Here is a 54860-nt window from a genome sequence, read left to right on the forward strand (position 1 = left end):
GATCAGCCCGCGGCTCTCCAGCAGGTAGTAGGCCTGGAACACCGTCGACGGACTGACCCCGTAGGTGCGGCTGGCATGCCGCACCGAGGGCACCCGTTGCCCGGGAGCGAGGATGCCGGAGCGGATCAGTTCGGCGATTTCGTCGGCGAATTTCTCGTAGCGTTTCATCTTGTCCGGGCTCAGCGGCCTGCGGATGGGCGTCAGGTAGTCTAACGGCTTGCCACTGCGCATGGCTCGGCTCCGGGGTTGGGCTGGTACCTGGCTTGTAGGGGCGAATTCATTCGCCTTGCTGCGGTCGTTGGCGAATGAATTCGCCCCTACGGGGAGCATCAGCGATGGCGCGGCGACACGAAGGTGCTCTGGGTGGTGACGCGCACCTCGGGATCGTCCAGGTCCGCCACCGCGAAGCGCAGCGGCGTGGCGCTGTCGGCCGTGTGCCCGGCGCTCAGCGCCACGCTCACCGCGACGTCGAGGATCTCCCCGGGCGCCAGCTGCAGCTCCTCGGCGCCCTGCAGGACGAAGGGGCCGGGTTCGACCAGGGTCACGGCGTAGCGGTGTGGCTGCTGGGTCTTGTTGATCACCTTGAGGCGGTAGATGTTCTCGATCTGCCCGGCGCTGTTCTCGCGGTACAGGCCACGGTCCTTGGTCACGTCCAGCGACACCAGCGGCCGTGCGTCGAGGGCCCAGCCGAAGGCGCCGAACATCAGCAGCAGTGCCGCGGCGTAGCCGACCAGGCGCGGGCGCAGCCAGCGGGTCTTGCCGCCGGCCAGTTCGCGTTCGGAGCCGTAGCGCACCAGGCCGCGGGCGTAGCCCATCTTGTCCATGATGCTGTCGCAGGCGTCGACGCAGGCGCCGCAGCCGATGCATTCCAGCTGCAGGCCGTCGCGGATGTCGATGCCGGTCGGGCAGACCTGCACGCACAGGGTGCAGTCGATGCAGTCGCCGAGGCCGAGCGCCCTGGGGTCGGCTTCCTTCTTGCGCGCGCCACGGTTCTCGCCGCGCGCGGCATCGTAGGAGACCACCAGGGTGTCGGCGTCGAACATCACGCTCTGGAAGCGCGAGTAGGGGCACATGTCGCGGCACACCTTCTCGCGCAGCCAGCCGGCGTTGAGGTAGGTGGCGGCAGTGAAGGAGAACACCCAGAAGGCGGCGGTGGCGTCCAGCTGCAGGGTGAACAGGTCGTGGACCAGCGCGCGGATCGGCGTGAAGTAGCCGACGAAGGCCAGAGCGGTGACCAGGCTGACCGCCAGCCACAGGCCGTGCTTGGCGCCGCGGCGCAGCAGTTTCCCGACCGACCAGGGCGCGGCGTCGAGCTTGATGCGCTGCTGGCGGTCGCCCTCGGTGACCTTCTCCGCCCACATGAAGATCCAGGTCCACACGCTCTGCGGGCAGGCGTAGCCGCACCACACCCGCCCGGCGGCCACGGTGATGGCGAACAGGCCGAAGGCGCAGATGATCAGCAGCGCCGAGAGCAGGATGAAGTCCTGCGGCCAGAAGGTGGCGCCGAAGATGTGGAACTTGCGCCCGGCCAGATCCCACAGCACTGCCTGGCGGCCGTTCCAGTTCAGCCAGGCGGTGCCGAAGAACAGCAGGAACAGCGCGCCGGCGCCGGCCAGGCGCAGGTTGCGGTACAGGCCGGTGAAGCTGCGGGTGTGGATCGGACCGCCGGCCTGGGCGGGGGTCAGGCGCGTGGGCCGCGGTTCGACCGTCTCGACGATCCGGGCGGGAATGCGTTCGCTCATGGGAAGGCTCCATAGGCCTGCAAAAGATGGGGCCATGATCGGAGATCGACTGCCGGGGAAACAGACTCAGATCCGGCGATAAAAAGCGGATCAGATGGGCCACGACGGCCGGCGGCCGATCTCGCATGGGCGGTCTGATATGGTTTTTTGCGCGGGATCTGCCGCTGTTTTTGCGCGCTGCCGCTGGGCATAGTCGCCGCCAGATTGCCCGCCGCCGCGACGGCGCGGGCTGGCCGGACGAGGTAGCCCATGTACCGATACGACGAATACGACCACGCCCTGGTGCTCGAACGGGTCGCGCAGTTCCGCGACCAGATCGCCCGGCGCCTGAGCGGCGAGCTGAGCGAGGAGGAGTTCCTGCCGCTGCGCCTGCAGAACGGCCTGTACCTGCAGAAGCATGCCTACATGCTGCGCGTGGCCATCCCCTACGGCACGCTGGCGGCGGATCAGCTGCGCACCCTGGCGCACATCGCCCGCCACCATGATCGCGGCTACGGCCACTTCACCACCCGGCAGAACATCCAGTTCAACTGGATCGAGCTGGAGCAGGTCGGCGACATCCTCGAACGCCTGGCCGCAGTGGAGATGCACGCCATCCAGACCTCCGGCAACTGCGTGCGCAACATCACCACCGAGGCCTTCGCCGGGGTCGCCGCCGACGAGCTGCTCGACCCGCGGCCGCTGGCCGAGATCCTCCGCCAGTGGTCGACGGTCAACCCGGAGTTCCTCTACCTGCCGCGCAAGTTCAAGATCGCCATCTGCTCGGCCGAGCAGGACCGCGCGGCGATCATGATGCACGACATCGGCCTGTACCTTTACCGCGACGCGGCCGGCGAGCTGCTGCTGCGGGTGATGGTCGGCGGCGGTCTTGGGCGTACGCCGATCCTCGCCCAGCAGGTGCGCGAGGCGCTGCCCTGGCGCCACCTCTTGTCCTACGTCGAGGCCATCCTGCGGGTGTTCAACCGCCACGGCCGGCGCGACAACAAGTACAAGGCGCGGATCAAGATCCTGGTCAAGGCGCTCGGCGTCGAGGCCTTCGCCCGCGAGGTGGAGGAGGAATGGCAGCACATCAAGGACGGCCCGGCCGAGCTGACCGAGGCCGAGTACCGCCGCGTCGCCGCTCACTTCGCGCCGCCGGCCTACGCCGCGCTGGACGATGCCGACCTCGACTACGGCAGCGCGCTGGCCGGCGATACTGCGTTCGCCCGCTGGGTGGAGCGCAACGTGCAGGCGCACAAGGTTCCGGGCTACGCCGCGGTGGTGCTGTCCACCAAGCCGGGGCCGGCCCTGCCGCCGGGCGACGTCACCGCCGAGCAGATGGAAGGCATCGCCGAGCTGGCCGAGCGCTACGGCTTCGGCGAAATCCGCATCGCTCACGAGCAGAACCTGGTGCTGCCCGACGTGCGCAAGGCCGACCTGTACGCCGTCTGGCAACGTGCCGGCGAGCTGGGCCTGGCCACGCCGAACATCGGCCTGCTCACCGACATCATCGCCTGCCCGGGCGGCGACTACTGCTCGCTGGCCAACGCCAAGTCGATCCCCATCGCCCAGGCCATCCAGGCGTGTTTCGCCGACCTCGACCACCTGCACGATCTGGGCGAGCTGAGCCTGAACATCTCCGGCTGCATGAACGCCTGCGCCCACCACCACATCGGCAACATCGGCATCCTCGGCGTCGACAAGAACGGCAGCGAGTGGTACCAGGTCACCATCGGCGGCGCCCAGGGCAAGGCCAGCGCGCTGGGCAAGGTGATCGGCCCGGCGTTCGGCGCCGAGCAGATTCCCGAGGTGATCGAGCGGCTGGTCGACACCTTCGTCGCCTACCGCGAGGGCGACGAGCCCTTCGTCGACACCGTGCAGCGCATCGGCCTGGAGCCGTTCAAGGAACGGGTCTACCGCCAGACGGAGGTGCCGGCATGAACAACCTGATCAAGCTGGGCGCGGACGGCGCGCGCATCGTCGCCGACGATCCCTGGAGCTGGGTGCGCGAGGCGGCCGAGCCGCTGCCGGACGGCCCGCTGCTGCTGCCGCTGGCGCTGTGGCGCGAAAGGCAGAGCGCGGATGTGCTGGCCGGCCGCGCCGATACCCGCGACGGCGTCTGGCTGGCGCCCGACGACGAGCCGGAAGAACTGGCGTCCTGGCTGGCCGGCCTGCCGCTGATCGCCCTGGAATTCCCCAGCTTCCGCGACGGCCGCGCCTACAGCCAAGCCTACCTGCTGCGCACCCGGCTGGGCTGGCAGGGCGAGCTGCGCGCGGTCGGCGACGTGCTGCGCGACCAGCTCAGCCACATGCGCCAGTGCGGCTTCGACGCCTTCGCGGTACGCGAGGACAAGTCGGCCGCCGACGCGCTCAAGGGCCTGCAGGGGATCAGCGTGCTGTACGGCCGCTCGGTGCTCGAGCCGCGCCCGCTGTTCCGCCGGCGCAGCGGCGCGGACGAGGAGGAGTAGGGCATGGCCGGCTCATGCTGCCGGGCTTGCCGCGCGGCAGCGGCGCACGCGCCGGTGGCACGGCGCAGCGCAAAGACTGTACCGCTGGGCTGATCCATTCCTGGTCGTGCGTGATCGCAGTGGACAACACGCAGACTGCCATCAGGAGCAGCTCAATGCCGTTCACGTGGGCGCGGTACTGCGGTCGCTGCGCGCTCCAGATGCGGTGCGCGCACTGACAGCGCGACGAGTACCGCCGCTGCCTTAATCTGCGCCAGAAGCGCCGTTACCGACGGCGCCTTCCATATCCAGAACGTCAATGCTTGCGACAGCCGTCTGAAAGCTTGAATGGTTCGTTTCGATGGCGTCGCGCCAAGTAGTTGGCCAGTTACCTGAGTTGGCGACGCCTGCCCGAATTCTATGGAAATGACATCAACCCATTGATGTGCGTTAGGGAATCACTCGACCATTACCCTTTGCAACAGCCAGCGCGGACATAGGCAAAGTGATCGCGTGGCTGTCGGCAGAGGCCCGGGCCATGACGACCGGTGCGCAATAGCAGTTGGTACGATGCCCAGTGGGCGTTCTCACGTTTTGACAAGGACCGGCTCGCACATGCCCACCACCGTCTTCCCGCGCCACCTCGCCGTACTGATCCTGGCCGGCCTGGCCTGTACCTTTGCCGGCAACCACATCGCCGCGCGCATCGCCTTCGACCAGGGCGCGGGTCTGCTGCTGGCGATCCTCTGTCGCTCGGGCGGCACCTTTCTGGTCCTGGCCGCGCTGGTGGCATGGCGACGCGAGTCGATGCTGCTGACATCCCGGGTATGGGGCTGGCAGGTGCTGCTGGGCTTACTGCTGGCCGTGCAGAGCTTCTGCATCTATTCGGCGGTGATGCGCATTCCGGTCGGCCTGGCCCTGCTGGTGGTGAATCTCTCGCCCATTCTGCTGGCCCTGCTCACCTGGATGCTGGGCGGCCCGCGCCCCAGCCGGAGCGCGGCGCTGATCATGGGCATCATCCTGCTCGGGCTGATGCTGGTGCTGGATGTTCCGGCGCGCCTCGCTGAGCGGGGGGCGGAGGATGGCGTCTGGCTGCAAGGCGTGCTGTTCAGTCTCACCGCCGCAGCGGTATTCGCCTGCGCCCTGTGGGTCACCGAGCATCGTCTTTCCGCCATGCCCGGGGCGGTGCGCAGCATGCTGGCGATGGGCGTGGTGTTCGCCGCCTCGGCACTGGCCGGTCTCAGCGGGGCGTTGCCGGGCGGAGTGTCGCTCCCCGCGGCTGCGAGCGGCTGGCTGGCGCTGCTGTGCCTGGTGCTGCTCTACGGCAGCGCCTTCTCCGCGCTGTTCATCTGCATGCCGAAACTGGACATCGCGCGCAATGCGCCGGTGATGAACGTGGAGCCGGTGGCCGGCATGCTGTTCGGCTGGCTGATCCTCGACCAGCGTCTCGATGCGCTACAGGTGGTGGGCGGCCTGGTGGTGATCGGCGGCATTGTCCTGCTGGCCTATCGGCGATGAGGGGCGCCAACGGTTGCCTGGTTCGACGAGTATTGGGATCGATGGGGCTGAAGGTGGGACTGCTGGAGCCCAGCGGCAACATCCCGCCTGCCGAGGCGGTATCAGTCAAGGTATGGATCAGGCGCAAAACCCAATCCCTAGAAACGCGAAAGCCCCGCAGTGCGGGGCTTTCGGCTTAAATATGGCGGTGAGGGAGGGATTCGAACCCTCGATACGGTTTCCCGTATACACACTTTCCAGGCGTGCTCCTTCAACCGCTCGGACACCTCACCATATTTGTATCGCTGGGGCGTTGCCCTGTCGACGGCGCACAATGTAGTCGAAGCCTTTTTGAAATGCAAAGGTTTTTTCAAATTTTTCATTGGCTTAGGGCTGCACAGAGGTGTGGTGGGGTTCCTGCTAGACTGCGCGCCGGCAAGTGATGGAGGCGCTCATGGCGAGCTGGGACATTTTCTGCAGTGTGGTGGACAACTACGGCGACATCGGGGTGACCTGGCGGCTGGCGCGGCAGCTGGCGGCCGAGCATGGGCACCAGGTGCGCCTGTGGGTCGACGAGCCGGCAGCTTTTGTCGCGCTCTGCCCCCAGGCCGATGCCGGGCTGGCCCGCCAACTGGTGGCCGGGGTGGAGGTCGGCCACTGGGCGGCGGACTGGCAGCCCCAGGCTCTGGCCGACGTGGTGATCGAAGCCTTCGGCTGCACGCTGCCGGAGGCCCAGGTGGCAGCCATGCGCACCGCCGAGCGGCAGCCGTTGTGGCTGAATCTAGAGTATCTCAGCGCCGAGGACTGGGTGGTCGGCTGTCATGGTCTGCCATCACCCCAGGGCCAGGGGCTGCGCAAGTACTTCTTCTTTCCCGGTTTCGTCGCCGGTACCGGTGGCCTGCTGCGCGAACGTGACCTTTTGGCGCGGCGTCAGGCGTTCCAGGCCGATGAAGCGGCGCGGCGCGCGTTTCTCGCCGGCGTCGGAGTCACGCTGCAGGCGCAGGCGCGGCTGATCTCGCTGTTCGCCTATGAGAATCCCGGCCTCGGCGAATGGCTGGATGCCCTGGCCGCCGACGCGCAGCCGACCCAGTTGCTGGTGCCACGCGGGCGCATTCTCGGCGATCTGCGCCAGTGGCTGGGCGAGACGGCAGAGCTGGAGCCGGGGTTCGTCGCTCGCCGCGGCAACCTGCAGTTGCAGGTGCTGCCGTTCGTGTCCCAGGACGATTACGACCGCCTGCTGTGGTGCTGCGATTTCAATGCGGTGCGCGGCGAGGACTCCTTCGTGCGTGCGCAGTGGGCGGGGCGGCCGATGCTCTGGCACATCTACCCGCAGGAGGAGGATGCCCACTGGGACAAGCTGGAGGCGTTCCTGGCGCTGTACCGGCAGGGCTTGTCCGCGGAGGCGGGGCAGGCGCTGCTGCAATTGTGGCGGGCGTGGAATGCCGGGGCGGGAATGGGGGAAGCCTGGCGGGCGGCGCAGCGGCACTGGCCGGAGTGGCGGGAGCATGCGCAGGGCTGGTGCGCGGAGCAGGCCTCTCGTCCTGATCTTGCCGCTGCGCTGGAACAGTTTTACCAAAATTCGCTATCATGTGCGGCTTAGATCTTGTACCTCCAGTCACATCCGGATATTTCGCATGAAAACCGCACAAGAAATGAAGGCCAACAACGTTGCTCTGATCGACGGCCAGCCGTGGCTGATCCAGAAGGCCGAGTTCACCAAGTCCGGTCGTAACAGCGCCATCGTCAAGATGAAGCTGCGCAACCTGATCAACGGCTCCAAGACCGAGACCGTTTACAAGGCCGACGACAAGATGGAGCAGGTCATCCTCGATCGCAAGGAAGTGACCCTGTCCTACATCAGCGGCGAGGACTACGTGTTCATGGATCCGGAGTACAACTCCTATGAACTGCGTGCGGAAGATCTGGAGAGCGTCCTGCCGTTCATCGAGGAAGGCATGACCGACGTCTGCGAAGCCGTGTTCTTCGAAGGCAAGGTGATTTCCGTCGACCTGCCGACCACCATCGTGCGTCAGGTCGTCTACACCGAAACCGCTGCCCGTGGCGACACCAGCGGCAAGGTGATGAAGCCGGCCAAGCTGCGTAACGGCACCGAAGTCAAGGTGGCCGATTTCGTCAACATCGACGACTGGATCGAAATCGACACCCGCGACGGCTCCTACAAGGGTCGTACCCAGGCTCCGGCCTGAGTCTGACGCGAGTCCCCCAGAGCCCGGCCTAGCGCCGGGCTCTGTCGTTTCTGGGTGGCCTATCTGCCGAAGCCGGCCTGCAGCGCCAGGTCCCAGGGCGGCAGCGGGCCGAAGCGGTCCTTGAGGAATTCCAGCAGCAGGCGGGTGCGCGAGGCGGCCGGCTGGGGCAGGCGCAGGGCGTAGACGCCGCTGGGTTCGGCCGGCGGCAGGCCGGCATCGCAGAACAGCGGTACCAGCTCGCCGCGCAGCAGGTGGTCGCTGATCAGCCAGGTCGGCAGATGGGCGATGCCGAGACCGGCCAGTGCGGCGAACAGCAGGGTTTCCGCGTTGTTGGCGGTCATCCGCAGGCGGCCGGGACGGATCAGGCGGCTCTGGCCGTCCACCTCGAAGCGCCAGGCGTAGGGCGGGGAGAGGGCGTCCCAGTCGAGGCCGTCGTGCTCGGGCAGATGTCCGGGATCGGTCGGCGTGCCGCGGCGTCTCAGGTACTCCGGGCTGGCGCAGGCGATGCGGCGCATCGGTGCCAGCGGCGTGGCCACCAGCCGACTGTCGGCCAGCGGGCCGATACGCAGCACCAGGTCGACCTGGCCGAGGTGCTCGCCCTGCAGGTCGACGAAACTGTCGATCAGGCGCAACTGCACGTCCACCCCCGGCCAGGCGACCAGGAATTCGGCGATCGCCGGGGCCAGGTGGCGGCGGCCGAAGGGGGCCGGGGCGTCGATGCGGATCAGCCCTTCCGGCGCGTTGCTCAGCGATACCGCCTCGGCGCGCGCCTGACGCAGCTCGTCGAGGATGCGCCGGGCGCGCTCGGCGAAGGCGAGGCCCGCCGGGGTGGCCCGGACCGCGTGGGTGCTGCGCTGGAACAGGCGACTGCCGAGGGCCTGTTCGAGGGCGTCGATGCGCCGCGCCACCGCCGAGGGCGTGAGCTGCTGACGGCGGGCGGCGGCGGAGAAGCTGCCGCAGGCCAGCACGTCGAGGAACAGGTCGAGCTGATGGGTCAGTGCGTCGGGCTGCATGGCGGTTCGCTTGTGCTGTTGGCGCAAAGGCATTGTGCGGGGTTGTGCGTTTCGCGGCTAGTCGCGCCTCTCTAGCATCTGCCTTTTCGGAGGTGTCATGACTTTCTTGCAGTTCTTTCTCGACATCGGCCTGGGCGTGGCGCTCGGTGCACTGGGCGGTCTGTTCGGCATCGGTGGCGGCCTGCTTGCCATTCCGGCGCTGGGGTTGCTGTTCGGCCTCGATCAGCAACTGGCCCAGGGCACGGCGCTGGTGATGGTGGTACCCAACGTGCTGCTGGCGCTGTGGCGCTACCACCAGCGCAACCGCATCGACTGGCGGCATGCGCTGCTGCTCGGGGCGACGTCGTTCTGCCTGGCGTGGATCGGCGCTGCCCTGGCGGTCGGGCTGGATGCCGAGGCGATGCGCCGTGGCTTCGTCGGCTTCCTGCTGGCGCTGGCGGCCTGGAACCTGATCCAGATGCTTCTTCGCCCCGCTACCAGCGGCGGCGGCCTGGAGCGCTCCTGGCCGTGGCTGGGCGTGCTCGGCAGCGGCTCCGGGCTGGTCGGCGGACTGTTCGGTGTCGGTGGTGCGGTGGTGGCCACGCCGGTACTGACCCTGGGCTTCGGCGTCAGCCAGGTGGTGGCGCAGGGACTTTCGCTGGCGCTGGCGGCGCCCAGCACGGCGGTGGCGCTGGTGACCTATGGCGTCCACGGTCAGGTCGACTGGCTGCTCGGCCTGCCGCTGGCCCTCGGCGGCCTGCTCGCCATCGGCTGGGGGGTGAAGCTGGCCCACGTCCTGCCACAGCCGTTGCTGCGCGGTCTGTTCAGCCTGTTCCTGCTGCTCTGCGCCGCGCTGCTCGGCCTCAGAGCCTGAAGCCCTCGGCGATGTGCTCGGCCAGGGTGTCGGTGACCGGCGACTCCGAGCCCGGCCGGCGCAGCAGCACGATGCTGGTGGCCGGCAATGCCGGCAGCCCCTCGGCCTCGCCGAGGATGCGCAGGTCGGGGGGGATCAGGCTCTGCAGCTGGGCGGTGACCGCCAGGCCGGCGCTGACCACGGCGAGGATCGCCGACAGGCTGGGGCTGGTGTAGGCGATGCGGTAGGGGTGGCCGAGGGCATCCAGGGCGTTGCAGGCCCAGGCCCGGCAGAAGCAGTCGCTGTTGAACATCGCCAGTGGCATCGGCGATTGCTCATGGGGGCTGAAGCCGCGCGCCTCGGCCCAGACGAAGCGCTCCTGGCGCAGCAGCTGGCCGATCTCGCTGCCCGGCTGGCGGGTGACGATGCTGAAGTCGAGGTCCTGGCGCTGCAGCAGCTGGGCCGACGGCTCGCAATGCACCTCGACTTGCACCAGCGGGTGGCTCTGCGCGAAGCGCGACAGGATGCCCGGCAGGAAGCGCATCACGTAGTCGTCCGGGGTGCCGATGCGCACCGCGCCGACCATGTGCGGCTCGCGCAGCGTGCTGAGCAGCTCGCCCTGCAGCTTGAGGATGCGCCGGGCGTAGCCGAGCAGCACCTGGCCCTCAGCGGTCAGCCGCACCTGGCGACCGTCGCGCTCGAACAGTGAGTGCTGCAGCACGTCTTCCTCCAGACGCTTCATCTGCATGCTCACCGCCGACTGGGTGCGGTTGACCGCCTCGGCCGCGCGGGTGAAGCCGCCATGGTCGGCAATGGCGACGAAGGTACGCAGCAGTTCGCTATCGATGCTCGGATAGCTCATTCATCAATCCTCGAGATGCATGGCATCACAGGTATTCGTTGGATTGATCCTACGCCGGAGCCGAGACTGAATCCACACAGTCGGAGGGCATGGCGATGAAAGGGCAAGTGAAGTGGGTGGGCAGTGACTGGCAGAGGGTGGGAGACGCGCGTCCGGCCTGGTGGCGGCGGGTGTGGCAGCGGATCGTGCGCTGGCGGCAACTGGCGCGCCAGCGCCGCCAGCTGGCCATGCTGAGCGACGTGGCGCTCAAGGACATCGGCCTGAGCCGCGCGGACATCTGGGAGGAAACGCAGCGGCCGTTCTGGGACGACGACCGCTGAGCGCTGCGCCGTCGGCGAGAACCCCGCACCGCCCCGCGCACGGGAGACGATGCGGGGCGCGCTTCAGCGCCGCACCTGCTTGAGGGTGTCGGCGATCAGGAAGGCCAGCTCCAGCGACTGGTCGGCGTTCAGGCGCGGGTCGCAGTGGGTGTGGTAGCGGTCGGACAGGCCGGCCTCGGTGACCGGGCGGGTGCCACCGATGCATTCGGTGACGTTCTGTCCGGTCATCTCGATGTGGATGCCGCCGGCGTAGCTGCCTTCGGCCTGGTGGACTTGGAAGAACTGCTTCACCTCGTGCAGCACTTGGGCGAAGTCGCGGGTCTTGTAGCCGCTGGAGGCCTTGATGGTGTTGCCGTGCATCGGATCGGAGCTCCACAGCACCAGGCGGCCCTCGTCCTCCACCGCGCGGATCAGGCGCGGCAGGTGTGCGCCGATCTTGTCGGCGCCCATGCGCACGATCAGGTTGAGGCGGCCCGGGTCGTTGTCCGGGTTGAGGATGTCGATCAGGCGCAGCAGTTCGTCGGTGTCCATGCTCGGGCCGACCTTGACCCCGATCGGGTTGCCGACGCCGCGCAGGAACTCGACGTGGGCGCCGTCCAGCTGGCGGGTGCGGTCGCCGATCCACAGCATGTGCGCCGAGCAGTCGTACCAGCCGCCGGTCAGGCTGTCCTGGCGCACAAATGCCTGCTCGTAGTTGAGCAGCAACGCCTCGTGGGCGGTGAAGAAGCTGGTCTCGCGCAGCTGCGGCGCGTTCTCCAGGCCGCAGGCGCGCATGAACGCCAGGGTCTCGTCGATGCGGTCGGCGAGCTGGCCGTACTTGTCGTTCAGCTCGGCGTTGGCGATGAAGTCGAGGTTCCACTGGTGCACCTGGTGCAGGTCGGCGAAGCCGCCCTGGGCGAAGGCGCGCAGCAGGTTGAGGCTGGCGGTGGACTGGTGGTAGGCCTGCAGCAGGCGCTCCGGGTCCGGCACGCGGCTCTTCTCGTCGAAGCCGATGCCGTTGACGATGTCGCCGCGGTAGGCGGGCAGGGTGACGCCGTCGACGGTCTCCTCGCCCGAGGAGCGCGGCTTGGCGAACTGGCCTGCCATGCGGCCGACCTTGACCACCGGGCAGCCGGCGGCGAAGGTCATGGCGATGGCCATCTGCAGCAGCACCTTGAAGGTGTCGCGGATCTTGGCGGCGGAGAACTCGGCGAAGCTCTCGGCGCAGTCGCCGCCCTGCAGCAGGAACGCCTGACCCTGGGTGACCTCGGCGAACTGCCGGCGCAGCTCGCGGGCTTCGCCGGCGAACACCAGCGGCGGATAGCCGGCCAGGGTTCGCTCGACGCGCGCCAGATGCTCGGCATCGGGGTAGACGGGTTGCTGCTGGATCGGCTTGCTTCTCCAGCTGGCGGGGTTCCAGGCGTTGCTCATCGGACGGCTCGGCTCGCGGCTGATAATGAAGCGTCATGGTAACCGATCCCCCTGGCGGTGGGGCCGATGGCCTCGATAGCGCGGCTGCATCGATCGGCCGGCGCTCTGGTAGGATGCGCGGGTTTTTTCCGGGAACAGCGACATGGGCGACTATCAGCTTCTGGCCGAGGTGCACGACGACTACGGGGTGATCCGCGTGGTGCAGGCGGGCGACTACCGTTTCCTCGAGTTCGGCGATGAGGTCGAGCAGAGCTGCAGCTATGTGCCCGATCCGGCCTGGCTGGAGTACGACTACACCCGCGCCATGCTGCTCGGCGCGCTGCTGCCCGAGCGTACCGAGCGGGCGCTGTTCCTCGGCCTTGGCGGGGGTAACCTGACCATGGCCTGCCTGCGCCACCTGCCGCTGGCCGCGGTGGAGGCGGTCGAGCTGCGTCCCGAGGTGCCGCGCCTGGCTCGCGAGTTCATGGGATTGGCCGCCGATCCGCGGCTGAGCACGCGGGTCGGCGACGCCCGCGACCTGCTCGCCGAGTGCGCGCCGGCCGACTTGATCTACCTCGACCTGTATACCGACACCGGTCCGGCGTCGGCGCACATCGCCTGGGGCTTTCTCGAGACCTGCCGCGAGCGTCTGCGGCCCGGCGGCTGGCTGGTGATCAATCAGTGGAGCGCCACCGACGGCAAGCCGCTGGGGGCCGCGCTGCTGAGGGGGCTGTTCCGACATTGCTACTGGGAATGTCCGGTTACCGAGGGCAACGTGATCCTCTACGTGCCGGCCGACAACGATCAGGTGCTCGACATGCAGCGCCTGCGTCAGCGTGCCGACGAGCTGGCAGGCCGCGTCGGCTATGGCTTCGACGCCTATTTGGGGGCGCTGCGCGCGGCCAGCTGAGAGTCGCGCTCGGAAAAAGAGCGCGACTCGGCACACATTTTGCGTTAGACTGCGCGCCAGCTTTGAAACACCCCCTTCAGGATTCACTTTCCTGGAAGCGCTGCTTCTTCTGCTGTGCGCCCGTCGTCACGGGCTTTTCCTGACGAACTATCCTTTTCACGCGATTTCGCAAATCCCCGCCGACCAGGCTGCCAGGGTGACCCCACGGGTCTTGCTTTTGGCTAGCGCAGCGCTGGCCATGGGTCTTTGCGGATTACACGAGGCAAATACCCATGACCGAGTCCATCGTTGGCGGCTTCGCCGCGCTCAATCTCAATCCGGCCGTGCTGTCCGCGATCACCGCGGTCGGCTACGAAGAGCCGTCGGCCATCCAGGCCCAGTCGATCCCGGTGATCCTCGCCGGCCACGACATGATCGGTCAGGCGCAGACCGGCACCGGCAAGACCGCGGCCTTCGCCCTGCCGATGCTGTCGCTGCTTGATCCGACCCGTCGCGAGCCGCAGATCCTCATCCTCACCCCGACCCGCGAGCTGGCCCTGCAGGTCGCCGCGGCCTTCGAGCGCTACTCCAGCGACATGGGCAGCGTGAAGGTGGTGGCGGTGTACGGCGGCGCGCCCATGGGCCCGCAGCTCAAGGCCCTGCGCCAGGGCGCCCAAGTGGTGGTCGCCACACCGGGTCGTCTGTGTGACCACCTGCGCCGCGACGAGAACTTGCTGAACAGCGTGCAGCGCCTGGTCCTCGACGAGGCAGACGAGATGCTCAAGCTCGGCTTCATGGAGGACATCGAGGCGATCTTCCAGGCCCTGCCGGAAAGCCGCCAGACCGTGTTGTTCTCGGCAACCCTGCCGGCGTCGATCCGTGCCATCGCCGAGCGCAACCTGAAGACTCCCAAGCACGTCAAGATCGCCAGCAAGACCCAGACCGTCGAGCGCATCGAGCAGGCCCACCTGATGGTTCACGCCGATCAGAAGCAGGCTGCCGTGCTGCGCCTGCTCGAGGTCGAGCAGTTCGACGCGCTGATCGGCTTCGTGCGCACCAAGCAGGCCACCCTCGACATCGCCGAGATGCTCGAGCGCAACGGCTACCGCGCCGCCGCGCTGAACGGTGACATCGCCCAGGCCCAGCGCGAGCGCGTGGTCGAGTCGCTGAAGAGCGGCGTGCTGGACATCGTGATCGCCACCGACGTGGCTGCCCGCGGCCTCGACGTGCCGCGCATCACCCACGTGCTGAACATCGACATGCCGTATGACCCGGAGTCCTACGTGCACCGCATCGGCCGTACCGGCCGTGCCGGTCGCGAAGGTCGCGCCCTGCTGCTGGTCACCCCGCGCGAGCGGCGCATGCTGCAGGTGATCGAGCGCGTCACCGGGCAGAAGGTCGGCGAGGTCAAGCTGCCGGACGCCGAGACCGTGCTGGAAGCGCGTCTGCAGCGCCTGGCCAATGCCCTCAAGCCGCTGCTGGAAGGCGCCGAGGAAGCCCGTGGTAGCGTGTGTGCCGAGCTGTGCCGCCGCCTGGAGTGCACTCCCGAGGCGCTGGCCGCCGCGCTGCTGGCCAAGCAGACCCAGGGTCAGGCCCTCGACCTGGAAGGTGTGCGCCGCGAGCAGCCGCTGACTCCGGCGCCGCTGCGCGAGCGTCCGGCCGGCGAGCGAGCCGAGCGCGGTGAGCGTGGCGAGCGCAGCGGCGAGCCGCGTGCCCGTCGTCCGCTGGAGCCGCTGACCGAAGGCCGCGTGCGCTGCCGCACCGCGCTGGGCAAGCGCGACGGCGTCGCCGCCAAGAACCTGCTCGGCGCCATCATCAACGAGGGCAAGCTGGCTCGCGAGGCCATCGGCCGCATCCAGGTGCGCGAGACCTTCAGCCTGGTGGAGCTGCCGGAGGAGGGCCTCGAGCGCCTGCTCGGTCGCCTCAAGGAGACCCGCGTGGCCGGCAAGGCCCTGCGCCTGCGCCGCTACCACGAGGACTGATCCTCGCGGAAAGCAAAACGCCCCGACTGGTTCGGGGCGTTTTTGTTTGTGGGTCCGGCAGGCCTGGCTGATGCTCAGTCGAAGCGGTAGATATCCATGGCGATGGTCGCCTTGCTGTAGCCCTCGTACTCCACCTTGAACGCGCCGCCGGCACCGCGGGCGAAGAACAGCGGCAGCAGGTGCTCGTCGCTGGGGTGGCTGCGCACCGCCCAGGGCGCCTGGTGACGGTAGTCGTGCAGGGCGCTCTCGTCGTCTGCCGCGAGGCGGGCGGCCAGCCAGTCGCGGAACTCGCGGGCCCAGGGCTCGACCACCTCCGGGCCGGCGTCCCAGTCCAGTTCGCGCAGGTTGTGGGTGATGCTGCCCGAGCCGATCAGCAGGATGCCGCGTGCGCGCAGGTCGGCGAGCGCGCGGCCGATGCGGGTCTGCAGGGCCGGGCCCTGGTGGCTGGGCAGGGAGAGCTGCAGCACCGGGATGTCGGCCGCGGGATACATCAGCCGCAGCGGCACCCAGGCACCGTGATCCAGCGGGCGCTGCGGGTCGAGCTGCGTCGGCAGGCCGACGTCCTCCAGCAGTCCGGCGATCTCCCGGGCCAGTTCGGGCGCGCCGGGCGGCGCGTACTGCAGGGCGTAGAGCGGCGGCGGGAAACCGTAGAAGTCGTGCCAGGCCTGCTGCTGCGGGGCCGAGGTCAGGCGCAGGTCGGCGGTTTCCCAGTGTGCGGAGACCACCAGGATGGCCTGCGGCCTGGGCAGCTCGCCGGCCAGGCGGGCGAGGGCGCGGCCGGTGTCGCCGGGCTGCAGGGCGACCATCGGCGAGCCGTGGGAAATGAACAGACTGGGCAGCATGGGGATGTCTCCGCTTGGCGATATTGCTATCTTCGGCAGGCGAATCATCGAAATCCAGTATAAGTTTTCGACCATACCCATCGAATCGGATAATCAGGCAGGAGGTCTACCGATGCACGAGGAGTTCTGGCAGGCGCGCTGGGCGCGCAACGAGATCGGCTTCCACCGCAGCGAGGTGAATCCGCTGTTGCCGCGTCACTGGCCGGCAGTGGGACTGGCGCCGGGCAGCGAGGTGCTGGTGCCTCTGTGCGGCAAGAGCCTGGACATGCCCTGGCTGGCCGCCCACGGCTATCCGGTGCTGGGCGTGGAGCTGGCCGAGAAGGCGGTGCAGGACTTCTTCGCCGAGCAGGGCCTCACCGCCGAGGCGCGCGACGATGGCCTGCTGCGCCGCTACCAGGCCGAAGGCATCGCCCTGCTGCACGGCGACTTGTTCGCCGTGACCGTGCAGCAGGCCGCCGGCTGCCGTGGCTATTACGATCGCGCGGCGCTGATCGCGCTGCCGCCGGAGATGCGCCGGCGTTACGTCGCCCACCTGACCGCGCTGCTGCCCTCCGGCTGTGTGGGGCTGCTGGCGACCCTCGACTATCCGCAGGAGCAGCGCCAGGGTCCGCCCTTCGCGGTGAGCGATGCCGAGGTGCGCGAACTGTATGGCGAGGGTTGGCTGATCGAGCTGCTCGAGGACGAGGATGTGCTGGCCGAGAACGCCGGCTTCCTGGCGCTCGGGGTGAGCAGTCTGCGCGAGCGCGTCTACCGGCTGATCCGCCGCTGATCCGGCAGGCCGGCCGCCTCAGCTGCCCTGCAGGCGCCGCACGAAGGCGTCGGACTCGTCGATGGCGCGCTGCATGTCGCGCAGCAGCTGGTCGACGTTGCCCTGCAGGGTGCGGTATTCGCCCTTGAGCGCACCGATGGCGCGGGCATTGAGGTTGTGCTTGAGGAACAGCACCTGGTCGCGCAGCACGCTGAGCACCGGCTCGATGCGCCGTTCCGCCGCCTGCATGCGCTGGATCAGGTTGCGGTAGTCCTGACGGGTGCGCGCCAGCTCGCGGGCGCTGGCACTGCGCAGGCTGGCGTTGCTGTACTGCGCCAGCTCGCCCTCCCATTCGTCGAACAGCGCCTCGGCCACGTCCTCCACCGCGGCGATGCGCGCCCGCACCGCCTTGGCGCTTTGCTCGCTGGCCAGGTACTCGCGGTTCAGCGCATCGTAGCGGGCCTCCAGCTCGCCGCCATCGACCTGCACCACGCTGCGGTAGCGCTCGAGCGCATCTCTGAACTGCTCCTTGGCCTCCTGCTGGGCGTCGCGGGCTTCCTCGACCCGGTCGACGAGGATGTCGCGCTTGTGCACACCGACCTTTTCCATGGCGGCGTAGTAGGCGCTCTGGCAGCCCGTAAGCAGGAGCAGGGCGGCGACGAACAGCAGGGATAGGGGGCGACGCATCGGGGAATCTCGCTGACGGATGACGGCGCCATGGTAGCGAGCGGACAAAAAAAGGGCGACTCGCGTCGCCCCCAGTGTGAAGCCTTGCTGCAAACGAGGATCAGCGGCCGCGCTGCATCAGCGCCTCGATGCGGTCCTCGAGCGGCGGGTGGCTCATCAGCAGGCCGGCCAGGCCGTGCTTGAGGCCGCCGTTGATGCCGAAGGCGGTCATGCTGTCGGGCATCTGTACCGGCACACCCTGCTCGGCGCGCAGGCGCTGCAGGGCGCTGATCATCGCGCCGGTGCCGGCCAGGCTGGCGCCGGCCTCGTCGGCGCGGTATTCGCGGCGACGGGAGAACCACATGACGATGATGCTGGCCAGGATGCCGAGCACCAGTTCGGCGAAGATGGTCGCCACGAAGTAGCCGATGCCATTGCCTTCCTCGTTCTTCAGCACCACCTTGTCGACGAAGGTGCCGAAGATGCGCGCGAAGAACATCACGAAGGTGTTCACCACGCCCTGGATCAGGCTCAGGGTCACCATGTCGCCGTTGGCCACGTGGCCGATCTCGTGGGCCAGCACCGCGCGCACCTCATCCGGGGAGAAGCGCTCGAGCAGGCCCTGGCTGACCGCCACCAGGGCGTCGTTGCGGTTCCAGCCGGTGGCGAAGGCGTTGGCCTCGTAGGCCGGGAAGATGCCCACCTCGGGCATCTTGATGCCGGCCTCGCGCGACAGCTGTTCGACGGTCTGCAGCAGCCACTGCTCGTGGCGGGTACGCGGCTGGCTGATGATCTCGGTGCCGGTGCTCATCTTCGCCATCCACTTGGAGATGAACAGCGAGACCAGCGAGCCGGCGAAGCCGAAGATGGCGCAGTAGATCAGCAGGCTGCCGTAGTTCTGGCCGGTGAAGCGATCCACCCCGAGCAGCTTGAGGGTGATGCTGGCAATGACCAGCACGGCCAGGTTGGTGGCCAGGAACAGCAGAATACGCATCATGATGAAACCGTCTCCTTGCGGCAGAGTCGCGATGAGTCTGAGCGGCTATATAAGGGAGCCCCGGGGGCAATTCAATCGCGGCGCTATTTCAAACTGTGTCGCTCCGGCCGCTCTGGCTCGGGGCGAACAGCAGGCGAGCGAGGCGGGCGAGCTGTTCGTCGTCGCCCTGCTCGATGGCGTCGTGCAACTGGCGAGCCAGGGTGCAGCGAATACGCAGCTGGTCGGGGGGGAGGCCGGCGGCCTCGAGGGCGTGGTCGGCGATCCGTGTGGTCAGGCGCAGGAAGCCCTTTTCCGTGAGCACCGCCTGGTCGATGGCCTCGTACTGCAGCAGGCCGTCGTGACGCAGATAGCCTTCCTCGCCGAGCCACAGCAGGGTGCCGAGGCAGCTCTGGTGGCGGGGGGTAGGCAGACCGTACTGGTCGAGTTCCTGGAAGCCGATCAGCTCGTCGACGTACAGCGGGGCCTTGCGCGGAAACACGCGGTAAAGAATCAGCAGGGCGCGGCTGGCGTCCTGGTAGAAGTGGTCGATCTGCAGATCCATGCTGGGACTCGCGCCGGCCACCCGCGAGCGAGTGGCCGGCCGGCAGGTGTTACTGACGATAGCCCTTGAGGAAGTTGCCGATGCGGCCGATGGCCTGCTCGAGGTCGTCGACCCGCGGCAGGGTGACCACGCGGAAGTGATCCGGCCACGGCCAGTTGAAGGCGGTGCCCTGGACGATCAGCAGCTTCTCGGAGAGCAGCAGGTCGAGGACGAACTTCTCGTCGTTGTGGATCGGGCAGACCTTCGGGTCGATCTTCGGGAAGGCGTAGAGTGCGCCCATCGGCTTGACACAGCTGACCCCGGGAATGTCGTTGAGCAGTTCCCAGGCGCGGTTGCGCTGCTCGAGCAGGCGGCCGCCCGGCAGGACCAGGTCGTTGATGCTCTGGTAGCCGCCCAGCGCGGTCTGGATGGCGTGCTGCGCCGGCACGTTGGCGCACAGGCGCATGTTGGCGAGGATGTCGAGACCCTCGATGTAGCTCTGCGCCTTGTGCTTGGGGCCGGAGATGATCACCCAGCCGGAGCGGAAGCCGGCCACGCGATAGGACTTGGACAGGCCGTTGAAGGTCAGGCACAGCACATCCGGGGCCAGCGAGGCGGTGGAGATGTGCTCGGCGCCGTCGTAGAGGATCTTGTCGTAGATCTCGTCGGAGAAGATCACCAGGTTGTGCTGGCGGGCGACCTCGACGATCTGCTCCAGCACTTCCTTCGGATACACCGCACCGGTCGGGTTGTTCGGGTTGATCAGCAGGATGGCCCGGGTATTGCTGGAGATCTTGGACTTGATGTCGTCGATGTCCGGATACCAGTTCGACTGCTCGTCGCACAGGTAGTGCACCGCCTTGCCGCCGGCCAGGCTGGTGGCGGCAGTCCACAGCGGGTAGTCCGGCGCCGGGATCAGCACCTCGTCACCGTTGTTGAGCAGGGCCTGCAGGGCCATGACGATCAGCTCGGACACGCCGTTGCCGAGGTAGATGTCCTCGATGGTGACGCCTTCGATGTTCTTCTGCTGGCAGTACTGCATCACCGCCTTGCGCGCGCTGAACAGGCCCTTGGAGTCGCTGTAGCCCTGGGAGATCGGCAGGTTGCGGATCACGTCCTGGAGGATTTCCTCCGGTGCTTCGAAGCCGAACGGCGCGGGGTTGCCGATGTTCAGCTTGAGGATGCGATGGCCTTCCTCTTCGAGGCGCTTGGCGTGCTTGAGTACCGGCCCGCGGATGTCGTAGCAGACGTTGGCGAGCTTGTTGGATTTGCTGACCTGCATGAGGGGACCCCGATCTAACCGAACCAGCGCCCGCCCCTGGGCTGGCGCAAATCGTCCGGTGGGGCGGCTTGGCAGGCGCGAAGGCGGGTGACAGACTGAAAGCCACGCATCATACGACTGCCCCGGGCCCGGTGAAAGGGAAGGGGCGGGCTTTTTTCCACGCCGAGGTGAATTACATGGAGAAGGTCGAGAAACCGCTCGAAGAGTGGCGCGAAGAGCTGTCGGAAAGCCAGTTCCACGTCTGTCGCCTGAAGGGCACCGAGCGGGCCTTCACCGGCGAGTACTACCACTGCACCACGCCGGGCACCTACCACTGCGCCTGCTGCGATGCGCCGCTGTTCGACTCGGATGCCAAGTACGACTCCGGCAGCGGTTGGCCGAGCTACTTCCAGCCGGTCTCCGCCGAGGCCCTGCGCCGGGTGGAGGACTTCAGTCACGGCATGCACCGCATCGAGGTGCTCTGCGCGCGCTGCGATGCCCATCTGGGCCATGTATTCCCCGATGGCCCGGCACCGACCGGGCTGCGCTACTGCATCAATTCGGTGGCCCTGCGCCTGAAGCCGCGAGAAGCGGGCGCGGCGTGAGCCGGCACGCCGCTGTTCCACGCGGTGGTGCGCCGGGCTAGGGTCAGTCCGGCTGTCGGGGCTGTTTGGGCAGCCAGCGCTCGAGCATGGTCTCCAGCTCCTCGCGGCGCAGGGGCTTGCTCAGGTAGTCGTTCATGCCCGCCCGCTGGCAGCGCTCGCGCTCCTCGGGCAGCACGTTGGCCGTCAGGGCAATCACCGGCAGGCCGCGCCAGCGGCTTTCGCGGCGGATCTGCCGGGTCGCCTCGTAGCCATCCATCAGCGGCAGGTTGCAGTCCATCAGCACCAGGTCGAAATCGCGCTGGTGGAGCATCTTCAGCGCCTCCTCGCCGTGCCGGGCGATCGCCACGCCCAAGCCCAGCCGGCCGAGCAGGCCCTTGACCACCAGCTGGTTCACCGGGTTGTCCTCGACCAGCAGGATGCGCGGCGCGCTGCGGGGTGGTGGCAGCTGGCCATCATGAGGCGTCGTGCCAGCGCCGAGGTGGCGTTGCAGGGCCTGGTAGAGCGCGGCCCGCGGCAGCGGACGGGCCATCTGCTCGAGTGGCTGCAGCCGTTGCGCCTGCTCCTCTGGCAGCAGTTCGCCATAGGCGCTGACCAGCAGGATCGGTGCCGTGCTGAGCGGGCGCAGGCCGACCAGACAGTCCGGGCAGTCGGAGATCAGGATGTCCGGCGTCGAGCCGGCCAGGCCGTCGTCGGGGTCCTGCCGGCGGTAGTTCAGTCCCCAGGAAGGCAGCCAGGTTTCCAGCAGCTCGTGGAGGCCGCTGCGCCGTGAACAGAGGGCCAGCACCCTGCCATGCAGGGGCGGCAGCGCGGTGGCGCTGGCGTGGGTGGCCAATGGCAGGCGCACGCTGAAGCGGCTGCCCAGGCCTGGCTGGGATTCGACCTCCAGCGTGCCGTGCATGGCTTGGCACAGGCGGCGGGTCAGGGTCAGGCCCAGGCCGGTGCCGCCGTACTGGCGGCTGATGCCGGCTTCGGCCTGGGTGAACGGCTGGAAGATCCGCGACAGCGCTTCGCGGGCGATGCCGATGCCGGTGTCGCGCACTTCCAGGAGGATGCCGTCCGGGTTGGCGATCAGGCGCACGTCGACCCTGCCGTGGCGGGTGAACTTGAGGGCGTTGGACAGCAGGTTGCTGACGATCTGGCGCACGCGCAGCGGGTCGCCGATCACCTCGCCGGGCAGGTCGGGGGCGATCAGGCAGGTCAGCTCCACCCCGGGTGCGGCGTTCTGCGACATCAGGCTGGCGATGTCCTCGACCAGACTGGCCAGATCGAAGGGGGTCTGCTCCAGCTCGAGCTGGCCGGCCTCGAACTTCGACAGGTCGAGCACGCCATTGAGCAGCTCGACCAGCGCGCGACCGGAGTCGTGGGCGATGGTCAGTTGCTGGCGTACCGTCGCGGGCAGCGGGTTGTCCAGCGCCAGGCCGAGCATGCCGAGCAGGCCGTTGAGCGGAGTGCGGATCTCGTGGCTCATGCTGGCGAGGAACTGGCTGCGGGCCTGGGCCATGGCCAGGGTGGTGTGCTGCGCCTGCTGCAGTTCGCGGTTGGCATCGAGCAGCTCGCGGTTGGCGTTTTCCAGCTCGCGGGTGCGCAGGCGCACGCGCTCCTCCAGCTCACCCAGCGAGCGGGTCAGGCGCTCCTCGGCGGCCCGGCGCTGGGCGATCTCCGTGTCGAGCAGTGCCAGCTGGCGGTTGCTGACATCCACCAGCAGGCCGATTTCGTCACGCTGGTGGCCGGTGGGATGGGGCAGCGGCGGCTGTTCGGTCTGCAGCGGGTTGCGCTGGCGAATGGCCTCGATCAGCGTGGTCAGTGGGCGGGTCACCAGCAGGTAGAACAGGCCGAGCAGGATCAGGCTGAGCAGCAGGCAGCTGACGAAGTTGACCAGCAGGGTGATGCCGACGCGCCGCAGGAAGCGGCTGCCGTAGCTCCAGGTGTCGATCTCCAGGCGCTGCCGACCGGCCGCTGGCCGGGCGTGCTGACTCGGCAGCGCGCGTTCGATGCTGCGGCGCTCGCCGAACAGCAGGCTGCTCAGGCGCTGACGCCAGCCATCCACCTGCGGCGGACGCGCCAGGCTGGCCAGCGGCTTGCCTTGGGCGTCGAGCAGTTCGGCACGCATCACCGCGGGCGACTCCAGCAGCCCCTGCATCAGCTCGCCGGCCAGCGCCCGGTCGGCGTTGTGCAGTGCGCGCTGGGCGGGGGCTTGGGTGATTTCCAGCAGGGCGAGTGCATCGCGGTTGATGACCTGGTCCTCGCTGGCATAATCCAGCGTCACCTGAATCAGGCTGAACAGCGCGCCCAGGGCGAACGCCACCACGACGGTCAGGCTGGCCTGCCGGAAGGAAAGTCGTTGCTTGAGCGGGATGTCCATGATGGGCGAGGCGCCACTGCGGTCCGATTTGCGGTGCGGCTGGCAAGCATAGCCGAACTACCATTGCACCCGGCGCTGCGGGTGTCTCAGTTCATTGCAGGGAGTATTGCGTGGAAAATCGACTGCAGCAGTTTCTGGAGCGCGTCGAGCAGGTGCTCGATCGCGTGCAGCCGTTGTTGCCTGACCCGCCACAGGTCATCGACTGGAGTGCCTGCCTGGCGGCGCGCTGGCAGCGCCAGGGGCGGCATGGCGCCCTGCGTCCGTTGCAGGTGCGGCTCGATCTGCATCTGCATGACCTGCTCGGGGTCGACCGCCAGCGCGAGCTGCTGGGGGGCAATACCCGCCAGTTCGTCGCCGGCCTGCCGGCCAACCATGCGCTGCTGTGGGGAGCGCGTGGCACCGGCAAGTCGTCGCTGGTGCGGGCGCTGCTGGCCGAGCATGCCGAGGACGGCCTGCGCCTGATCGAGATCGAGCGCGACGACCTGGCCGACCTGCCGCGGGTCGTCGAACAGTTGACCGGCCTGCCGCAGCGTTTCGTGCTGTTCTGCGACGACCTGTCCTTCGAGTCCGGCGAGGCCGACTACCGGGTGCTGAAGAGCGTGCTGGACGGCTCCCTGGAGCAGGCGCCGGACAATGTGCTGCTGTATGCCACCTCCAATCGCCGTCATCTGGTGCCCGAGCGGCTCAGCGACAATCTCGATGCCCGTCTGGTGGATGGCGAGGTGCATCCGTCCGAGGCGGTGGAGGACAAGGTCGCCCTGTCCGACCGCTTCGGCCTGTGGCTGTCCTTCTATCCGTTCACCCAGCCGGAGTATCTGCAGGTGGTGCAGTACTGGATCGGCGTGCTGGCGGCGCGTGCCGGGCTGGCATGGGGCTGGGATGAGGAGCTGGAGAAGCTGGCGATCCGCTGGGCCAGCGGGCGCGGCAACCGCAACGGTCGTTGCGCCCAGCAGTTCGCCCGTCACTGGATAGGGATGCGCCTGCTCGAGGGCTGAGCCGGCGCCGGGCGTGCGGGACCGCCGGGCAAGCGGCCCCGCTGTCGGCTCAGGCGGTTACCTGGGCCTGGGCGCGCGCCAGCAGCTTCTCCAGCATGGTGCATTCGGCCGGCAGGATGGCGCGCACGCTGTCACGTTGGCACAGGCGCTCCTGCAGGGCAGCCAGCCCCGGCCAGCGGTTGGCGTCGAGCGATTCGCCGCCGTGCTGCATGTTGATCAGCTGGCAGGCGAACGCCAGGTCGGCTGCGCTCGGGCGGTTGCCGACGAAGTAGTCGGCGCCGTCCAGCACCTTCTCCAGATAGTCGAAGTGCTGCGGCAGCTTGTCCTTGAGGGCGCTCTGCACCGCGGCCTCGTCGCATGGCTGGCCGCGGGTGGGCTTGAGCGCGCGGTTGAAGAACACGCAGAAGGTGGCCAGCGGGGCCAGCTCGTAGTCGGCGTATTTTTCCAGCCAGCGGATGCGGGCCTTTTCCTCGGCGCTTTCGCCGTACAGGGAGGCTTTCTCCGGGAAACGCTCCTCGATGTACTGGCCGATCACGCTGGAGTCGGCCAGCGCCAGGTCGCCATGCCTGAAGCCGGGGATGCGCCCCAGCGGGCTGATGTCGTAGAACCAGTCAGGCTGTTGCAGCGGGGCGATGATTTCCAGCTGGTAGTCGAGGCCTTTTTCGGCCAGCAGCAGACGAACCTTGCGGACGAACGGGGAGAGCGGGGCGCCGTAGAGGGTCATGCTCATGAAGACTGATCCTTGATGCAGGGTTGGGGAAGGGGTGTTTATAGCACGTGAACGACGTTCGTCAGGGGCTCGGTCGGGGGTCGCCAATTGATCGCAAGCCTTTGATTTGAAAAAAATTTCAAAAGGGGGTTGACGCCTTGGTGGTCGCTTCCTAGAATGCGCGCACTTCCGATGCGAAGCACGAATCGAAGCGAAAGCAAGATAAGAGCTTGGTGAGGAAGTTGGAAAATGTGGCAGTCAAAGCTGTTATAAGTTCCAGGCCGCGTCCCCTTCGTCTAGTGGCCTAGGACACCGCCCTTTCACGGCGGTAACAGGGGTTCGAGTCCCCTAGGGGACGCCACTAAAGCGGGAATAGCTCAGTTGGTAGAGCACGACCTTGCCAAGGTCGGGGTCGCGAGTTCGAGTCTCGTTTCCCGCTCCAATTTACAGCGCAGCGCGATAGCGATGCGTTTCTTCCGAAAGAACTTCGGGGGAGAATCAGGCGCAAGCCTGAGCGCCGAAAGGCAATGCGGGAATAGCTCAGTTGGTAGAGCACGACCTTGCCAAGGTCGGGGTCGCGAGTTCGAGTCTCGTTTCCCGCTCCAGATTCGGTTTCAGTCAGTGCATGGTGGCTGGAGCATAGCAAGACATGCGGGAATAGCTCAGTTGGTAGAGCACGACCTTGCCAAGGTCGGGGTCGCGAGTTCGAGTCTCGTTTCCCGCTCCAAACAGAAAAGACGCCACCTTCGGGTGGCGTCTTTTTTTGTGCTTTTTCTGTGCGGTGAAGGCCTCCCTGCAAGGGGGAGGCCGCTCCGCTTCAGTGGCGCGGGCTGTCGTCCGGCAGGGCGAGCAGCTGCTTCTCGCGTTCCCAGTCGAATGGCTCGTCATTCTCCTCGGCGGCGAAGCGGCGCTCGTCGAGCTGCTGATACAGCTCGATTTCCTCGTCCGGCATGTAGTGCAGGCAGTCGCCGCCGAAGAACCACAGCAGGTCGCGCGGCACCAGGTGGGCGATCTGCGGGTAGCGGTGGAACACCTGGACGATCAGCTCCTGGCCCTGGCCCATGGCATCCTCGGTTTGCCGCGGCAGGTCGGCGAGCAGCTCGTCGAAGCGCTCGAGGAACAGTGCGTGGTTTTCCTCCGGCACCTGTTCGGCCTCGCCCAGAGCGGCCAGGATGGTGCGCAGGTGGGCGAGCAGGGCGAGGTGATGGTCGAGGTAGTTGGCCATTGAAGGGAGTCCTGAGTGAAACGGCCGGCGAGTATAACAGTCCGGACTCGCTGCGCCCGACGGTCGCGGAGGCCGTCCGGGTGGACGGCAAGGTTGCATTTGTCGGCCGCAGCCCCTATCTAGTGCACTCTTTTTTCGCGCGTGTAGCCTTCATGACCCCCGCATTGACTATCCGCCAGTTGACCAAGACCTACGGCAACGGCTTCCAGGCTCTCAAGGGCATCGATCTGGAGGTCGCCGAAGGCGACTTCTTCGCCCTGCTCGGCCCCAATGGGGCTGGCAAGTCCACTACCATCGGCATCCTCTCCACCCTGGTGAACAAGACCGGTGGCAGCGTCGAGGTATTCGGTCACGACCTCGACCGCGACCCTTCCGGGCTCAAGCGTTGCCTCGGCGTGGTGCCCCAGGAGTTCAACTTCAACCAGTTCGAGAAGGCCTTCGACATCCTGGTCGCCCAGGCCGGCTACTACGGCATCCCGGCGCGCATCGCCGGCGAGCGGGCAGAGAAGTATCTGACCGAACTGGGGCTGTGGGACAAGCGCAACGTGCCGACGCGGATGCTCTCCGGCGGCATGAAGCGCCGCCTGATGATCGCCCGCGCACTGATCCACCAGCCGCGCCTGCTGATCCTCGATGAGCCGACCGCCGGGGTGGACATCGAGCTGCGCCGCTCGATGTGGGGCTTCCTCACCGAGCTCAACGAGCAGGGCATCACCATCATCCTCACCACCCACTATCTCGAGGAGGCCGAGCAGCTGTGCCGCAACATCGGCATCATCGACCATGGCCGCATCGTCGAGAACACCAGCATGCGTGAGCTGCTGATGAAGCTGCACGTGGAGACCTTCCTGCTCGATCTGCGCAGCCCGCAGCAGGGAGTGCCGCGCCTGGAGGGCTATCCGGTGCAACTGGTCGACCCGCTGACCCTCGAGGTGCAGGTGGAGAAGAGCCAGGGAGTGAACGCGCTGTTCGCCCAGCTCGCCGCGCAGGGCATCGAGGTGCTCAGCCTGCGCAACAAGACCAACCGCCTGGAGGAGCTGTTCGTCTCCCTGGTGGCCAAGAATCTCGCCGGAGGCCAGTGAATGTCCGTTGAACTGCAAGCCAACTGGGTGGCGCTGCAAACCATCGTACGCAAGGAAGTGCGCCGCTTCATGCGCATCTGGCCGCAGACCCTGCTGCCGCCGGCGATCACCATGGTTCTGTACTTCGTCATCTTCGGCAATCTGATCGGCCGGCAGATCGGCGACATGAACGGCTTCTCCTACATGGAGTACATCGTTCCCGGCCTGATCATGATGTCGGTGATCACCAACTCCTACGGCAACGTGGTGTCGAGCTTCTTCGGCACCAAGTTCCACCGCTCCATCGAGGAGCTGATGGTTTCGCCGACCTCGCCGCACGTGATCCTCGTCGGCTTCGTGATCGGCGGCGTGCTGCGCGGCCTGGCGGTGGCGGCCATCGTTACCGGCCTGTCGCTGTTCTTCACCCATCTGCAGATCCATCATGCTGTGGTGACCTTCGCGGTGATCCTGCTGGCGGCGACCATCTTCTCGTTGTGCGGGTTCATCAACGCGGTCTACGCACGCAACTTCGACGATATCTCGATCATCCCGACCTTCGTGCTGACCCCGCTGACCTACCTCGGTGGAGTGTTCTACTCGATCAGCATGCTGCCGGAGTTCTGGCAGACGGTGTCGCTGGCCAACCCGATCCTGCATATGGTCAACGCCTTCCGCTACGGCATCCTCGGCGTCTCCGACATCCATATCGGCACCGCCATCGGCCTGATGCTGCTGGCTGCCAGCGTGCTCTATGCGGTCAGCTACCAGTTGCTCAAGCGCGGCACCGGTATGCGCCAGTAAGGGCGACCGCCGGGCGGGCTTGCCTTTGCCGTCGGCGGCCGTCAGTCTTCATCTTTTCGCTTCCCGAGTTTCGCAATGGCGCAAGACGTCCACCATTCCCCGCTGGGCAAGACCACCGAATACGTGGCCGAGTACGCCCCCGAGCTGCTATTCCCCATCCCGCGCGAGCCCAAGTGGCGCGAGCTGGGCATCGACCCGCAGGCGCTGCCGTTCCAGGGCGTCGACCTGTGGAACTGCTACGAGCTTTCCTGGCTGAACGCCAAGGGCAAGCCGCTGGTGGCGATCGGCGAGTTCGCCATCCCCGCCCATTCGCCGTGCATCATCGAGTCGAAGTCGTTCAAGCTGTACCTCAACTCGCTCAACCAGACCCGCTTCGCCAGCCGCGAAGCGCTGGTCGAGGTGCTGGCGCGCGACCTGTCGGCGGCAGCCGGTGCGCCGGTGGCGGTGCGGGTGCGCACGCTGGACGAGGTGGCGGAGGAGGGCGTGGCGCACCCGGCTGGCGAGTGCCTGGACGATCAGGATATCGCCATCGACTGCTACGGGCCGCCGGATGCCGGCCTGCTGCTCTGCGATCGCTCGCGTCCGGTCAGCGAGGTGCTGTACAGCCACCTGCTGAAGTCCAACTGCCCGGTCACTGGTCAGCCGGACTGGGGGACGGTGGTGATCGATTATGTCGGTCCGGCGCTGGATCGTGCCGCGCTGCTGGCTTACATGGTGTCGTTGCGCATGCATGGCGACTTCCACGAGCAGTGCGTGGAGCGCATCTATCTCGATCTCAAGGCGTTGCTGGCACCGGAGCGGCTGACCGTGCACGCCCGCTATGTGCGGCGGGGGGGCTGGACATCAATCCCTACCGCAGCACCCACTCGGTCGGCCTGGACAACCGACGCTTGGTTCGCCAGTAAGCACGCATGAAAAAGCCGGACTGAAGCAGTCCGGCTTTTTCATATGCGGATATGGGGCTCAGATGCCCATGTTGGCCAGCGTCTGCAGGATCGAGCGCAGGCTGCCCGCCAGGGTCGGGTGGCTGGCCTCGAAGCGCTCGACCGCCAGATTGACGCCGTCCACCAGGCTGGCGTCCGGCTCGCTGGCGATCTCGCGGGCCAGCTGTACTTCGATTTCGCTCATCAGCTCGATCAGCGCGGCCTTGTCCTCGTCGTTCAGCGGCGGATCTTCGGCCAACTGATCGCGGAGGTCTTGCAGTTGCTGCTGGAGTTGGCGTTCGGGCATGACGATCTTCCTTCTGCGGTGGAGGGGTGGCGACACCGATCGCGGCCCCATGAACAACAGACTAACCCAGCCTAAGCTCAAACGGGTGATCGGCATCAAGCGGACGCCGGTCGGTTGTGGCTGCAAAAACTTTACACCTCGATATACTGCGCGGCTTGATGCGGTCGGCCAACGAAGGCCGACCGCGCCGACTGTTCAAGGAGAAAGCTCATGCGCAAGACGTGCGCTCAGTGGCTGCTGTGTTCGGCCCGCCTGCTGGCGGTGGCCGGCCTGGCCGTGTTGCCGGTCGTCAGCCAGGCCAGCGAGGAAGACCCCTGGGAGTCCTTCAATCGCCCGGTCTTCGTGTTCAACGACAAGCTGGATACCTATGCCCTCAAGCCGCTGGCGCAGGGCTACCAGGCGGTGACGCCGCAGTTCGTCGAGGACGGCATCGGCAACTTCTTCGCCAACGTCGGCGAGATCGGCAACTTCGCCAACGACATGCTGCAGGGCAAGTTCCACGATGCTGGCGTCGACACCGCCCGCTTCCTGTTGAACAGCACGATCGGTGTGCTCGGTTTCGTCGATGTCGCCACCCGTGCCGGGCTGCAGCGCAACGACGAGGACTTCGGCCAGACCTTCGGCGTTTGGGGCGTGAGCAGCGGTCCCTACCTGATGCTGCCGTTCTTCGGTCCGAGCAACCCGCGGGATGCCATCGGCCTGATTCCGGACAGCATGGCCAGCTTCAAGGGCCGTATCAGCGATGTGCCGACGCGCAACACCGTGCGGGCGGTCGACATCATCGACACCCGCGCGGACCTGCTGTCGGCCGAGAAGGTGATCACCGGCGACAAGTACGTGTTCATCCGCAACGCTTACCTGCAGAACCGCGAGTTCAAGGTCAAGGACGGCCAGGTCGAGGACGACTTCTGAGCACGCGGCCCGGGTTGCGGACGGAGCAGTCGGGAAACGGACGCTGTAAGCGTTTATTTCCCGGCCGGGCCTCCGTCTTGAACCCTGTTGCCGATGCGAGTACTGTCGCGCCATACATCGGCCACCCCGAGTGGTCACCGAAGTCGAACACGTCTCCAAAGCCGCCCGCGGCGCCGTTTGCCTGGACGATTCATGCACACAATCAGTGCCAAGCTGTTGGTCATTGACGATGACGTAGAGGTTCGTGCCAAGCTGCATGCCTACCTCGAAGATGCCGGATATTGTGTGTTGCAGGCGGCCGACGGCAGTCGCGGCCTGCAGCTTTTCGAGCTGGAACAGCCCGATCTGGTGATCTGCGATCTCGGTACCTCGGGGCTCGACGGCCTCGAGCTGATCCGCCAACTGGGTGAGCGCGACAACGGCGTGCCGGTGATCGTGACCTCCGCCGCCGGGGTGATGAGCGACGTCATAGAGGCCCTGCGCCTGGGCGCTGCCGACTACCTGGTCAAGCCGCTGGACGATCTCGCCGTGCTCGAGCACTCGGTACGCCGTGCCCTGGATCGCGCCCGCTTGCGCCAGGAGAACCGCCGTTATCGAGAGCGCCTGGAGGCGACCAACCGCGAACTGCAGGCCAGTCTCAGCCTGCTGCAGGAAGACCAGAACGCCGGCCGCCACGTGCAGATGAACATGCTGCCGGAGACGCCCTGGCTGGCTGGCGATTTCCATTTCGCCCACTGCATCATTCCCTCGCTGTACCTGTCCGGCGATTTCGTCGACTACTTCCGCGTCGACGAGCGGCGCATCGGCTTCTATCTGGCCGATGTGTCGGGCCATGGCGCGTCGTCGGCGTTCGTCACCGTGCTGCTCAAGTTCATGACCACGCGGCTGCTCTACGAGTCGCGCCGCCATCGCAACCGCCCCATGCCGGAGTTCCACCCTTCCGATGTGCTCGGCCACATCAACCGTGGGCTGATCAACTGCAAGCTGGGCAAGCACGTGACCATGCTGGGCGGGGTGATCGACGAGAGCACCGGCAAGCTGACCTACAGCGTCGGCGGTCATCTGCCGCTGCCGGTCCTCTACAGCGACGGCGAGGCGCGCTATCTCGAGGGCCGCGGCCTGCCGGTCGGCCTGTTCGAGGAAGCCAGCTATGAGGATTACGAAATCCAGTTACCGGAGCATTTCAGCCTGACCCTGTTCTCCGACGGCATCTTCGACCTGCTGCCGGGCGAAACGCTCAAGGAGAAGGAGGCTACGCTGCCGCAGATGGTTCGTCAGGCCGGCGGCAGTCTGGAGGGGCTCAACCGGGTGTTCGGGCTGGCCAACCTCGGCGAGATGCCGGATGATATTGCCTTGCTGGTGCTGAGCAGGAAGTTTGCATGAGTACGGGTAAGATCCAGTTTGCCGAGCAGAATGGCACTTTCGTTCTCAAGTTCGTCGGTGAGGTGCGCCTGACCCTGTGTTCGGCCCTGGATGCCACCATCGAGCGGATCTTCGGGGCCCGCAATTTTTCCTCGATCATCATCGACCTGACGGAAACCTCCAGCATCGACAGCACCACCCTCGGCCTGCTGGCCAAGCTGTCGATCCTCTCGCGGCAGAAGATCGGCCTGCTGCCGACCCTGGTCAGCACCAACGCGGACATCTCCCGGTTGCTCGACTCCATGGGCTTCGAGCAGGTGTTCAACATGGTCGGCACGCCGCTGCCCTGCCCGGAATGCCTGCGCGACCTGCCGGCTCAGGATCTCTCCGAGGAGCTGGTCCGGGCCAAGGTGCTGGAGGCGCATCGCATCCTCATGGGCCTCAACGAGCACAATCGCGAGGCATTCAGCGATCTGGTCACGGCGCTGGAGCGCAACTGATTCCGCCCTAAGCAAAAAGCCGACCCAGAGGTCGGCTTTTTTGTATTGCGGCTTCGCCTCAGGCCTTGCCGGCCAGCAGCGCTTCCAGCTTCTCCTGGTCACGGGCGAACAGGCGGATGCCCTCGGCCAGCTTCTCGGTGGCCATGGCGTCCTCGTTCATCTTCCAGCGGAAGGCGCGCTCGTCCAGGCTCTCGCGGGGCTCGCCCCGGGCGGTCTCGGCGCTCAGGCGGCGCGGCAGCTCGCCCGCATCGCTGGCCAACTGCTGCAGCAGTTCCGGACTGATGGTCAGGCGGTCGCAGCCTGTCAGCTGCTCGATCTGGCCGAGGTTGCGGAAGCTCGCTCCCATCACCACGGTCGCGTAGCCGTTGGCCTTGTAGTAGTCGTAGATGCGCGTCACCGACTGCACGCCCGGGTCTTCGGCGCCGGCGAAGTCGCGCCCTTCGGCCTTCTTGTACCAGTCGTAGATGCGCCCGACGAAGGGCGAGATGAGGAACACCCCTGCGTCGGCGCAGGCCTGCGCCTGGGCGAAGCTGAACAGCAGGGTCAGGTTGGTCTGGATGCCGTCGCGCTCCAGCTGCTCGGCGGCGCGGATGCCTTCCCAGGTCGAGGCGACCTTGATCAGCACCCGCTCGCGGCCGATGCCGGCGGCCTCGTACAGGCCGATCAGACGCTTGGCGCGCTCGATTGTGGCGGCGCTGTCGAAGGACAGCCGCGAATCCACCTCGGTGGATACCCGGCCAGGGATGATCTGCAGGATCTCGCTGCCGACGGAGACTGCGAAGCGGTCACAGGCCAGACCGAGATCCCGCCCGGCGCCGGCGATGGCGGCCTGCAGTTGCTCGGCATAGCGCGGCAGGGCGGCAGCCTTGAGCAGCAGCGAGGGGTTGGTGGTGGCGTCCACCGGCTGCAGGCGGGCGATGGCGTCGAAGTCGCCGGTGTCGGCGACCACGGTGGTGTACTGCTTGAGTTGCTCCAGCTTGGATGACATCAGACGAAACCCTGTCGTTACAGATCATCCGACATTAACCGAGCCCCGTTCCCCGCTCAATGACCTTCTTCAGTGATTGCCGAGCAGCTCGACGGCGCGGTCGAACACGCCGAGCGGATCGTCGCTCTTGTGCACGTCCACCGACAGCACCTGGCGGAAGCGGCGCGCGCCGGGGAAGCCCTGGGCCAGGCCGAGCACGTGGCGGGTGACGTGGTGCACGGCACCGCCCTGCTCGAGGTGGCGCTCGATGTACGGGCGCAGCCGGCGCAGCACATCGCCGCGGCTGGGCACCGGGCGCTCGCTGCTGAACAGCTCCTGGTCGACACGGGCCAGCAGATAGGGGTTGTGGTAGGCCTCGCGGCCGAGCATCACGCCGTCGAAGGTCTGCAAGTGCTCCCGACACTCTTCCAGCGTCTTGATCCCGCCGTTGAGGATGAACTCCAGCTGCGGGAAGTCGCGCTTGAGCTGCGCCGCCACCTCGTAGCGCAGCGGCGGCACCTCGCGGTTCTCCTTGGGCGACAGGCCCTCGAGGATGGCGATGCGCGCGTGCACGGTGAAGCTGCGGCAACCGGCCTCCGCCACCTGGCCGACGAAGTCGCACAGCTCGGCGTAGCTGTCGCGGCCGTTGATGCCGATGCGGTGCTTGACCGTCACCGGAATGCTCACCGCATCCAGCATCGCCTTGACGCAATCGGCCACCAGCGCCGGATGGCCCATCAGGCAGGCGCCGATCATGTTGTGCTGCACGCGATCGCTGGGACAGCCGACGTTGAGGTTCACCTCGTCGTAGCCACATTCCTCGGCCAGCCTGGCACAGGCCGCCAGCTCCGCCGGCACACTGCCGCCCAGCTGCAGGGCCAGCGGGTGTTCGCTCGGGTCGTAGGCCAGGAAGCGCTGGCGATCGCCATGCAGCAGCGCCCCGGTGGTGACCATCTCGGTGTAGAGCAGGGTATGTTGCGAGAGCAGGCGCAGGAAGAAGCGGCAGTGACGGTCGGTCCAGTCCATCATCGGCGCAACGGAAAAGCGGCGGGACGGCTCAGGTCGCGTGGTTGCTGGGGTTGAGGCGGATTTCTGTAGCATTCTCGAATATCTGATCATTGAGCTGTTTTGCTCGGTTTCGCTTGCTTCGTGCGACCGTTGCAACATTGTTGCACGTCCGGAATGACATGCTGCAAACGAAAGTGGGCACTAATGCTTCGAGGTCCCGCAAGAACGGCACCGCAGCTTACCTGGCGCAGGTTAGGTCATGCGCGATGGTGGGCGAGTCTATCAGGAAGCCAAGACCTTCGACCGTAAGCAGACCACTCAGGTTTGGGGCCGGCGACGGGAAGCCGATCTGGCCGGGTCCGGTGCGCTCGAGCGCCTCAATCGAAGGGCGCGATGGTCTGGAAGATGATCGACCGGACTTGCTGAAGAGCTACAACACTACGAACTTGACCTCCGAATCGGCAGACAGACCGCGAGTCGGATGTGGCAATCCGCAGGCATGGGCTTTCAACTCTCCGCAGTCGAAGCTTGGACGAGTATCTGGCGTTGGGGTGAGTTCCAGGCTGTCTGCTCGCGACAGGGGCGCTGCATCGCGGCGATCACCAGGCTTACTTGACCTGACCGATGCGCGCCTTCGAAATCAGTGCATTGCCTCAAGGGTAGGCGGCGGTGAGCTGCGGCGCCGGCGAGGGCGCCGCAGCCGGGCGGGGTTCAGGCCGCGGAAGGTGCCGGAGTGGCTGCGTTGGCCTGCTGGCGCACGGCAGCCAGCGGCACCAGCACGGTCAGCGCGGTCAGCAGCACCACGGCGGTGATGCCCCAGCCGACCAGGGTGAAGCCTCCACTCTCGGCGAGCAGGCCGGTGAAGGCCGGGCCTACGGCGATGCCGAGGGTCAGGAAGGCGCCGGAGGCGGCGGCGATGCGACCCTCCTGGTCCAGCGAGGCAGCCAGTGCGGTCAGGTAGGCCAGAGCATAGAAGTAGGTGGTGGAGATCATCATCACCGCGATGGTGTACATCTCCTTGGAGCTCTCGCCGAGCACGTAGCCGAGGCTGACTGCGCCGGTGCTGAGGATGCCGAACAGCACCGGGGTGCTCATGCCGAAGCGCTTGCCGATCAGCGCCGCGGCCAGCGGACCGAGCAAACCGATCACCGACTGCAGGGAGAACAGACTGCCGAGCTCCTCGCCGTTGTAGCCGACGCTGATGCCTACCTGTTCGACGAACGCCCAGCCCATGGTATCGCGCATCGAGAAGAAGAACATCGCCGCCATCATGCACACCGCGGTCAGCGAGAACAGGTTGCGGTGCTCGCGTCCGAGCTGGAAGCCGGGGGCATTGGCGTGGAGGATGGCGCGCTGCGGCATGAAGGCGATCAGCACCAGCATCAGTGCGTTGGTCCCGGCGATGGCGTAGTACAGACCGGCCAGGCCGCTGCCGGCCATGGCGTCGGCGAACACGATCATGACGATCGCCATCAGCGCCACGAACAGGATGTTCATGTGCCCGGCGGCCTGGTCGGGGTCCCTGGCGCTCGCCACCGAGGCGTTGCCGCAGGCCAGGCACAGGCCGGCGCCGATACCGGCCAGGCAGCGCACGGCGGCCAGCCAGTAGACGTCCTGGGTTGAGGCCGAGACGATGTTGGCGACGATCACCAGCACGGCGCCGCCCAGCGCCAGGGTGCGTCGCGGCGCACGGCCCATGGCCGGCGCGACCACCAGCGAGGCGAGCATGGTGAACACGAACTCGGCGGACATCAGGAAACCGGCCTGGGCGGCATCCAGCTTGAGATCGTTCATGATCGCGCTGATCAGGAAGGGCAACGCCAGCAATGGCAGCAGCCCGACACCATATGCCGCAGCAAAGGCCGAGAACACCAGCCCCCAGTTATCCGGAAGGAATTGACGCAGGTTTTTCATGTTAGTGCTCCAGTTCTTGTTGGCAGTTTTCAAGCACAGTGAATGCCTGCGCGGTGGCCGCGCAGGTGGTCCGTCTCAGCGGCTCAGGGGTTTGTCCGGATGTGCGGCGTCGACCGGCAGGCCGTCGTCGTACTGCGCCAGCCAGGCCACGGCGGCATCGCGATAGCGGGTGAAGCCCTTGTAGTCGACCAGCTCCTGGTCGAGGGTCTTCAGCACGCGGTGCATGCGCTTGGCCCACTGCGGGGCGAAGGTGGCCAGTTCCTGCAGGCTGACCAGGTAGGTGCGTACCGGGAACAGCACGGCGTTGCTGCGTGGCAGGCGGTGCAGTGGTTGCAGTTCGATGCGCAGGTTGACCAGTTCGCCGGCGTTCTTGGCGGTGACTATGGTGCGGTCCGGCGCCCAGTCCGGCAGGGTCTCGGCCGAGGTTTCCATGCGCGGGTGCACGGTCAGCGACCAGTTGGTGCGGCGCACCGGATGGCCGGGGCGCAGGCGCAGGAGGAACTTCAGTGCGCGCTCGAGGATGCCCATCTCGTGCAGCTTGGGGACCGGGCCGTGGAACTCCATGAAGCTCATGCCCAGGTTGAAGCGCAGCGAGTAGTCGGCCCGCTGGGTGGCCATGCCGGCGCCGATCACCAGGGTGTTGTCGCGCTCTTCCAGCAGGATGAACTCGCCCTGGGCCTGGCGGGTGATGTACTCCATCGGCTCCATCGGCAGGGTCGAGGTGTCGCCGAAGGTGAAGGTCTGGTCGATGCCCAGCGGGCGGTTGATCCAGTGCCACTGGCTGCCGTTCTTCTCGAGGCTGAAGTGTGCGGGGAAGTCGCGGGAGTACGACTCCATGATCAGCTCCAGCAGGTCCCACTGCGCCTCGAGCATGTGCGGCAGGCTGACGTAGTGCGCGCCCGGCTGGGCTTCCAGCGCCAGGGCCCGTTCGCGGCACTCGGTGACGTAGTGCTCGTCGATGTCCAGTGCCGCCTTGAGCGCGCCCTCGCCGAAGGGCACGTGCGGCTCCACGTTCATGGAGTACATGTACTGGTCTTCCGGGTAGGGGAAGGGCAGTCGCAGCACGCAGTCGCGGCTGTTGGCGTAGCTGTAGTCGTCGCGGTAGGTTTCGTGTTGCTTGAAGATGGCGTTCATGAACTTTCCCCGTTCAGAGGTCGATGACCAGGCGCTTGCCGCAGGCACGGGAGACGCAGGGCATGATCTTGGTGTTGCTGCGCTTGTCCTCGTCGGACAGCCAGTCGTCCTTGTGCTGGATCTCGCCGTCGAGTTCGAGCACGGCGGTCTCGCAGTAGCCGCAGGCGCCGCCACGGCACAGGTAGGGCGGCGTGTAGCCAGCTTCCTCCATGGCTTCGAGCATCGACTGCTCGGCGGCGACCTCGATGGTCGCGCCCTGGCGGGCCAGGGTGACGCTGAACGGCTGGCCGCTGGAGCCCTGCTCGACGAAGCGTTCGTAGTGGATGTGGCTGTCGGTCCAGCCCAGGCGGCGGGCGCTGTCGATGGTGTAGTCGATCATGCTGCCGGGGCCGCAGACGTAGACGTGGCTGCCCAGCGGCCGCTCGGCCAGCACTGCGGCGATGTTCAGCTGCGGGCCTGCGCCGTCGACGTACAGGTGGATGGCATCGCCGTAGCGGGCCTGCAGCTCGCGGCCGAGTCCGGCATGTTCCGGGCCGCGCACGGCGTAGTGCACCTCGAAGGGCAGGTTCTTCAGGCGCAGCTCCTCCAGTTGCGAGAACACCGGGGTGATGCCCACGCCGCCGGCGATGAACAGTTGCAGGCGGGCGTGCTTGGCGAGCGGGAAGAGATTGACCGGGGCGACGATCTGCAGCTCGTCGCCTTCCTTGAGCTGCTCGTGGATCAGCTTCGAGCCGCCGCGGCCGTTGTCGACCTTGCGCACGGCGATCTGGTAGGAGCTGGAGTCGTAGGGCGAGCCCATCAGCGAATAGGCGTTGCGGATGGTCTGCTCGCCATTGGGCAGCACCACGACGATGTTGCTGCCGCCGGAGAAGGGCGGCAGGTGTTGCCCGTCCGGGGAGACCAGGGTCAGGCGACGGATGTCCGGGGTGACATCCTCGGTGCGCGCTATGCGTACGCGCAGGGTTCCGTGATTGGACATCATGTGTCGAGTTCCTCTGCAGGGGGCAGTTCGCCGGGGACTTCGCCGTCGGCCTTGACGCCCTGGAAGGCGGCCAGGCGCCGCGAATAGTGGTCGCGCACGACCAGGTCCAGGCCACAGCCGGGGCAGCGGAAGACGCGCTGGGTGACGTTCTCGGTGTAGGTGTCGCAGTGCACGCACCAGACGCGGCGCACCAGAGTGCCGCTGTGCTCGCGCAGCACCTCGTCGCGATTCATGTCGTAGGCGCTGGCGACCTGCATGGCCGTGCCGATGAAGCTTTCCGAGCCGGCCAGGTACAGGCGGGTGCCCATGTGGGCCTGACCCAGCAGCTCGCGCAGGGCATCGAGCAGGGCCTGGTTGCTGGAGAACTCGCGCAGGTCGGCGAGGGCGCAGTCGCGCAGGGCAGCCAGGTGGTTGTGACCGGAGAAGGTTTCGGTGGAGTAGAGCAGCGTGGTGGCCTGGCGCTGGGCCTCGCTCATTTCGCCGAGCAGGCGCAGCAGCGCGGCGCCTCCGCTGCCCTGGGCGGCCAACACGTGCCGCAGGCCGCCGCTCATGAGTTTGAGCAGGTCGTAGATCGGCCGGCTCTTGATTCCTGTGATCAGCATTGCGCGAACCTCCGGTGTGTTCTGCTCGGCAGCGGGCTGGGGGTGACCGTCTGTGGTGCCGCTTTTCGTTCGGGGGCTGTCTTTTGGTTTGTCATATGTTTTTAAATGTATTTGGGCGGAAAGTCTACTCCCTTGATCTGGCCCGGGGACCGGCGGTGTCTGCACCCCCGCCGGTTGCCCCGGCCGCTCAGTGACGGAGCGGCGCCCCTTCAGTGCTTGACCATCACATGGCGGATGGCGGTGTAGTCCTCGAGGCCGTACATGGACATGTCCTTGCCGTAGCCGGAGAGTTTCATGCCGCCGTGCGGCATCTCGCTGACCAGCATGAAGTGGGTGTTCACCCAGGTGCAGCCGTACTGCAGGCGGGCGGCCATGCGGTGCGCGCGGCCGATGTCGGCGGTCCATACCGAGGAGGCCAGGCCGTAGTCGGAGTCGTTGGCGAAAGCCAGCGCCTGGGCCTCGTCGTCGAACGCGGTGACCGAGACGACCGGGCCGAACACTTCACGGCGGACGATCTCGTCGTCCTGGCGGGCGCCGGCGAGCAGCGTGGGCTCGAAGAAGAAACCGGGGCCTTCGACCTTGTTGCCGCCGGTGACCACGCGGATGTGCGGCTGGGCCTTGGCGCGCTCGACGAAGCCGGCGACGCGCTCGAGATGCGCCGCGGTGATCACCGGGCCGAGTTCGGTGTCTTCCTCGTCCTGCAGGCCGTACCTGATGCTGCTGACCGCCTCGCCCAGGCGGGCGACGAACTTCTCGTAGATGCCCTGCTGGGCGTAGATGCGGCAGGCCGCGGTGCAGTCCTGGCCGGCGTTGTAGAAGCCGAAGGTGCGGATGCCCTCCACCGCGGCGTCGATGTCGGCATCGTCGAAGATGATCACCGGGGCCTTGCCGCCCAGCTCCATGTGCATGCGCTTAACGCTGTCGGCGGTGCTGGAGATGATGTTCACCCCGGTGGCGATCGAGCCGGTCAGCGACACCATGCGCACCTTCGGATGATTGGTCAGCGGCGCGCCGACGCTGGGGCCGCGGCCGAACACCAGGTTGACCACCCCGGCCGGGAAGATCCCGGCGACCAGCTCGGCCAGGCGCAGCGCGGTCAGCGGGGTCTGCTCGGACGGCTTGAGCACCACGCAGTTGCCGGCAGCCAGGGCCGGGGCCAGTTTCCAGGCGGCCATCATCAGCGGGTAGTTCCACGGCGCGATGGAGGCGACCACGCCGACCGGGTCGCGGCGGATCATCGAGGTGTGCCCCGGCAGGTACTCGCCGGCCGCCGAACCCTGCAGGCAGCGCACCGCACCGGCGAAGAAGCGGAACACGTCGGCGATGGCCGGCAGTTCGTCGTTGAGCGCGGCCGCGTAGGGCTTGCCGCAGTTGCGCGACTCCAGGCGGGCCAGCTCCTCGGCGTGGGCGTCGATGACGTCGGCGACCTGCAGCAGCGCCGCCGCGCGCTCCTTTGGCGGGGTCTGCGACCAGGCCGGGAAGGCCGCCTCGGCGGCGTTCACCGCGGCATCCACCTGCTCTGCGCTGGCTTCGGGGATTTCGGCGACCGGGCTGCCGAGCGCCGGGTCGAGGATGGTCTGGATGGGGCCGAGGCCGGCGACCAGCTGGCCGTTGATCAGCAGTTTGGTTTGCATCGTGGTCATCTCTCTCTGTGAGTCGTACATGCCCTGAGGCGTGGGTCCGTCGTGCCCCAGGCCAGCTCGTCGAAGCACCCGGCGAGGATGGCCTGGCCCTGCTCCAGCTGGGTGGCCGGGATGGTGATCGGCATCTGGAAGCGGATCACGTTGTAGTGGGTGCCGCAGGACAGCAGGATCAGGCCCTTGTCGCGCGCGCGGCGATGATCGGGTGGATCTGGCTGACGCCGCGGGCGACGGCGGCCTGGCGTCGTTGCAGCAGGGAGGCGTTGGTCTGGCTCATGGTCTTTCTCGTTGCCGGTATGAGTGGAAGCGGACTGGCTCAGATGGCCAGGCACAGGTACTTGATCTCGAGGTAGTCCTCGATGCCGTACTTGGAGCCCTCGCGGCCGAGGCCGGAGGCCTTCATGCCGCCGAACGGCGCCACCTCGGTGGAGATGATTCCGGTGTTGATGCCGACGATGCCGTACTCCAGCGCCTCGGCAACGCGGAACACCCGGCCCAGGTCGCGGGCGTAGAAGTAGGCGGCCAGGCCGAACTCGGTGTCGTTGGACATGGCGATCACTTCGGCCTCGTCCCTGAAGCGGAACAGCGGCGCCAGGGGGCCGAAGGTTTCCTCGCGGGCCACCTTGGCCCCGGCGGGGACGTCGACCAGGATGGTCGGCGCGAAGAAGTTGCCGCCCAGCGCCTGGCCGCCGGCGAGCAGGCGGGCGCCCTTGCCGAGGGCGTCGTCGATGTGCTCGCGGACCTTGGCCACCGCCTTGCCGTCGATCAGCGGGCCGGTGGTGACACCTTGCTCCAGGCCGTTGCCGACCTTCAGGCGGGCCACGGCGGCGCGGAGCTTCTCGGCGAAGGCGTCGTAGACGCCGTCCTGCACGTACAGGCGGTTGGCGCACACGCAGGTCTGCCCGGCGTTGCGGTACTTGGAGGCCAGCGCCCCCTCGACGGCGGCGTCGAGGTCGGCATCGTCGAAGACGATGAAGGGCGCGTTGCCGCCGAGCTCCAGCGACACCTTCTTGATGTCCCTGGCGCACTCGGCCATCAGCTGGCGGCCGATCTCGGTCGAGCCGGTGAAGGTCAGCTTGCGCACCAGCGGGTTGCCGGTCAGCTCGGCGCCGACCTCCGCGGCCGAGCCGGTGACCACGTTGAACACCCCGGCGGGGATGCCGGCGCGCTGGGCCAGTTCGGCCAGGGCGAGGGCGGAGAAGGGCGTCTGCGAGGCCGGCTTGAGCACCATGGTGCAACCGGCGGCCAGCGCCGGGCCGGCCTTGCGGGTGATCATCGCGCTGGGGAAGTTCCACGGGGTGATCGCCGCGGTGACGCCGATCGGCTGCTTGAGCACCAGCAGGCGCTTGTCGGACTGGTGGCCGGGGATGCTGTCGCCGTACACGCGCTTGGCCTCCTCGGCGAACCATTCGAGGAAGGACGCGGCATAGAGGATCTCGCCGCGCGCCTCGGCCAGCGGCTTGCCCTGTTCGAGGGTCATCAGCCGGGCCAGGTCCTCCTGGTTCTCGAGCATCAGTTCATACCAGCGGCGCAGCTTGCCGGCGCGCTCCTTGGCGGTCAGGGCGCGCCAGGCGGGCAGGGCACGGTCGGCAGCCTCGATGGCGCGCCGCGTTTCGCTGGCGCCCATGCGCGGGACCTGGCCGAGGCGTTCGCCATCGGCCGGATTTTCGACCGCAATGGTGCGGCCGTCGTCCGCGTCCAGCCACTGGCCATCGATGAACGCCTGCTGGCGGAAGAGGACTGGGTCGTTCAGGTGCATGGCGGACTCCTGGCAGGTGAAGGCGGTGAGGAAAATACTAAATGTTATGAAACCATATCTTATGTTTTTATGAATGCCAATACCCATGGCGAAGGCGACTGAACCGGCCCTTGCGGGGCTGCCCATGGTGTGATGCCGGTGGGCGATTCAGTCGACGCCGGCAAATAAATTCGCTGCGCAGGGCAAAAAGGGCATTGAAAGATATGAAACCATATTTTAAATTCAAGCCGTCCCAACCCGATGCCGCAGCGGCGAACCGCGCGGCCGGGCGCTGCGGTCGCTGCCAGGAGACTGGCGCGTCGTGACCGCAGCCAACTTCAATCCCCATCGGAGGTGGCGCATGACTGCCAGCGTTAGCAACCTGCTCGAATCGGCTCCCTATCTCGACGTCGCTGACCCGGCGTTCTCCATCCGCTCGCGGGCCGTCATGGAGGCGCGCGAGAAAAGCTGGTTCGCCCGTACCCCCTACGGCATCGCCATCCTGCGCTACGACGAGGTCAACAACCTGATCCGCGACCAGCGCCTGCGCCAGGGCAGCTACGCCTGGCCGGCGCACAACAAGGCCACCGGCAGCTTCGCCGAGTGGTGGGTGCGCATGCTGCTGAGCCGCGAGGGGGCCGATCATTCGCGTCTGCGCCGGCTGGCCAACCCGGCCTTCGCGCCCAAGCTGGTGCGCAAGCTGACCCCGGACTTCCAGAACATGGCCAGCGCGCTGATCGACGGCTTCATCGCTGATGGCCAATGCGATTTCGTCAGCCAGTTCGCCGAGCCCTACGCCACCCAGGTGATCTGCAGCCTGCTCGGCCTGCCGACCAGCGAGTGGCGCGCGCTGGCCGAGCTGGCCTCCGACATGGGCCTGGCCCTGGGCGTGACCTTCAAGCAGGACGAGGCGCGCATCAATGCGGCGACCGACAAGCTGGTCGCCTATGCGATGCAGGCGGTGGAGAAGGTCAAGCAGCAGGGGCTGGGCGACGACTTCCTCAGCGCGCTGGTCAAGGCCAACGCCGAGGACAAGTCGGCGCTGAGCGACCAGGAGCTGTACGACATGATCGTGCTGGCGATCTTCGGCGGCATCGATACCACCCGCAACCAGATCTCCCTGGCGATGGACACCTTCCTGCAGCATCCCGAACAGTGGAAGCTGCTCGGCGAGCAGCCGGAGCTGGCGCGCGCGGCGGTGGAGGAGGTGATGCGCGTGCGTCCGACCGTGACCTGGGTGACCCGCGAGGCGCTGGAGGACTTCACCTTCCAGGGGTTGGAGATCGCCAAGGGCACCACCGTGCACCTGTTCAGCCAGGCGGCCGGCACCGACCCGCGGGTGTTCGACAATCCCGGGTTCGACATCACCGCCAAGCGCCAGCCGCACTTCGGCTTCGGTGCCGGCGCCCACCACTGCATCGGCCACTTCATCGCCCGCGGCGACATGACCGAGGCGCTGGCCCTGCTCGCCCAGCGGGTCAGGAATCCGGCCTACAACGGCGAGTCGAACTGGCTGCCGGACAGCGGCAACACCGGGCCGCTCAGCCTGCCGATCAAGTTCGATCCGGAGGCCTGAGCCATGGCCAGTCCTACCGTCGCGATAGTCGGCTCCGGCCCCTCGGGCTGCTACCTGGCGCAGGCGCTGCGCAAGGCCTGGCCGGATGCCGAGATCAGCGTCCTCGACCGGCTGCCGGTGCCCTACGGGCTGGTGCGCTACGGCGTGGCGCCCGACCATCCGGGCACCAAGGCGGTCACCCGGCAGTTCGACCGGCTGTTCGAGCGCGAGAACATCCGCTTCGTCGGCAACCTGGAGATCGGCCGCGATCTCGCCCTCGATGAGCTGCGTGGCGCCTGTGATGTCGTGGTGCTGGCCACCGGGCTGTACGGCGACCGGCGCCTGGGCGTGCCCGGCGACGATCTCGAGCGCGTGCATGGCGCCGGTCGGCTGACCCGCTTCTTCAACGACCATCCCGACGAGGTCGGGCTGGCGCCGCGCTTCGGTCAGCGCACGGCGATAGTCGGCAACGGCAACGTGGCCATCGACCTGCTGCGCCTGCTGGCCAAGTCGGCGGACGAGTTCGCCGGCTCGGACATCTCCGAGACAGTGCTGGCGCATCTGGCCGGCGAGCGGCCGCAGACCATCCACATCGTCGGCCGCTCGCCGGCGATGCTGGCCAAGTTCGACACCGTGATGCTGCGCGAGCTGGGCAAGCTGCGGGACGTGACCTTCGCCCTGGGCGAGGGCGCACTGCTGCACGCGGAGGAGGGGGATGCCGCCAAGCTGGGCGCCCTGCGGGAGCTGCTCGAGCGCCCGGTAACCGGGGCGCGCCAGGTAGTGTTCCACTTCGGCTGGGAGCCTGAACGGGTGCACGGCGCCAGCGGCGTCGAGGGCATCGCCTTCGTCCGGCAGGGCGGCGAGCGCCTGGAACTGGCGGTCGACAGCGTGCTGACCGCCATCGGCTTTGCCGAGGATGCCGGCGGCGCGCTGCGTCGCGACAGCCTGTCCGGCGCCGTCGCCGAACTCGACGCCGGCTGCCTCGACCACGGCCTGTACTGCGCCGGCTGGTATCGCCGCGGCCCGCGCGGAACCATCCCGGAGAACCGCGCCGATGCCCGCAGGGTGGCCGACGCCATCATCCAGGCGGTGAGCGACGGCAGGCTGACCGTGGGCAAGCCGGGCTTCGCCAGCCTGGGGGCGGCATTCGCCGGGCCGCGGGTGGCCTACGAAGGCTGGAAGCGCATCGACGCATTCGAGCTCGAACAGGCGCCGGCGGACCGCCAGCGCCGCAAGATCCGCACGATTTCCGACATGCTGCGCATCGCGCAGCCCTGAATGCAATGGAGTTCCCGAGATGAAAACCACCATCCTGTTCGGTACCGAAACCGGCAATGCGGAAATGGTCGCCGAGGACCTCGGCGAGGCGCTCCAGGGCGAGCTGGACGTGGTCGTGCGCGACATGTCCGGCTTCACCGTCGACGAGTTCGCGGCGGACACCTTCTATCTGGTGGTCTGCTCGACCTATGGCGACGGCGAACTGCCCGGCTCGGCGCAGCCGCTGTTCGACGCCCTGGACGGCGAGTGCCCGGACCTGTCCGGCGTGCGTTTCGCCGCCTTCGGCCTGGGCGACAGCTTCTATGCCACCTTCAACAACGGCAGCCAGATCATCGCCGACAAGCTGATCGAGCTGGGCGCCAGCCAGGTTGGCGAGCGTGGCCAGCACGATGCCTCCAGCGGCGAGCTGCCCGGCGACGTGGCGCTGGCCTGGGTGAAGACGGTGCTCGCCCAGATCTGAAATCATGGTCCCGAACGGGCGTCGCCGGTGGCGACGCCTGCCCCACGAACAAGGAACACTTCCATGACCGACCAGCCCCTGAATCTGTGCATCATCGAGAACGGCCTCACGCCGCCCGATCTGCAAGAGACCTTCGGCAGCTATCCGCAGATGATCGAGCGCTGGCTGGCGCCGCAGCTGCCCGGCGCCCGTTTCACCTACGTCTCGCCGGTGAGCGGCGGGCCGCTGCCCGACCCGGAGGCGTTCGACGGCTATCTGTTGTCCGGTTCCAGGCACAGCTGCTACGAGGGCCTGCCCTGGATGCAGGCGCTGATCGATTTCCTCGGTCAGCTGCGTGAGATGGAGCGGCCGGTATTCGGTATCTGCTTCGGCCACCAGATCATGGCCGATGCCTTCGGCGGGCGCACCGTGCGCGCCGCGAACGGCTGGGGCGTGGGCGCGCAGCTGTACCGCTACGCAGCGGAGCAGGCCCCCTCGGCGGGCGCCGCGCTGATCTTCCATCAGGACCAGGTTCGCGAGCTGCCGCCCGAGGCGCGCTGCATCGGCGGTTCCGAGCACTGCCCGCACGGTGTGCTGGCCTACCGTTTCCCGGCATTGTCGGTGCAGTTCCATCCGGAGTTCACCCCGGACTACATCCGCGCCCTGACCGAGAAGTACCGCGGCAGCCTGCTGCCCGAGGCGATCGCCAGCCAGGCGCTGGCCAGCCTGCAACAGCACGAGGTCGACAGCACGCGCATCGCCCGCTGGGTCGCCGAGTTCTTCCGCGCCAACGTGCGCACCGCCGTGCCGGCCTGATTTCCGGTCGTCCTTTTGGCGCGCGCCCCCTCGCGGGTTGCGCGCCTTTTTTTCGTCTGCACGTTAGAGGGGCGTGTGGCAGGGAGTAGCGAGGCAAGCAGGCGCCCCCGCAACCAGGCGGGGGCGCCGGGGATCACAGCTTGATCCAGGTGGCCTTGATCTCGGTGTACTTGTCGAAGGCGTGCAGTGACTTGTCGCGGCCGTTGCCCGACTGCTTGAAGCCGCCGAACGGCGCGGTCATGTCGCCGCCGTTGTACTGGTTGACCCACACGCTGCCGGCGCGCAGCGCCCGCGAGGCCTGGTGCGCCTTGGACAGGCTGGCGGTCCAGATCGCCGCGGCCAGGCCGTAGGGGCTGTCGTTGGCGATGCGGATGGCCTCGTCGAGGTCGTCGAAGGCAATCACCGACAGCACCGGGCCGAAGATCTCCTCGCGGGCGATGCGCATGGCGTTGCTCACCCCATCGAACAGGGTCGGTTCCACGTAGGTGCCGCCGGTTTCCTCCAGCACCTGGCGGCCGCCGCAGCGCAGCTGCGCGCCCTCGGCGCTGCCGGCGGCGATGTAGCCGAGCACGGTATCGAGCTGCTGGCGGTCGACCACGGCGCCGACGCGGGTGTCCGGGTCCAGCGGATGGCCGGGGCGCCAGGCGGCGAGCGCCTCGACCACCATGGGCACGAAGCGCTCCTGGATCGAGCGCTCGACCAGCAGGCGCGAGCCGGCGACGCACACCTCGCCCTGGTTGAAGGCGATGGCCGCGGCGGCGGCCTCGGCGGCGGCGCGCAGGTCGGGGGCATCGGCGCAGACGATGTTCGGACTCTTGCCGCCGGCCTCCAGCCAGACGCGCTTCATGTTCGATTCGCCGGCATACACCATCAGTTGCTTGGCGATGCGGGTGGAGCCGGTGAACACCAGGCAGTCGACGTCCATGTGCAGGGCCAGCGCCTTGCCGACGGTGTGGCCGTAGCCGGGCAGCACGTTGAGCACCCCGGCGGGAATGCCGGCGTCGACCGCCAGCTGGGCGATGCGGATGGCGCTCAGCGGCGATTTCTCCGAAGGCTTGAGGATCACCGAGTTGCCGGTGGCCAGCGCCGGTCCCAGCTTCCAGCAGGCCATCATCAGCGGGAAGTTCCACGGCACGATCGCGGCGACTACGCCGATCGGCTCGCGGGTGACCAGGCCGAGCTCGTCGTGCCCGGTGGGCGCCACCTCGTCGTACACCTTGTCGATGGCCTCGCCGCTCCAGCGGATGGCGCGTGCCGCGCCAGGCACGTCGATCGCCAGGGCATCGCCGATCGGCTTGCCCATGTCGAGCGTCTCGAGCAGGGCCAGCTCCTCGGCATGCGCTTCGAGCAGATCGGCGAAGCGCAACATCGCAGCCTTGCGGCGGGTCGGCGCCAGGCGGGACCAGACGCCTGCCTCGAAGGCGGCACGGGCGGCCTGCACGGCGAGGTCGGCATCGGCGGCGTCGCAGCTGGCCACCTCGGCCAGCTGGCGACCGTCGATAGGGCTGAGGCAGGCGAAGGTCCGGCCGTCGGCGGCGGGCTGGTAGCGACCGGCGATGAAGGCGCGCGACTCGATGGCGAGCCGGCTGGCGCGCTGTTCCCAGTCGGCGCGGGTGAGCTTGGTCATGGGGTGTCCTCGGTGTGGGCGGGTAGGGGAAGTCAGAGGCTGTCGAGGTATTCGCGCAGTAGCAGGCTGCAGCGCGCGCGGTTGGCCGGTTCGCGCTCGGCGATCTCGGCGCGCATGCGCTCGGGCAGGTCGCCGGCGGTGGCGAGGAAGCGCTGGCCTTCCTCGCTGCATTGCCAGTAGTCGATCCAGGTATCGAACATTTCCGGGGTGATTTCCGGGTGGAACTGCACCCCCATGGCCTTGCCCTGGCGATAGGCCTGCGCCGCCAGGTCGGTGCGGCCGAGCAGGGTGGCGCCCGGCGGCGGGGTGAAGGCGTCGAAGTGGAAGTTCAGCCAGGGGCCCTCATGGGCGCCGCTACGCTCCACGGCCTGCACCGGCGTCCAGCCGATCTCCGGCTGGCTGTTGCGGTACACCTCGCCACCGAGGGCGCGGGCCAGCAACTGGCTGCCGAAGCAGATGCCGAGTGTCGGGCAGCCGCGCTGCTGGACGGCCCTCAGCCAGGCCAGCTCTTCTGGCAGCCAGGGCAGGCGGTGGTCGTAGGCGGACTCCGGGCTGCCCATCACCACCAGCAGGTCGAGCTGCTGCGGATCGGGCAGGCCGCGAGTGATGGGAACGACCTCCAGGTTCAGGCCGTGGCTGGCGAACAGCTCCGGCAGGCTGCCGGCCGAGTCGGTCTCGGCATGGATGATGGCGACGGCACGGGTGGACTGCATGGGGATGCTACCTCTGAGTCAGGCACTAAACATGTGAAACCATATCTCATATTGCTTTTGCTGCCAATTGGACTGCCTGACTGGGTCGGATGAGGCTGTGAACGACGCCCTGGAGCGGCAGGTTCCGCCTGGGATGGCAGGTTTGCGGGGCGCGGAGAGATTTTTCGTTGCCCTCTTGAAAGATATGAAACCATATCTTAAATTGATTTCGACGCTGCGGCATGACCAGTCGCCGTAGCCCAGCCAGTCCCCTCTTTGCTTCGCCGGCACGCAGAGTGCCTCGGGAGAGCCAGATGACAGCGTTAGACCTGCACCGCGAACTGAACACCAGCTCCAGCGCCGCCGCGGACCTTGCCGCGAAAATCCGTGAGTCGGGTGTCGAGTACATCTATTACCAGGTGGTCACCCTGTCCGGCCGCGTGCTGGCCAAGGTGGTGCCGGCCAAGCACCTGCTGCGCAACCTGGAGAAGGGCGTGCAGTTCCACCGCACCGCACTCACCGACCTGCAGACCACCCGCTCCGGCGTGCTGCTCGGTGGCGGCGCCCAGGCTGCCGAGTTCACCGCGATCCCGGATATCGCCAGCTTCAACGTGCTGCCGTGGGATCGCTCGATCGGCGCCTTCTTCTGCCGCCTCTACGAGCCGGACCACCGTCCCGAAGTCGGCGGCCAGCCGCTGGCCACCGATGCGCGGGGCAATCTGTATCGCGCCCATGACGAGTTCACCCGCGAGACCGGCCTGCGCCTGAAGTCCGGCTGCGAACCGGAGATGTCCTGGCTCGGCGAGAAGCTGGAAGTGCAGGTGCGCACCGGCGCCAGCCCCGCCTACCACCTGGGCAACCTCGAGCTGATGCGGCCGATCTTCAAGAAGGTCATGGAGTACTCCATCGCCATGGGCCTGGACATGATCGAGGGCGACTACGAGGATCCGGGCCAGCTCGAACTGAACTGGATGTTCGACTCCTGCGAGCTGACCGCCGACCGCCTGCTCACCTACCGCATGATCTGCCGCCAGGTGGCGCGCGAGTTCGGCGTGATCGCCAGCTTCATGCCCAAGCCGAGCACCGGCTCGATGGGCAACGGCTGTCACCACAACGTCAGCCTGTGGCGCGGCGAGCAGAACGTCTTCGCCGAAGCCGGTCGCCGCGAGCTGCACCTCACCGACATCGGCCTGCACGCCCTGGGCGGCATGCTCCACCACGCGCCGGCCTCGATGATGGTGATGGCCTCCACCGTCAACTCCTACAAGCGCTTCTGGGACACCGGCCTGTTCGCGCCGACCCGCATCAACTGGGGCATGGACAACAAGACCTGCACCGTGCGCCTGTCGGCCAACGGTCGCCTGGAGTACAAGCTGCCCGATGCCAGCGTGAACCCCTACCTGTCCCACGCGCTGCTGCTCGCCGCCATGCGCGACGGTCTGCAGAACCGCATCGACCCGGGCCCCTCCGAGAGCAAGGACAGCTATGCCGGTGGTGGCACCGCGGCGCGCCTGCCGCTGACCCTCGGCGAGGCGGTGAACGCCTTCGACCAGAGCGAGGTGATGCGCGCGGCCCTGCCCGAGGAGATGAGCCAGCTGTACCGCGACCTGAAGGCCGATGAATGGGCCCGTGCCTGCGGCGCGGTGACCGACTGGGAGCGCAAGATGTATCTGGAGTACCTGCCGTGAGCGACGCAATGAACGAACTGCGAGTGATCTGCGCCGACCTGCCGGCCCCGCCGTTGTTCTGGCGCGACGGGCTGGGCGAGCGGCACGGCTACGAGGCCGACGTGGCGCGCCTGCTGGCGCAGGTCATGGGGCTGCGGGTGCGCTGGGAATATCGCAACTGGGCGGACTTCTATCCCGCGCTGCAGGCCGGGGAGGGCGACCTCGTCCTCTGCGGCCAGGGGATTTCCGAGTACCGCAAGACCCTGGCCGACTTCACCGCGCCCTATGCGGTGTTCGACGAGTCGATCATGGTGCTGCGCGGCAGCCCGGTGCGTGCGCCGGCCGACCTGCGCGGCAAGCGGGTCGGCGCCATCGCCAACAGCCTCAACATGGCCCTGGCGGAAACCTTCGAAGGGGCGATCTGCGTGCCGTTCGGCGGCGACAGCGACGACGTGATGGGCGACATGGTCAAGGCGCTGCGCGCCGGCAGCATCGACGCGATGGTCGACGACGACGTGGCGCTGGTGCCGCTGGCCGAGGAGAAGGATCTGGCCATCGCCTTCACCGTGCCGACCCGCAACCGCTGGGGCATCGCCGTGGCCAAGTCGCGGCCGGAGTTCCGCGCCCGGGTCGACGCCGCACTCGCCGAGGTGATCGCCGACGGCAGGCTCGAGCAGGTATGGCGCAAGTGGATGCCCTCACTGGCCTACCCCTTCGCCTGAGCAGCTTCGGCCGCAATACCCGCACTGGACCGCCCGGCTTTGCTGGCGCGGTCCTTTTTTATTCATTGAATAATCCGATGTTACAGGTATTAATGCTCCTCATGCGGTCAACTTTGCTAAATTAGCGCCATTGCGCATGGGCGCCCGCTGTCCGACCGGGCAGCGTTCGACCCTGCGACCTCTTGGAACAGGTGATCTATGAGTGCTGTCAGCAAGGCCAATGCTGCTGGTTTCATCCGTCTGCGTCAGGAAGGACGCACCGAGGAAGTGGTGCGCCGGCTGATCGAAGTGATCGATCTGGGTTTGCTTGCCGAAGGCGAGCAGCTGCCCAGCGAGAGTGAGCTGGCCATGCAGCTCGGCGTGGCCACCGTGACCCTGCGCGAAGCGCTGGCGGTGCTGCGTCAGCGTGGCCTGATCGAGACCCGCCGCGGCCGCAATGGCGGCAGCTTCATCTGCGCCCCGGTCGAGATGCCGGAGGACTTCCTGCTGCAGCGCCTCGAGGAGATGAGCGCGCTGGAGTTGCGCGATCTCGGCGACGAGATGATGGCCATCTCCGGCATGGCGGCACGTCTGGCCGCGCAGCGCTCCGCCCCGGAGCACCATGAGCGTCTGTTGCACTATGTCGAGGCGCTGGGCATGGCGAGCAGCCGTCTCGAGCGCCGGCGCGCCGATGCACGCTTCCATATCGAGATCGCGGTGGCAGCCCAGTCGGTTCGACTGACGCATGCGGAAATGCAGCTGCAGGCCGAACTGGGCGAACTGCTGTGGATCCAGGCGGACGGCGTTGCCGACGCCGCGGCCATTCAGCAGGAGCACCGCACCATTCTCGATGCCCTGGTGGCAGGCGATGCCAACCTGGCCGGGGCGCTGGCCGAGGCGCACGTCGCCCGCGGTATCAAGCGGCTCGCCAACCTGCGATTGTCCTTGCTGGCTGCTGGCGACGAGAACGAGTGATGGCATACGACTTGCAAAAAATCCGCAAAGGCTGCCTGCCGTGTAGTCGTGAGTAGCAGTTTCACGCTATCACTGGCGGCGCTCTTCGGAATAACAACAAGAAGAAACAAAGACCTTAGTGCGAGGTGCATCGTGTCGATCCAGCCCAATCTTCAACCCCTGCAGGCCTGTGCGCAGCGGATCAACGCTTCGATTGGTAACGTTTTTGCCCAGCTGAACCAGCTCGTCGATGGGGTCTGCACCTTGTGGGAAGCTGCCGAGGCGGAGGGACGACAGCCATGTTCTCGCGACCTCGAAATATTGCGTCCGAAGATCGATGCCCACCTCCTGGAGTCCCGTTCCTGCGCCTATGGCGCCGGCGTGGTGCTCGAGCCTGGCGTGCTGGCCGACCAGGAAATGTATCTCGAGTGGCGCCGCCTCGTCGGTCAGCAGAAAACCGTGCCGCTGCGGCTCAACTTCAACCAGCGCAGCGAAAACTTCTACAACTATCTGGACATGCCCTGGTTCCGCGTGCCGCGCGAGACTGGCAGAAGCACGGTCGCCAGTCCCTACGTGGATCTGTATGGCTCCGACATGTACGTGATGACCTTCACCACGCCGATCATCGTCGCTGGCCGGTTCATCGGCGTGGCTGGCGCCGATGTGCCCCTGCACAGCTTCGAGCGTGTATTGGCGCGTAGCCTGGTACGCCTCGAGCAGGATGCGCTGGTGCTGTCCGCCGATGGTCGTGTGATCGCCTCCAACACCGCCGACTGGAGTGTCGGCGAGCTGGCCCGTGAGTTGCTGGCCAACGCAAACGGCACTTGCTCGGTGCTGAAGCTGAGCGAGATGGCTACCTGGTCGCTGGTCTGCCTGCCGAGTTGCCGTCGCATGGCAGCTGCCTGAGCAATTGCCCTTAATGCCGGCGTCCTGTGGGGGACGCCGGTTGCCTCGTCATTCGCTGCCGCGGGCATGATCATCGCAGGAGGAGGCGAACGCCAGCCTGCAGCGCACGACCTCGTCTGAATGATGGCCGGATGCCCATCGTCAATAACCGATGCGAGAGCCTGGTGCGCCCGGTCTGGAGCGCTCGAGCTGGCGTTTGCCGGAGGGCGATGCGTCCCGGCGCTGGAGGGATCAGTGGCTCGTGCCAAAGTCTGCGAGCAGTTGCAGTATCCACTGCGGGGCCAGGCGGGAAAAGCTGGGGCAGGTGCTCGGCAGAATGCTTGTCATGGCAACCTCCACTCGGTAAGGGGCTGGAATGCGCGTCGAGTGCTCATTCTCAAGCTGTATAGATATAAAATATGAAAGTATATTTTATGTCAAGGAGGGCTGCCCCAAGATGCACCCGATGGACTGTTGCGGTAGAGCTTGCTCAGGTCCGATCACACCCGATTCCAACCTGTCTAGGACTGCTTTGGTGAGCAGGTCTTCAATCATGGTTGTCCTTCTGGCGGTTCTTGCAGTCCTGTGAGGTTGGAGCAGCCGGATCCGGCTAGATTGCGCTCGATGGCGGACGCGGCGTTCAGGCAGGGTAACCAGCCAGTCACCGCCTGAAGTCCCTCCACCGCATGCGCGACACGGCCGTCAGAGCAGCATGGCCGGCAAGCCGTGCTGTGGCGGGATCAGGCAACCTTCGGCAGATGGCGCTGCGCTACAGGCCTCGGCCGGCTGGCTGCCCAGGCGGCTTTCATAGTTGCCGCCGAAAACCATCACCAGGCTGACGACCAGCGCGCCGGCCAGCCAGACATAGCCATCGATGCTCATGACACGACTCCTCTGTCTGCTCTTGTTGTTGGCGGAGGCTGTGCGGTCCGTGCGCTTGCAGGCGGCGCCATTGGCGGTGCGTCGGAGTCCTGCGTGGTCTTGCGACACGGTTCCTGTCATGGCTCAGCTTAGCCCGCACCCGGCGGTGGTTGTATTCAGGAAAACCGAATGATCCGTTCGCTTTAACCGGACCGTGGTAGGCTCGCTTTTGGCTTCCCTCGGCTGCTTCATGGCGTGCGCGGCAGTAATCGAGACCGGGAACGCGGCATCCACCATCTTGCAACTTAACTGAACAACCCCTTCGCCCCGGCTGCCTGTCATCCCCGCCGTCCCCTGCAAATAATCCGGCCCAAAAGGTCAGCGGATTCGAGGAAGGGGACCATGCAGGATTTCGATGTCATAGTGATCGGCGGGGGCAACGCGGGGCTGTGTGCGGCGCTTTCGGCCCGCGAGCAGGGCGCGCGGGTGGCGCTGCTGGAGCGCGCCCCGGAGGAGATGCGCGGTGGCAACTCGGCGCACACCGGCGGCGCCTTCCGCGTCGCCTATCGCGGGGTGGACGACCTGCGCCAGCTGATGCCCGACCTGCTCGACAGCGAGATCGAGAGCAGCGACTTCGGCAGCTACACCCAGGACGACTTCTACGGCGAGCTGGCCGCGCAGAGCCAGTACCGCGCCGACCCGGAAGTGCTCGACACCGTGGTCAGCCAGAGCCTCGATACCCTGGGCTGGATGACCCGCCAGGGCGTGCGCTTCATGCCGATCTACGGCCGCCAGGCGTTCAAGGTCGACGGCAAGTACAAGTTCTGGGGTGGCCTCACCGTTGAGGTGTCCGGCGGCGGCCTGGGCCTGGTCGAGGCGCTGATGCGCCGCGCCGAGCTCAGTGGCGTCGAGCTGCACTACGCCTGCCGCGCGCAGCGAATCGGCCGCGCCGACGGCCGCTGGCAGGTCGAGTGCGCCGACGGCCGGCGCTTTTCCGCCGCCGGGCTGATCCTCGCCACCGGCGGTTTCCACGCCAACCTCGAATGGCGCGCCAAGTACCTGGGGCCGGGCTGGGATCTGGCCAAGGTGCGCGGCTCGCGCTTCAACACCGGCGACGGCATCCGCATGGCCATGGACGTCGGCGCGGTGGCCCACGGCAACTGGTCGGGCTGCCACGCGGTGTTCTACGACGTCAACGCCCCCGAGCTGGGCGATCTCGACCTGCTCAACATGCAGAAGAACTACTTCCACCTCGGCGTGGTGGTCAACGCCGACGGCAAGCGCTTCGTCGACGAGGGCCTGGATTTTCGCAACTACACCTACTCGGGGATGGGCGCCAAGGTCCTGCAGCAGCCGGGCGGCGTCGCCTGGCAGCTGTTCGACCAGCACAGCGAGCACCTGCTGCCCGACGAATACCGCGTCCGCCACGCCACCCGCATCCAGGC

50 protein-coding genes, 5 tRNA genes and 3 pseudogenes (2 of these 58 only partly in view) are annotated in these 54860 nt (G+C 67.1%); 31 read left to right on the plus strand and 27 right to left on the minus strand.

What is annotated here, in order from left to right; all coding sequences use genetic code 11:
* Together mapR and ccoG are read right to left on the minus strand one after the other, a co-directional pair.
* Positions 1–168: the beginning of a GntR family transcriptional regulator MpaR gene (gene mapR / locus BLT78_RS03655; protein WP_090352118.1), read on the minus strand. It extends 1242 nt beyond the left edge of the window; 168 of the gene's 1410 nt are visible here — the first part of the coding sequence; the start codon lies at positions 166–168; its stop codon lies beyond the left edge, outside the window.
* Between the two features lie 161 nt (positions 169–329).
* Positions 330–1742, minus strand: coding sequence for a cytochrome c oxidase accessory protein CcoG (ccoG, locus tag BLT78_RS03660; protein ID WP_090347670.1), 1413 nt, complete (start codon positions 1740–1742; stop codon positions 330–332).
* 249 nt (positions 1743–1991) lie between these two features.
* On the opposite strand from ccoG, the gene BLT78_RS03665 reads away from it, so the two are divergent.
* From BLT78_RS03665 to BLT78_RS03680, 3 genes are all read left to right on the plus strand, one after another.
* Entirely contained in the window at positions 1992–3662 is a 1671-nt protein-coding gene (locus BLT78_RS03665; protein WP_090347671.1) for a nitrite/sulfite reductase, read from the plus strand.
* On the plus strand, positions 3659–4189 hold the full coding sequence (locus BLT78_RS03670; RefSeq protein ID WP_090347672.1) for a DUF934 domain-containing protein: 531 nt from the start codon (positions 3659–3661) through the stop codon (positions 4187–4189). Before BLT78_RS03665 ends, BLT78_RS03670 begins: the two co-directional genes overlap by 4 nt.
* A 594-nt stretch (positions 4190–4783) precedes the next feature.
* Positions 4784–5686, plus strand: coding sequence for an EamA family transporter (locus BLT78_RS03680; protein ID WP_090347674.1), 903 nt, complete (start codon positions 4784–4786; stop codon positions 5684–5686).
* 182 nt (positions 5687–5868) lie between these two features.
* Here BLT78_RS03680 and BLT78_RS03685 read toward each other — a convergent pair.
* Positions 5869–5958: transfer RNA gene (locus tag BLT78_RS03685), tRNA-Ser, on the minus strand.
* A gap of 161 nt (positions 5959–6119) precedes the next feature.
* On the opposite strand from BLT78_RS03685, the gene earP reads away from it, so the two are divergent.
* Together earP and efp are read left to right on the plus strand one after the other, a co-directional pair.
* Positions 6120–7265 carry an elongation factor P maturation arginine rhamnosyltransferase EarP gene (gene earP, locus BLT78_RS03690; RefSeq protein ID WP_090347675.1) on the plus strand — a complete coding sequence of 382 codons (1146 nt, stop codon included), beginning with the start codon at positions 6120–6122 and terminating at the stop codon, positions 7263–7265.
* A 34-nt stretch (positions 7266–7299) separates the two neighbouring features.
* Positions 7300–7872, plus strand: coding sequence for an elongation factor P (gene efp, locus BLT78_RS03695; RefSeq protein WP_090347676.1), 573 nt, complete (start codon positions 7300–7302; stop codon positions 7870–7872).
* 59 nt (positions 7873–7931) lie between these two features.
* On the opposite strand, the gene BLT78_RS03700 is transcribed toward efp, so the two are convergent.
* The gene (locus tag BLT78_RS03700; protein WP_090347677.1) at positions 7932–8885 is read right to left on the minus strand and encodes a LysR family transcriptional regulator; all 954 of its coding nucleotides are present in this window, start codon (positions 8883–8885) and stop codon (positions 7932–7934) included.
* Between the two features lie 97 nt (positions 8886–8982).
* Here BLT78_RS03700 and BLT78_RS03705 point away from each other — a divergent pair, with 97 nt between their 5' ends.
* On the plus strand, positions 8983–9738 hold the full coding sequence (locus BLT78_RS03705; protein ID WP_090347678.1) for a sulfite exporter TauE/SafE family protein: 756 nt from the start codon (positions 8983–8985) through the stop codon (positions 9736–9738).
* Here the strand turns inward: BLT78_RS03705 and BLT78_RS03710 are convergent.
* The gene (locus BLT78_RS03710; RefSeq protein WP_090347679.1) at positions 9728–10579 is read right to left on the minus strand and encodes a LysR substrate-binding domain-containing protein; all 852 of its coding nucleotides are present in this window, start codon (positions 10577–10579) and stop codon (positions 9728–9730) included. The genes BLT78_RS03705 and BLT78_RS03710 overlap by 11 nt on opposite strands.
* Positions 10580–10674: 95 nt before the next feature.
* On the opposite strand from BLT78_RS03710, the gene BLT78_RS03715 reads away from it, so the two are divergent.
* Positions 10675–10899 carry a DUF1127 domain-containing protein gene (locus tag BLT78_RS03715; RefSeq protein ID WP_090352120.1) on the plus strand — a complete coding sequence of 75 codons (225 nt, stop codon included), beginning with the start codon at positions 10675–10677 and terminating at the stop codon, positions 10897–10899.
* A 63-nt stretch (positions 10900–10962) separates the two neighbouring features.
* Here BLT78_RS03715 and BLT78_RS03720 read toward each other — a convergent pair whose 3' ends face one another.
* Positions 10963–12309, minus strand: coding sequence for a class II 3-deoxy-7-phosphoheptulonate synthase (locus BLT78_RS03720; protein WP_090347680.1), 1347 nt, complete (start codon positions 12307–12309; stop codon positions 10963–10965).
* 142 nt (positions 12310–12451) lie between these two features.
* Between BLT78_RS03720 and BLT78_RS03725 the strand changes: the two genes are divergently transcribed.
* Entirely contained in the window at positions 12452–13198 is a 747-nt protein-coding gene (locus BLT78_RS03725; protein WP_090347681.1) for a spermidine synthase, read from the plus strand.
* Between the two features lie 238 nt (positions 13199–13436).
* Positions 13437–15159 (plus strand): annotated as a pseudogene (locus BLT78_RS03730) (DEAD/DEAH box helicase).
* A 74-nt stretch (positions 15160–15233) separates the two neighbouring features.
* Here BLT78_RS03730 and BLT78_RS03735 read toward each other — a convergent pair.
* Complete coding sequence (locus BLT78_RS03735; protein ID WP_090347683.1) at positions 15234–16001, minus strand: DODA-type extradiol aromatic ring-opening family dioxygenase; 768 nt, start codon at positions 15999–16001, stop codon at positions 15234–15236.
* A gap of 112 nt (positions 16002–16113) precedes the next feature.
* On the opposite strand from BLT78_RS03735, the gene BLT78_RS03740 reads away from it, so the two are divergent.
* Positions 16114–16770, plus strand: coding sequence for a thiopurine S-methyltransferase (locus tag BLT78_RS03740; protein WP_090347684.1), 657 nt, complete (start codon positions 16114–16116; stop codon positions 16768–16770).
* Between the two features lie 18 nt (positions 16771–16788).
* Here BLT78_RS03740 and BLT78_RS03745 read toward each other — a convergent pair whose 3' ends face one another.
* The 4 genes from BLT78_RS03745 to BLT78_RS03760 all read right to left on the minus strand — a co-directional run bounded on the left by BLT78_RS03745 (position 16789) and on the right by BLT78_RS03760 (position 20214).
* A complete protein-coding gene (locus BLT78_RS03745; RefSeq protein WP_090347685.1) occupies positions 16789–17436 on the minus strand; it encodes a DUF2959 domain-containing protein in 648 nt (215 codons plus the stop codon).
* 100 nt (positions 17437–17536) lie between these two features.
* The gene (gene htpX / locus BLT78_RS03750; RefSeq protein ID WP_090347686.1) at positions 17537–18412 is read right to left on the minus strand and encodes a protease HtpX; all 876 of its coding nucleotides are present in this window, start codon (positions 18410–18412) and stop codon (positions 17537–17539) included.
* 88 nt (positions 18413–18500) lie between these two features.
* Positions 18501–18953 (minus strand): hypothetical protein, encoded by a 453-nt coding sequence (locus tag BLT78_RS03755; protein ID WP_090347687.1) that lies wholly within the window; start codon positions 18951–18953, stop codon positions 18501–18503.
* Between the two features lie 49 nt (positions 18954–19002).
* Entirely contained in the window at positions 19003–20214 is a 1212-nt protein-coding gene (locus tag BLT78_RS03760) for a pyridoxal phosphate-dependent aminotransferase (protein WP_090347688.1), read from the minus strand.
* 176 nt (positions 20215–20390) lie between these two features.
* On the opposite strand from BLT78_RS03760, the gene msrB reads away from it, so the two are divergent.
* On the plus strand, positions 20391–20798 hold the full coding sequence (msrB, locus tag BLT78_RS03765; protein WP_090347689.1) for a peptide-methionine (R)-S-oxide reductase MsrB: 408 nt from the start codon (positions 20391–20393) through the stop codon (positions 20796–20798).
* A 43-nt stretch (positions 20799–20841) separates the two neighbouring features.
* Here msrB and BLT78_RS03770 read toward each other — a convergent pair whose 3' ends face one another.
* On the minus strand, positions 20842–23160 hold the full coding sequence (locus BLT78_RS03770) for a hybrid sensor histidine kinase/response regulator (protein WP_090347690.1): 2319 nt from the start codon (positions 23158–23160) through the stop codon (positions 20842–20844).
* Positions 23161–23270: 110 nt separating this feature from the next.
* On the opposite strand from BLT78_RS03770, the gene BLT78_RS03775 reads away from it, so the two are divergent.
* Entirely contained in the window at positions 23271–24155 is an 885-nt protein-coding gene (locus tag BLT78_RS03775) for an ATP-binding protein (protein WP_090347691.1), read from the plus strand.
* Positions 24156–24204: 49 nt separating this feature from the next.
* Here BLT78_RS03775 and BLT78_RS03780 read toward each other — a convergent pair whose 3' ends face one another.
* The gene (locus tag BLT78_RS03780) at positions 24205–24885 is read right to left on the minus strand and encodes a glutathione S-transferase family protein (RefSeq protein WP_090347692.1); all 681 of its coding nucleotides are present in this window, start codon (positions 24883–24885) and stop codon (positions 24205–24207) included.
* Positions 24886–25149: 264 nt separating this feature from the next.
* Here BLT78_RS03780 and BLT78_RS03785 point away from each other — a divergent pair.
* The 4 genes from BLT78_RS03785 to BLT78_RS03800 all read left to right on the plus strand — a co-directional run bounded on the left by BLT78_RS03785 (position 25150) and on the right by BLT78_RS03800 (position 25591).
* Positions 25150–25225: transfer RNA gene (locus BLT78_RS03785), tRNA-Glu, on the plus strand.
* 5 nt (positions 25226–25230) lie between these two features.
* Positions 25231–25306: transfer RNA gene (locus BLT78_RS03790), tRNA-Gly, on the plus strand.
* An 87-nt stretch (positions 25307–25393) separates the two neighbouring features.
* Positions 25394–25469: transfer RNA gene (locus tag BLT78_RS03795), tRNA-Gly, on the plus strand.
* Positions 25470–25515: 46 nt separating this feature from the next.
* A tRNA-Gly gene (locus tag BLT78_RS03800) sits at positions 25516–25591 on the plus strand.
* A gap of 90 nt (positions 25592–25681) precedes the next feature.
* Here the strand turns inward: BLT78_RS03800 and BLT78_RS03805 are convergent.
* The gene (locus BLT78_RS03805; protein ID WP_090347693.1) at positions 25682–26089 is read right to left on the minus strand and encodes a PA2817 family protein; all 408 of its coding nucleotides are present in this window, start codon (positions 26087–26089) and stop codon (positions 25682–25684) included.
* Between the two features lie 152 nt (positions 26090–26241).
* Here BLT78_RS03805 and BLT78_RS03810 point away from each other — a divergent pair, with 152 nt between their 5' ends.
* From BLT78_RS03810 to queF, 3 genes and pseudogenes are all read left to right on the plus strand, one after another.
* A complete protein-coding gene (locus tag BLT78_RS03810) occupies positions 26242–27171 on the plus strand; it encodes an ABC transporter ATP-binding protein (protein WP_090347694.1) in 930 nt (309 codons plus the stop codon).
* Positions 27172–27951, plus strand: a complete 780-nt coding sequence (locus BLT78_RS03815) for an ABC transporter permease (protein WP_090347695.1) — start codon at positions 27172–27174, stop codon at positions 27949–27951.
* A 75-nt stretch (positions 27952–28026) separates the two neighbouring features.
* Positions 28027–28856, plus strand: a pseudogene (queF, locus tag BLT78_RS03820) (NADPH-dependent 7-cyano-7-deazaguanine reductase QueF).
* Between the two features lie 58 nt (positions 28857–28914).
* Here the strand turns inward: queF and BLT78_RS03825 are convergent.
* Positions 28915–29181 carry a DUF4404 family protein gene (locus BLT78_RS03825; RefSeq protein ID WP_090347696.1) on the minus strand — a complete coding sequence of 89 codons (267 nt, stop codon included), beginning with the start codon at positions 29179–29181 and terminating at the stop codon, positions 28915–28917.
* Between the two features lie 210 nt (positions 29182–29391).
* Between BLT78_RS03825 and BLT78_RS03830 the strand changes: the two genes are divergently transcribed.
* From BLT78_RS03830 to rssC, 3 genes are all read left to right on the plus strand, one after another.
* Positions 29392–30093, plus strand: coding sequence for an MlaA family lipoprotein (locus BLT78_RS03830; protein WP_090347697.1), 702 nt, complete (start codon positions 29392–29394; stop codon positions 30091–30093).
* A gap of 192 nt (positions 30094–30285) precedes the next feature.
* Positions 30286–31476, plus strand: coding sequence for a two-component system response regulator RssB (gene rssB, locus BLT78_RS03835; protein ID WP_090347698.1), 1191 nt, complete (start codon positions 30286–30288; stop codon positions 31474–31476).
* Complete coding sequence (gene rssC / locus BLT78_RS03840; RefSeq protein ID WP_090347699.1) at positions 31473–31955, plus strand: anti-sigma factor antagonist RssC; 483 nt, start codon at positions 31473–31475, stop codon at positions 31953–31955. The genes rssB and rssC overlap by 4 nt, the downstream gene beginning before the upstream one ends.
* A 58-nt stretch (positions 31956–32013) precedes the next feature.
* Here the strand turns inward: rssC and tal are convergent, their stop codons facing one another.
* The 9 genes and pseudogenes from tal to gabD all read right to left on the minus strand — a co-directional run bounded on the left by tal (position 32014) and on the right by gabD (position 41961).
* Positions 32014–32943, minus strand: coding sequence for a transaldolase (tal, locus tag BLT78_RS03845; RefSeq protein ID WP_090347700.1), 930 nt, complete (start codon positions 32941–32943; stop codon positions 32014–32016).
* 69 nt (positions 32944–33012) lie between these two features.
* Complete coding sequence (dusA, locus tag BLT78_RS03850; RefSeq protein WP_090347701.1) at positions 33013–34023, minus strand: tRNA dihydrouridine(20/20a) synthase DusA; 1011 nt, start codon at positions 34021–34023, stop codon at positions 33013–33015.
* Positions 34024–34641: 618 nt separating this feature from the next.
* A complete protein-coding gene (locus BLT78_RS03855) occupies positions 34642–35844 on the minus strand; it encodes an MFS transporter (RefSeq protein WP_090347702.1) in 1203 nt (400 codons plus the stop codon).
* Positions 35845–35919: 75 nt separating this feature from the next.
* Positions 35920–36978: a heme-dependent oxidative N-demethylase family protein gene (locus BLT78_RS03860; protein ID WP_090347703.1), complete on the minus strand. Its 1059-nt coding sequence runs from the start codon at positions 36976–36978 to the stop codon at positions 35920–35922.
* 13 nt (positions 36979–36991) lie between these two features.
* Positions 36992–37960 carry a PDR/VanB family oxidoreductase gene (locus tag BLT78_RS03865; RefSeq protein ID WP_090347704.1) on the minus strand — a complete coding sequence of 323 codons (969 nt, stop codon included), beginning with the start codon at positions 37958–37960 and terminating at the stop codon, positions 36992–36994.
* Entirely contained in the window at positions 37957–38562 is a 606-nt protein-coding gene (locus BLT78_RS03870) for a dimethylamine monooxygenase subunit DmmA family protein (protein WP_090347705.1), read from the minus strand. The genes BLT78_RS03865 and BLT78_RS03870 overlap by 4 nt, the downstream gene beginning before the upstream one ends.
* A 209-nt stretch (positions 38563–38771) precedes the next feature.
* Positions 38772–40196: a gamma-aminobutyraldehyde dehydrogenase gene (locus tag BLT78_RS03875; RefSeq protein WP_090352122.1), complete on the minus strand. Its 1425-nt coding sequence runs from the start codon at positions 40194–40196 to the stop codon at positions 38772–38774.
* 5 nt (positions 40197–40201) lie between these two features.
* Positions 40202–40396 (minus strand): annotated as a pseudogene (locus BLT78_RS03880) (hypothetical protein); the annotation flags it as partial.
* A 122-nt stretch (positions 40397–40518) separates the two neighbouring features.
* A complete protein-coding gene (gabD, locus tag BLT78_RS03885; RefSeq protein WP_090347706.1) occupies positions 40519–41961 on the minus strand; it encodes an NADP-dependent succinate-semialdehyde dehydrogenase in 1443 nt (480 codons plus the stop codon).
* A gap of 340 nt (positions 41962–42301) precedes the next feature.
* Between gabD and BLT78_RS03890 the strand changes: the two genes are divergently transcribed.
* The 4 genes from BLT78_RS03890 (at position 42302) to BLT78_RS03905 (ending at position 46028) form a co-directional block, all read left to right on the plus strand.
* Positions 42302–43516 carry a cytochrome P450 gene (locus tag BLT78_RS03890; protein WP_090347707.1) on the plus strand — a complete coding sequence of 405 codons (1215 nt, stop codon included), beginning with the start codon at positions 42302–42304 and terminating at the stop codon, positions 43514–43516.
* A gap of 3 nt (positions 43517–43519) precedes the next feature.
* Complete coding sequence (locus BLT78_RS03895) at positions 43520–44773, plus strand: FAD-dependent oxidoreductase (protein ID WP_090347708.1); 1254 nt, start codon at positions 43520–43522, stop codon at positions 44771–44773.
* A gap of 19 nt (positions 44774–44792) precedes the next feature.
* Positions 44793–45233 (plus strand): flavodoxin domain-containing protein, encoded by a 441-nt coding sequence (locus BLT78_RS03900; protein WP_090347709.1) that lies wholly within the window; start codon positions 44793–44795, stop codon positions 45231–45233.
* A gap of 63 nt (positions 45234–45296) precedes the next feature.
* Positions 45297–46028, plus strand: coding sequence for a type 1 glutamine amidotransferase (locus tag BLT78_RS03905; RefSeq protein ID WP_090347710.1), 732 nt, complete (start codon positions 45297–45299; stop codon positions 46026–46028).
* A gap of 133 nt (positions 46029–46161) precedes the next feature.
* Here the strand turns inward: BLT78_RS03905 and BLT78_RS03910 are convergent, their stop codons facing one another.
* Positions 46162–47655: an aldehyde dehydrogenase gene (locus tag BLT78_RS03910; RefSeq protein ID WP_090347711.1), complete on the minus strand. Its 1494-nt coding sequence runs from the start codon at positions 47653–47655 to the stop codon at positions 46162–46164.
* 32 nt (positions 47656–47687) lie between these two features.
* Positions 47688–48368: a type 1 glutamine amidotransferase gene (locus BLT78_RS03915; RefSeq protein WP_090347712.1), complete on the minus strand. Its 681-nt coding sequence runs from the start codon at positions 48366–48368 to the stop codon at positions 47688–47690.
* 293 nt (positions 48369–48661) lie between these two features.
* Between BLT78_RS03915 and BLT78_RS03920 the strand changes: the two genes are divergently transcribed.
* The 4 genes from BLT78_RS03920 (at position 48662) to BLT78_RS03935 (ending at position 52575) form a co-directional block, all read left to right on the plus strand.
* Positions 48662–50035, plus strand: coding sequence for a glutamine synthetase family protein (locus BLT78_RS03920; protein WP_090347713.1), 1374 nt, complete (start codon positions 48662–48664; stop codon positions 50033–50035).
* Positions 50032–50736 carry a substrate-binding periplasmic protein gene (locus BLT78_RS03925; RefSeq protein WP_231975689.1) on the plus strand — a complete coding sequence of 235 codons (705 nt, stop codon included), beginning with the start codon at positions 50032–50034 and terminating at the stop codon, positions 50734–50736. Before BLT78_RS03920 ends, BLT78_RS03925 begins: the two co-directional genes overlap by 4 nt.
* 198 nt (positions 50737–50934) lie before the next feature.
* Positions 50935–51690 carry a FadR/GntR family transcriptional regulator gene (locus tag BLT78_RS03930; protein ID WP_090347715.1) on the plus strand — a complete coding sequence of 252 codons (756 nt, stop codon included), beginning with the start codon at positions 50935–50937 and terminating at the stop codon, positions 51688–51690.
* Between the two features lie 132 nt (positions 51691–51822).
* Complete coding sequence (locus BLT78_RS03935; RefSeq protein ID WP_090347716.1) at positions 51823–52575, plus strand: cache domain-containing protein; 753 nt, start codon at positions 51823–51825, stop codon at positions 52573–52575.
* A 681-nt stretch (positions 52576–53256) separates the two neighbouring features.
* On the opposite strand, the gene BLT78_RS03940 is transcribed toward BLT78_RS03935, so the two are convergent.
* Complete coding sequence (locus BLT78_RS03940) at positions 53257–53436, minus strand: hypothetical protein (protein WP_090347717.1); 180 nt, start codon at positions 53434–53436, stop codon at positions 53257–53259.
* A 381-nt stretch (positions 53437–53817) separates the two neighbouring features.
* On the opposite strand from BLT78_RS03940, the gene tcuA reads away from it, so the two are divergent.
* Positions 53818–54860, plus strand: the 5' portion of a protein-coding gene (tcuA, locus tag BLT78_RS03945; protein ID WP_090347718.1) for an FAD-dependent tricarballylate dehydrogenase TcuA. 418 nt of this gene lie beyond the right edge of the window; 1043 of the gene's 1461 nt are visible here — the first part of the coding sequence; its start codon is at positions 53818–53820; the stop codon falls past the right edge of the window.

This window comes from Pseudomonas oryzae (assembly GCF_900104805.1).
Taxonomy (GTDB): domain Bacteria; phylum Pseudomonadota; class Gammaproteobacteria; order Pseudomonadales; family Pseudomonadaceae; genus Geopseudomonas; species Geopseudomonas oryzae.

Bases quoted from the DNA above. Each gene is read 5' to 3' on its own strand.
- BLT78_RS03760 (WP_090347688.1), bottom strand. From the start codon at position 20,214: ATGCAGGTCAGCAAATCCAACAAGCTCGCCAACGTCTGCTACGACATC.
- BLT78_RS03810 (WP_090347694.1), top strand. From the start codon at position 26,242: ATGACCCCCGCATTGACTATCCGCCAGTTGACCAAGACCTACGGCAAC.
- earP (WP_090347675.1), top strand. From the start codon at position 6,120: ATGGCGAGCTGGGACATTTTCTGCAGTGTGGTGGACAACTACGGCGAC.
- rssC (WP_090347699.1), top strand. From the start codon at position 31,473: ATGAGTACGGGTAAGATCCAGTTTGCCGAGCAGAATGGCACTTTCGTT.
- gabD (WP_090347706.1), bottom strand. From the start codon at position 41,961: ATGCACCTGAACGACCCAGTCCTCTTCCGCCAGCAGGCGTTCATCGAT.
- BLT78_RS03920 (WP_090347713.1), top strand. From the start codon at position 48,662: ATGACAGCGTTAGACCTGCACCGCGAACTGAACACCAGCTCCAGCGCC.
- BLT78_RS03915 (WP_090347712.1), bottom strand. From the start codon at position 48,368: ATGCAGTCCACCCGTGCCGTCGCCATCATCCATGCCGAGACCGACTCG.
- BLT78_RS03860 (WP_090347703.1), bottom strand. From the start codon at position 36,978: ATGAACGCCATCTTCAAGCAACACGAAACCTACCGCGACGACTACAGC.
- BLT78_RS03665 (WP_090347671.1), top strand. From the start codon at position 1,992: ATGTACCGATACGACGAATACGACCACGCCCTGGTGCTCGAACGGGTC.
- msrB (WP_090347689.1), top strand. From the start codon at position 20,391: ATGGAGAAGGTCGAGAAACCGCTCGAAGAGTGGCGCGAAGAGCTGTCG.
- BLT78_RS03910 (WP_090347711.1), bottom strand. From the start codon at position 47,655: ATGACCAAGCTCACCCGCGCCGACTGGGAACAGCGCGCCAGCCGGCTC.
- BLT78_RS03855 (WP_090347702.1), bottom strand. From the start codon at position 35,844: ATGAAAAACCTGCGTCAATTCCTTCCGGATAACTGGGGGCTGGTGTTC.
- BLT78_RS03940 (WP_090347717.1), bottom strand. From the start codon at position 53,436: ATGAGCATCGATGGCTATGTCTGGCTGGCCGGCGCGCTGGTCGTCAGC.
- BLT78_RS03930 (WP_090347715.1), top strand. From the start codon at position 50,935: ATGAGTGCTGTCAGCAAGGCCAATGCTGCTGGTTTCATCCGTCTGCGT.
- htpX (WP_090347686.1), bottom strand. From the start codon at position 18,412: ATGATGCGTATTCTGCTGTTCCTGGCCACCAACCTGGCCGTGCTGGTC.
- BLT78_RS03705 (WP_090347678.1), top strand. From the start codon at position 8,983: ATGACTTTCTTGCAGTTCTTTCTCGACATCGGCCTGGGCGTGGCGCTC.
- BLT78_RS03780 (WP_090347692.1), bottom strand. From the start codon at position 24,885: ATGAGCATGACCCTCTACGGCGCCCCGCTCTCCCCGTTCGTCCGCAAG.
- BLT78_RS03745 (WP_090347685.1), bottom strand. From the start codon at position 17,436: ATGCGTCGCCCCCTATCCCTGCTGTTCGTCGCCGCCCTGCTCCTGCTT.
- BLT78_RS03770 (WP_090347690.1), bottom strand. From the start codon at position 23,160: ATGGACATCCCGCTCAAGCAACGACTTTCCTTCCGGCAGGCCAGCCTG.
- BLT78_RS03905 (WP_090347710.1), top strand. From the start codon at position 45,297: ATGACCGACCAGCCCCTGAATCTGTGCATCATCGAGAACGGCCTCACG.
- BLT78_RS03715 (WP_090352120.1), top strand. From the start codon at position 10,675: ATGAAAGGGCAAGTGAAGTGGGTGGGCAGTGACTGGCAGAGGGTGGGA.
- BLT78_RS03815 (WP_090347695.1), top strand. From the start codon at position 27,172: ATGTCCGTTGAACTGCAAGCCAACTGGGTGGCGCTGCAAACCATCGTA.
- ccoG (WP_090347670.1), bottom strand. From the start codon at position 1,742: ATGAGCGAACGCATTCCCGCCCGGATCGTCGAGACGGTCGAACCGCGG.
- BLT78_RS03870 (WP_090347705.1), bottom strand. From the start codon at position 38,562: ATGCTGATCACAGGAATCAAGAGCCGGCCGATCTACGACCTGCTCAAA.
- BLT78_RS03890 (WP_090347707.1), top strand. From the start codon at position 42,302: ATGACTGCCAGCGTTAGCAACCTGCTCGAATCGGCTCCCTATCTCGAC.
- BLT78_RS03895 (WP_090347708.1), top strand. From the start codon at position 43,520: ATGGCCAGTCCTACCGTCGCGATAGTCGGCTCCGGCCCCTCGGGCTGC.
- BLT78_RS03875 (WP_090352122.1), bottom strand. From the start codon at position 40,196: ATGCAAACCAAACTGCTGATCAACGGCCAGCTGGTCGCCGGCCTCGGC.
- BLT78_RS03740 (WP_090347684.1), top strand. From the start codon at position 16,114: ATGCACGAGGAGTTCTGGCAGGCGCGCTGGGCGCGCAACGAGATCGGC.
- BLT78_RS03825 (WP_090347696.1), bottom strand. From the start codon at position 29,181: ATGCCCGAACGCCAACTCCAGCAGCAACTGCAAGACCTCCGCGATCAG.
- BLT78_RS03680 (WP_090347674.1), top strand. From the start codon at position 4,784: ATGCCCACCACCGTCTTCCCGCGCCACCTCGCCGTACTGATCCTGGCC.
- BLT78_RS03805 (WP_090347693.1), bottom strand. From the start codon at position 26,089: ATGGCCAACTACCTCGACCATCACCTCGCCCTGCTCGCCCACCTGCGC.
- rssB (WP_090347698.1), top strand. From the start codon at position 30,286: ATGCACACAATCAGTGCCAAGCTGTTGGTCATTGACGATGACGTAGAG.
- efp (WP_090347676.1), top strand. From the start codon at position 7,300: ATGAAAACCGCACAAGAAATGAAGGCCAACAACGTTGCTCTGATCGAC.
- BLT78_RS03735 (WP_090347683.1), bottom strand. From the start codon at position 16,001: ATGCTGCCCAGTCTGTTCATTTCCCACGGCTCGCCGATGGTCGCCCTG.
- BLT78_RS03900 (WP_090347709.1), top strand. From the start codon at position 44,793: ATGAAAACCACCATCCTGTTCGGTACCGAAACCGGCAATGCGGAAATG.
- tal (WP_090347700.1), bottom strand. From the start codon at position 32,943: ATGTCATCCAAGCTGGAGCAACTCAAGCAGTACACCACCGTGGTCGCC.
- BLT78_RS03755 (WP_090347687.1), bottom strand. From the start codon at position 18,953: ATGGATCTGCAGATCGACCACTTCTACCAGGACGCCAGCCGCGCCCTG.
- BLT78_RS03725 (WP_090347681.1), top strand. From the start codon at position 12,452: ATGGGCGACTATCAGCTTCTGGCCGAGGTGCACGACGACTACGGGGTG.
- BLT78_RS03830 (WP_090347697.1), top strand. From the start codon at position 29,392: ATGCGCAAGACGTGCGCTCAGTGGCTGCTGTGTTCGGCCCGCCTGCTG.
- BLT78_RS03720 (WP_090347680.1), bottom strand. From the start codon at position 12,309: ATGAGCAACGCCTGGAACCCCGCCAGCTGGAGAAGCAAGCCGATCCAG.
- BLT78_RS03865 (WP_090347704.1), bottom strand. From the start codon at position 37,960: ATGATGTCCAATCACGGAACCCTGCGCGTACGCATAGCGCGCACCGAG.
- dusA (WP_090347701.1), bottom strand. From the start codon at position 34,023: ATGCTACAGAAATCCGCCTCAACCCCAGCAACCACGCGACCTGAGCCG.
- BLT78_RS03710 (WP_090347679.1), bottom strand. From the start codon at position 10,579: ATGAGCTATCCGAGCATCGATAGCGAACTGCTGCGTACCTTCGTCGCC.
- BLT78_RS03700 (WP_090347677.1), bottom strand. From the start codon at position 8,885: ATGCAGCCCGACGCACTGACCCATCAGCTCGACCTGTTCCTCGACGTG.
- BLT78_RS03670 (WP_090347672.1), top strand. From the start codon at position 3,659: ATGAACAACCTGATCAAGCTGGGCGCGGACGGCGCGCGCATCGTCGCC.